The organism is Vibrio sp. 10N.222.55.B11 (genome assembly GCF_041473705.1).
GTDB classification, from domain to species: domain Bacteria; phylum Pseudomonadota; class Gammaproteobacteria; order Enterobacterales; family Vibrionaceae; genus Vibrio; species Vibrio crassostreae_C.
The window spans coordinates 1-57,229 of record NZ_JBFRST010000008.1; the positions used below are offsets into that span (position 1 = coordinate 1).

Below are 57,229 nucleotides of genomic sequence, written 5' to 3' on the forward strand. Positions count from 1 at the left end.
CAACTGAGCTAAGTAGCCATCTGAGAGCGAGACAATATAATATAATCTTGCTTTCAATGCCATTATCTTTTTAAAGATAATTACACTTTAAATAGTGGCTGGGCTACCTGGATTCGAACCAGGGAATGCCGGCATCAAAAGCCGGTGCCTTACCGCTTGGCGATAGCCCAACAATGATATCTTAAAGACATCTCAATATGGTGCGGTCGGAGAGACTTGAACTCTCACACCTCTCGGCGCCAGAACCTAAATCTGGTGCGTCTACCAATTCCGCCACGACCGCGTTATTTCCTAAAAACTCTTTGTTACTAAAGACAAACTTTAATATCAAATAGAGTGCTTAGGAAATGGTGGCTACTGCGGGATTTGAACCTGCGACCCCATCATTATGAGTGATGTGCTCTAACCAACTGAGCTAAGTAGCCATTTCCATATTGTTGCTCATTTCGAAACGTTGCCGCTTCGCTGTGAACGGGGCGCATTATGCGGAGTTGAGTGAAACCCGTCAACTTTTTTTTTGAATAAATCGCGAATAAACATCTGTTCGGTTTCTTTTTAGGCAAAGAGGCGTATTTGTCGACAAAAAACAGGTCTAAAAGGCGATATATATAGGAAGTTAACTTTCTGGTGAGGGACAATTTAGAAAGGGGAAAAACAAAAAGGCCAGTGAATTCACTGGCCTTTTTTCTAGATGTTTAATCAGAATTATACATTGAAGCGGAAGTGAACAACGTCACCATCTTTAACGATGTATTCTTTACCTTCAAGGCGCCATTTACCTGCGTCTTTCGCACCGCTCTCACCGTTAAATTCGATGAAGTGATCGAATCCAACAACTTCAGCACGGATGAAACCTTTCTCGAAGTCTGTGTGGATCTTACCCGCTGCTTGTGGCGCAGTTGCACCTACAGGGATTGTCCAAGCACGAACTTCTTTAACACCAGCTGTGAAGTAAGTCTGAAGAGTCAGTAGTTCGTAACCAGAGCGGATCACTCGGTTAAGACCTGGTTCTTCGATACCCATATCCGCAAGGAACTCTTCGCGATCTTCGTCATCAAGCTCAGAAAGCTCTGATTCGATTGCTGCACAAACAGCAACAACAACGTTGTTTTCGTTTTCTGCGTATTCACGAACAGCGTCTAGGTATGGGTTATTTTCAAAACCATCTTCTGCAACGTTTGCGATGTACATTGTTGGCTTAAGCGTTAGGAAGTTTAGGTAGCCGATTGCTGCCGCTTCTTCTTTGCCAAGTTCAACAGTACGTGCCATACCACCTTCAGTTAGAACTGGAAGTAGCTTTTCTAGTACAGTGATTTCGAATTTAGCGTCTTTGTCGCCGCCTTTCGCTTTCTTTGCGTTACGTTGAATTGCACGCTCACAGCTGTCTAAGTCAGCCAGTGCAAGTTCTAGGTTGATCACTTCGATATCTTCAATTGGAGATACTTTGCCAGCAACGTGAACAATGTTTTCATTTTCAAAGCAGCGTACAACGTGACCGATAGCGTCAGTTTCACGGATGTTAGCTAGGAATTTGTTACCAAGACCTTCACCTTTAGATGCGCCAGCAACTAGGCCCGCGATATCTACGAATTCCATTGTCGTTGGAAGGATCTTCTGTGGATTAACAATTTTTGCTAATGCATCTAAGCGTAGATCTGGAACCGGAACGATACCTGTGTTTGGTTCGATCGTACAAAATGGAAAGTTTGCTGCTTCGATGCCTGCTTTAGTCAGTGCGTTAAACAGAGTTGACTTACCAACGTTTGGTAGACCAACGATGCCACATTTAAAACCCATGATATAAACCTTATTCTGCTTTGAACGTATGTAAGCGATTTTGTGCTTTTGGTAGGCCATCTTTTAATAAGATGTCTAGGCTGCGAACCGATTCGTCAACGACGGCCTCGATACACTCTTGCTCTTTTTGAGGAGCTTTGCCTAATACATAACCTGCAACTTTATCTTTGTGTCCTGGATGGCCGATGCCTAATCTAAGACGATAGAATTCTTTATTGTTACCCTGCTTGCTGATGATGTCTTTCAGACCATTATGTCCGCCATGACCACCACCTTTTTTAAACTTTCCAATACCAGGAGGCAGGTCTAACTCATCGTGAGCGACCATGATCTCTTCTGGTTTAATTTGGTAGAACTTTGCTAAGGCTGCAACTGCTTTGCCTGACAAGTTCATAAAAGTCGTTGGGATCAGCAAACGAAGATCTTCACCGTGAACCATGATACGACCCGTTAGGCCAAAGAACTTTGGTTCGTTCTTTAGTGTCACGTTATGTACACGCGCTAATTCTTCAACTACCCAAGCGCCCGCGTTGTGGCGAGTTTTGGCGTATTCTGGACCTGGATTAGCCAGTCCAACGAGAAGTTTTATTTGTTGGCTCAAGGTATGGATCTCTCTTGGGATTTCAAAAAGCGCCGTATGATATCACAGTTTATGAAAAAGGTGCGAGCTAGCTGATAGCTGCGCGATTATTCCTGTTTGTGATAACTAGCAGTGCAATATTACTCAGACATAAAAAAAGCACTTCATTGACTGAAGTGCTTAATATCTTTCTCTCGCGTGTTTCTAAAACCAAGCTTTTGTAAAAAAGCTATTGGGCTTTGATTAGTTGAACATCGCTGAGATTGATTCTTCGTTGCTGATACGACGAATCGCTTCAGCAAGCATGCGAGAAAGGCTAAGTGTTGTCACTTTACCCGTCGCAGCCATCTCTGGAGATAGAGAGATAGAATCCGTTACGATAACTTGGTCTAGAACAGAGTTCTTGATGTTGTTCGCAGCAGTACCAGAGAAAACAGCGTGAGTTGCGTAAGCGAATACACGCTTAGCACCGCGCTCTTTAAGCGCTTCAGCTGCTTTACATAGTGTGCCACCCGTATCGATCATGTCATCAACGATCACACAGTCACGGCCTTCAACATCACCGATTAGGTTCATTACTTCAGAAACGTTAGCACGTGGACGACGCTTATCAACGATAGCGATGTCAACATCACCTAGCGCTTTAGCCGTTGCACGAGCACGTACAACACCACCAAGGTCTGGAGAAACCACTACTGGGTTTTCTAGGCCACGGTTAGCCATGTCTTCTAGAAGAACTGGAGTGCCGAAGATGTTATCAACAGGTACATCGAAGAAGCCTTGGATTTGCTCTGCGTGTAGGTCGATAGTAAGAACGCGGTCAACGCCAACGTTAGAAAGGAAGTCTGCAACAACTTTTGCAGTAATTGGCACACGAGCAGAACGTACACGACGATCTTGACGGGCATAACCGAAGTAAGGGATTACAGCAGTAATACGGCCAGCAGAAGCACGGCGCATTGCGTCAATCATTACCACCAATTCCATAAGGTTGTCATTGGTTGGTGCACAAGTTGATTGAATCAGGAATACATCGCTACCACGAACGTTTTCATTGATTTGAACAGCGACTTCGCCATCAGAAAAACGGTCTACAGTAGCATCGCCAAGAGAGATGTATAGACGATCAGCAATACGTTGGGCTAGTTCAGGTGTTGCGTTACCAGCAAATAGCTTCATATCAGGCACGGTGGAAACCTCGGGTTGCGTCCAGTTTTAAATAGATTGTGGGTGGGCTGATTGGTATTCAGCCAGAGTTTCTTTTAAAGGAGAAATGTTTCTTCCTTTCGCTACGAAAGCGGAAACTGTGTCAGGCAGTTGTTCTCGCACCAATTCGGCTTCTTTTTTGCTGCTAAATTCAGCAAAAACGCACGAACCAGTGCCAGTCAATCTCGACGGCGCGTATTGTAGCAGCCATGAAAGTTGCTTATCAACCTCTGGGTACAGCATTCGCACAATTTTTTCGCAATCGTTTACGTATTCTTGCTCTAGAAGCGTTGATAGCGCTCGCTTCGGCGTATTTCGAGTTAATTCTGAATGTGTGAATATGTCTACAGTTGCTATGCTCACTTGAGGCTTAACAACAAGATACCATTTTTCATCCGGATTAGCGGGCTGAAGCTGTTCTCCAACCCCTTCCGCAAAGGCTGCATGGCCTCGAACGAACACAGGAACGTCAGCGCCAAGTTTCAATCCGATCTCTGCGAGCTGATCATCAGACAGGTTGAGTTGCCATAGATAGTTAAGTGCGACCAACACGGTTGCGGCATTTGAAGAGCCTCCACCAATGCCACCTCCCATCGGAAGTACTTTCTTAAGCTCAATATCGGCACCGAAAGAAGTCGATGTATATTGTTGAAGAGCGGTCGCGGCTTTCCAAATCAGGTTGTCTTCTGTTGCAACGCCTGGTATTTCCGGTGTGATTGTGATTGAGTTCGTTTCTTCATTAACGGCAACCGTTAGTTCATCGCCAAAATCAACAAACTGAAACAAAGTTTGAAGCTCGTGATAGCCGTTGTCACGTCGACCTGTGATGTAAAGAAATAGATTCAGTTTAGCCGGAGAAGGCCAATGCGTTGGCGTTGTTATCATTTTTTCAGTGTCCACTTCGAAACTACAATGTTGATTTTGTTATCGTCTTGCTTGAATGACAATCGAGTAGGGAGGGGGATGCTTTCTACATTAGTGTTGTCTTCATCTGAGAGGTGTTTACTCTGCATCTCAGTATTTCGATAATTAGCGAAGTTCAGTGTCCATAGCTGGCTGCTGACTTGTTTGGTTAGAGACTCAAGCGTGTTAGTTGTATTTAACTGGTAGCTGTCAGCTTGGTCTGGAATGCCAAGGAACCATTGAGACAGGTGATCAATAGGTATCTGCAAACCTGTCAGTTGCTCAACCAATACAGAGGCACTTGCGTGAGTAAATACTTGGTCGTCATAGGTCACCACTTTGGCCCCTGACGGATCTATAGTCAGGTTCAATGCGGTTTGACCGAGGAATGTCGTGAGCCTTAATTGACTGTGATTTGGTGAATGCTTCCAAATGAAGTTTAGGCTTTGGCGCTGCTCTGGAGAAATGTAGGCGAGCTTGCCCGAGGCTTGGTAGTTTTCTATCTGTAGAAGTCGGTTTTGGTGACTTTGCCACTCAACACTGGTCGGTTGTTCAGGTATAGACGAGCAACCCACCATAATTATGGTCATAAAAATAAGAGACGTGATTCTACGAAGTTTGCTCATATTTGCTCACAACTTGTTCAAATTTATCTAAAAAACGCTTCAACTATAGCATTGAATTCACGAACTCAGGAAAACAAATCCCGCTTGCTCTTTAAATAGAGCCATGCATCAAGTAAAATTCGCCCCTTGTTTCCATTCCCTGATCGAGAACTTCTGATACATGTCTTTGCTTGCCGTAGGTATCAATCACAATACAGCGTCGGTTGAATTGCGAGAAAAAGTCGCTTTTGGTCCAGATAAATTATCTGAGGCACTCAAGCAACTTAACGCAAATGCACACGTGAATGGAAGTGTCATACTTTCTACCTGTAATCGAACTGAAGTGTATTGCGACGTTAAAGGCGTGGCTAAAAACAAACTCATCGATTGGTTGTCGGTTTTCCATCAAGTTAGCCCAGAAGAGCTAAAGCCAAGCCTTTATATCCATGAAGAGCAGGCGGCGATTAAACACTTAATGCGCGTTGCTTGTGGTTTGGACTCTTTAGTCTTGGGTGAACCGCAGATCTTAGGTCAGGTGAAGCAAGCGTATACGGACTCGCGAGAGAACAAATCCGTTGATGCTTCAATGGAAAAACTATTCCAGAAATCATTTTCTGTTGCGAAGCGTGTTCGAACTGAAACTGAAATCGGCGGAAGCGCGGTTTCTGTAGCTTACGCAGCCTGTACCTTAGCCAAGCACATTTTTGAATCCATCGCAGATTCAACCGTGTTACTGGTTGGTGCGGGTGAAACCATTGAGCTGGTGGCTAAGCACCTTTCGGCGAATGGCTGTACAAAAATGATTGTGGCGAACCGAACTCGAGAACGTGCTCTAGGGCTAGCAGAAGAATTTGGTGCTGAAGTGATCAGCTTGAATGAGATCCCTGATCATCTTCATCGAGCGGACATCGTAATTAGCTCAACCGCAAGTCCATTGCCTATTATCGGTAAGGGTATGGTTGAGACTGCTCTAAAAACAAGAAAGCATCAGCCGATGTTATTGGTTGATATTGCCGTTCCACGTGATGTGGAATCGCAGGTTGGTGATCTAAATGATGCCTACCTTTATTCGGTTGATGATTTGCAGTCGATTGTTGATGGCAATATCGAACAACGTAAAGTTGAAGCGATTCAAGCTGAAGCGATCGTCAGTGAAGAAAGTGCCGCGTTCATGAGTTGGATGCGCTCTTTACAAGCGGTAGACAGTATTCGAGATTACCGTAAATCGGCTAACGAAATCCGCGAAGAATTATTAAGTAAAAGTTTACAATCGCTTGCCGCTGGCGGTGACCCTGAAAAAGTTTTACTCGAGCTCAGCAATAAGCTCACAAACAAATTGATCCATGCTCCAACGCGCGCACTTCAAAGTGCAGCTGAGCAAGGAGAACCTGCAAAATTAATGGTCATTAGACAGAGTTTGGGCTTAGAAAACCCTCAATAATATTAGACCTCCAACAAGATAAGACATTATGAAAGCCTCGATTCTAGTAAAGCTTGAAACACTTGTTGAACGCTATGAAGAAGTTCAACATCTACTTGGTGATCCAGATGTAATCGGGAATCAAGACAAATTCCGTGCACTTTCGAAAGAATACTCTCAACTTGAAGAAGTGACAGCTTGCTTCCAGTCATACCAGCAAGCGAAAGAAGATCTAGAAGCTGCTGAAGAGATGGCAAACGAAGACGACGCAGAAATGCGTGAAATGGCTCAAGATGAAATCAAAGATGCGAAAGCAGCAATTGAGCGTCTGACTGATGAGCTACAGATTCTTCTTATTCCAAAAGATCCAAACGATGAGCGTAACTGTTTCCTAGAAATCCGCGCAGGTGCGGGTGGTGATGAAGCAGGTATCTTCGCGGGCAACCTGTTCCGTATGTACTCTAAGTTTGCTGAGAAGAAAGGTTGGCGTGTTGAAATCATGAGCAGCAATGCTTCTGAGCAAGGCGGCTACAAAGAGATGATCGCTAAGGTTAGTGGCGACGCTGTTTACGGCACCATGAAGTTTGAGTCAGGCGGTCACCGTGTACAACGTGTACCTGAAACCGAATCTCAAGGCCGTGTTCACACGTCAGCATGTACGGTTGCGGTTATGCCTGAGATCCCAGAAGCGGATCTTCCAGAAATCAAAGCGGGCGACCTTAAAATTGATACTTTCCGTGCATCAGGCGCGGGTGGTCAGCACGTTAACACCACGGATTCAGCAATCCGTATTACTCACTTACCAACGGGTACAGTAGTAGAGTGTCAGGACGAGCGTTCTCAGCATAAAAACAAAGCGAAAGCGATGGCTGTTCTTGCTGCTCGTATTGTTCAAGCAGAAGAAGAGCGCCGCGCGGCAGCGGTTTCTGATACACGTCGTAACCTACTAGGTTCGGGTGACCGTAGTGACCGTATTCGTACGTACAACTACCCACAAGGCCGTGTTTCGGATCACCGTATCAACCTTACAATTTACCGTCTTAACGAAGTACTTGAAGGTGACATGCAAAGCTTGCTTGATCCTGTACTTCAAGAGCACCAAGCCGATCAGCTTGCTGCACTTGCAGAGAACAACTAACCAGTATGCAGTCAGCATATACGGTTGAAAGTGCTTTAAAAGCAGCAATCGTAAAGCTTCAAGAGGGTGATAACACATCACCCTCTATTGATGCCGCGGTACTGCTTTGTCACGCCTTAGATAAACCAAGATCTTACCTACTGACTTGGCCTGAGAAGCATCTCACCTCTAAGCAAGAGTCTGAATTCAATGCCCTTCTAAAACGTCGCTTAACCGGTGAGCCTGTGGCTTACATTATCGGTGAGCGTGAGTTTTGGTCACTGCCGTTAAAAGTTTCCCCTTCTACATTAATCCCACGCCCAGATACCGAGCGTTTGGTTGAAGTAGCGTTGGATAAAACCTTTGGCAAGCAAGGCGCGATTCTCGATTTAGGGACAGGTACAGGTGCTATCGCGTTAGCATTGGCGTCTGAGATGCCGAATCGACAGGTGACGGGTATTGATCTTCGCCCTGAAGCGCAGCAGCTTGCGACAGAGAATGCACAGCGTCTCAACATCACCAATGCGACTTTTTTGCATGGTAGTTGGTTTGAGCCTTTGAGCTCTGAAGGCGTTGTGAAATTCTCTCTGATTGTTTCTAACCCGCCATACATTGAGAAGAATGATCCTCATTTGTCTCAAGGCGATGTGCGTTTTGAGCCGATCACAGCACTGGTTGCTGAAGAGAAAGGGCTTGCAGATATTCGATACATTTCTGAAAACGCACGTGGCTTTTTGGAAAATGAAGGTTGGTTAGCATTTGAACACGGCTATGACCAAGGTTTGGCAGTTCGTGAGATTATGCAGGCGCTCGGTTATCTCGATGTTGTCACAGAGAAAGATTACGGTGGTAATGACCGAGTGACATTGGGCCGTTACTGTTCATAGTTAGTGATTGTTAATCGTCTTGTGAGCAATGGATGATGAACTTGCTAAATTGATACCTTTAACTCGACAATACATTTAACCCGATAATGCATTTAACGCAGAAATACAGAGATTTTATGCAGAACTACAGAGCATTAACGGGTATTGTGAGGCTCGTGTTAACGAAAGCACATATAAAAATATAAAGGAATACCATGTACGAAGGTCTAAAACATTTTCACCTATTAACGATTGCTATAAGTGCGCTACTTCTCTCGATTCGTTTCGCTCTTATGATGGCTAACTCACCTAAGCTTAAGCATCCTTTCTTGCAGCGTTTCCCTCATATCAATGACTCGTTGCTATTGCTATCGGGTATTGGTTTGATTTTCATCACTGGCTTTATTCCATTCACACCAGCAGCACCATGGTTAACCGAAAAACTAACTTGTGTTATGGCTTACATCGCATTAGGTTTCTTTGCGCTTAAGCTAGGTAAAAACAAGCTACTGAGAGTATTCTCTTTCTTTGGTGCGCTTGGCTGGTTAGCGATGGCAGGCAAAATCGCAATGACCAAGACACCAACATTTTTCGGTTAATTATCTTCCTTATTTCGGTTAACTATCTATGTACGAATTTTTTGATGAAGACTTTGACCAGCTAGAGTTAGCTGAAGGTGCATTGATCTTAAATAAAGCGATTAACCCAGAAACTCAAGACAGTTGGGCAGAGCAAGAGCTGGCGAGATTGTTAAAAGACGCCGAGTTTGCTTTGGTTAATGAAACCGATGAACAGCAGAAGTTTGAATCTTTTATTCGACTATTCTTTTATGAATGGGGTTTTGCTGGCGATAAAGATGCGTATTTCTCTTCGGAAAACGCGTTCATCGATAAAGTGCTTGAGAGAAAGAAAGGCATTCCAGTGAGTCTGGGGGCGATCTTTCTTTTTCTAGGTCGCAAGCTAGGCTTTCCTGTAGAGGGCGTCTCTTTCCCGACTCAATTCTTACTTAAAGTAAGTTGGTACGGGCAAGCTGCAGCCTATATTAACCCTTATAACGGTGAGTATGTTGGCGAACAAACGCTGCGAGCATGGTTAATTGGCCATGATGGCCCATTAGCTAAGGTGAAACCTGAGCACTTAGAAGTCGCCGACCACCCAACAATTATTGGTAAGTGGTTAGCCCTGCTCAAGAGTGCACTGCTGCGAGAAGAGCGTTATACACTTGCATTGAAGTGTACTGACCTTGCTTTGACGTTTGTACCTGATGACCCATATGAAATCCGTGACCGCGGTTTTATCTATCAGCAGCTAGACTGTCACCAAGTAGCCGCAACCGATTATCAATACTTTATCGACCAATGCCCAGATGACCCGGCATCTGAGTTACTGAAATCTCAAGTGAACGTCATGAACGAAAAGACAGTGGTTGTTCACTAATTAATAATTATTTAGAGAGAATATGATGGAACAGAAAACAGTTCATATTGGCGATATGCCAATTGCTAACGACAAGCCATTTACGCTATTTGCAGGCATGAACGTTCTTGAATCTCGCGATCTTGCTATGCAGATCTGTGAGCACTATGTAAAAGTAACCGAGAAGCTGGGCATCCCTTACGTATTTAAGGCGTCTTTTGATAAAGCGAACCGCAGCTCAGTTCATTCATACCGTGGTCCAGGAATGGAAGAAGGTCTCAAAATCTTCCAAGAGCTGAAAGATACTTTCGGCGTGAAGATCATTACTGATATCCACACAGAAGCTCAAGCTCAGCCTGTTGCGGATGTGGTTGATGTAATCCAACTACCTGCATTCCTAGCTCGTCAAACTGATCTTGTTGAAGCAATGGCTAAGACTGGCGCAGTAATCAACGTGAAGAAGCCTCAGTTCATGAGCCCGAATCAAGTTGGCAACATCGTTGATAAGTTCGCTGAGTGCGGTAATGACAACATCATCCTTTGTGAGCGTGGCGCTTGCATGGGTTACGATAACCTTGTTGTGGATATGCTTGGCTTTGGCGTAATGAAGAAGTCTTCAAACGGTAGCCCAATCATCTTCGACGTGACGCACTCTCTACAAATGCGCGACCCATCAGGTGCTGCATCTGGCGGTCGTCGTGAGCAAACGGTTGAACTTGCTAAAGCGGGTCTTGCTACGGGTATTGCGGGTCTGTTCATTGAAGCTCACCCAAACCCAGACCAAGCTCGTTGTGATGGCCCATCTGCGCTACCTCTAGACAAACTAGAGCCGTTCTTGAAGCAGATGAAAGCACTTGATGACCTTATCAAAGGCTTTGAGCATATTGATATTAAATAATTGAGATGGATGTGAAGTAACGGAAACGTTATTTAACAAAGTTGATCTAAGAAAGCCCAGTTCTCTGAATTGGGCTTTTTTTAATCTCGTAAAAGCAGCCGAACATAAACCGTTCATTTAAAGAGTTGTTAACGTGGCGGGTTATTGCCTAAGAAACTCTTATATGAGTGTGAGGTCAGTCCTGTTTGCAGTAAATTACTGATATTCATCACACTTTGTAAGTAAACGATTGCTTGTGATGCAGGGGAAGTTTGAGTGTAATCTCATAATTTTGTTACACTTAACTGTTGACCTATGCGTGACCAATTCGACATAAATATGAAATCGTTGTGTTACATCTAGAATGTTAATTTAAGATTAGTCATGTTGAAGTCTTATTGTTCGAACTCCAGGAAAGGGGTCGCAATAGATTATAAAAAGCAGTGGATTCCCTAAAAAGTTCAAAGGTATGACAATGAAGCAACGCCTTATTCTAAAGACAGCACTAAGTGCTGCAATTCTAGCTACTCTAGCTGGGTGTGCGTCTCAATCAGCTCATGATTGGAACCAAGACGAAACTTACAAGCTAACGATTCTTCACACAAACGATAACCATGGTCGTTTCTGGCAGAATAAATATGGCGAATACGGCATGTCTGCACGTAAAACGCTAGTTGACCAACTTCGTTCAGAAGTTGAAGCAGAAGGCGGTAGCGTGTTGCTTCTATCTGGCGGTGACATCAACACGGGTGTTCCAGAGTCAGACCTTCAGGACGCAGAACCTGATTTTAAAGGTATGAACAAAATTGGTTACGATGCCATGGCATTGGGTAACCACGAGTTTGATAACTCTTTAGACGTATTACAAAAGCAGATCGACTGGGCTAACTTCCCAATGCTATCTGCAAACATCTACGATAAAGCGACAGGTGAACGTAAGTTCCAAGCTTACGAGATGTTCGAAAAGCAAGGAATCAAGATTGCGGTTATTGGTTTAACAACTGAAGATACCCAAAAGATTGGTAACCCTGAATTTATCGCAGGCATCGACTTCCGTGATCCTAAAGAAGAAGCGAAGAAGCTAATCGCTGAACTTAAAGAAACAGAAAAACCGGATCTAATCTTTGCTGTGACTCATATGGGTCACTACGAAAATGGCCAACGTGGTGTTAATGCTCCGGGTGATGTCGCACTTGCTCGTTACCTAAACGAAGGCGATCTAGACATGATCGTTGGTGGTCACTCTCAAGAGCCTGTATGTATGGAAGGCCCTAACGTTGCGAAGAAAAACTTCAAGCCGGGTGATGAGTGTAAGCCTGACGTACAGAACGGTACTTACATCGTTCAAGCTCACGAGTGGGGCAAGTACGTAGGTCGTGCTGATTACGAATTCCGTAATGGCGAGCTAGAGATGGTGAGCTACGACCTGATTCCAGTTAACCTTAAGAAGAAAGTTAAGATCGACGGTAAGAAGCAACGTGTTCTTATTCAAGATGAAATCGCACAAGACCCAGAGCTACTTGAATTCCTACGTCCTTTCCAAGAGCAAGGTCAGGCACAGCTAGAAGTTCAAATCGCTGAGACAAATGGCAAGCTTGAAGGCGATCGTAACGTCGTTCGTTTCCAACAGACCAACCTAGGTCGTTTGATTGCGACTTCTCACATGGAGCGTGCAAAAGCAGACTTCGCTGTGATGAACTCTGGTGGCGTTCGTGACTCAATTGAAGCCGGTAATGTTACTTACAAAGATGTACTGAAGGTACAGCCTTTTGCAAACATCCTGACTTACACAGACATGACGGGTAAAGAAGTTCTGGATTACCTAAATGTAGTAGCGACTAAACCAATCGATTCTGGTGCTTACGCTCAGTTTGCTGGAATCTCTATGACAGTAGCGAACGGTGAAGTATCGAATGTATTCATCGGTGGCAAACAGCTTCGTCTAGACGAAACTTACCGTTTCACAGTACCAAGCTTTAACGCTGCTGGTGGTGACGGTTACCCTAAACTGTCTGATCACCCAGGTTACGTAAATACTGGTTTTGTTGATGCTGAAGTACTGAAAGAGTACCTAGAAGCAAACAGCCCGGTTGACGTGAACAAGTACGCGCCTTCAGGCCAAATGGTTTACAAGTAATTGTATCAATAGGTGCTAAATTAGATTGACTCTAGCACCATGATAAATTTAACTAAAGCGACGCCTCGGCGTCGCTTTTTGTTTATCTATCGTTTGGATTTGTTATGACCCCTGCAATCAATCTCGTCAAGAAAAAGAAAATCGCTCATAGTGTGCACCAGTATCATCATGATGCGAATAATACGAACTATGGTTTAGAAGCCGTTGAAGCGCTTGGTCAAGATCCCAAACGTGTATTCAAAACGCTGTTGTTCTGCTTGAATGGTGTGGCGAAAGATTTGGCGGTTGCCGTTATTCCTGTCGACCAGAAGCTAAATCTAAAGCTTGCCGCTAAAGCAGCGAAAGGCAAAAAAGCAGAGATGGCCGATCCTGAGATTGCTCAGAAAACCACGGGCTATGTTGTTGGTGGCATTAGTCCGCTTGGACAGAAGAAAGCACTGCCTACCTTCGTTCATTCCAGTGCGACAGATTTTGAAACGATATGTGTGAGTGCAGGTAAGCGTGGGCTAGAGATTGAATTAGACCCAAAAGACTTAACATTTCTGACTCGCGGCCAGTTTGCTGATTTATGTTTATAGATTGTCGTCGTCATGATGATAAAACTATCGAATGACCAACAAAAACGCCCGCTAGACTAATCTAGCGGGCGTTTTTATATCGAGAGTCTCGTCTTACTGATTCAGACTACTTCTTCAGACCTAAAGTACCACCAACACGCTTTGGTGCAGGTTTGTTCGGTCTGTTTGAATCTTGGCTGCGGTTTGCCGGCTTCCCGCTTCTACGATCGGTATTATCGCGATCTGTGCGATTGCGATCCGAACGATTTCTATCTGAATTAGAACGCTCTGAACGAGAGTTCGATTTCCAGTTCTCGGTATTACCACCGCTTTCACCATTCGATGAATTGCGGCCACGCTTTGAATTAGGTGCATGACGGAATTCATCCGCATTGTTACCGCGGTAGGTGCGTGTACGGTTCTCGTTTTGATTACGGCGCGCTGTTGAAGCTTGGTTCTCTTCACGGCTATCAAAAAGTTTCGCGTCAGTCGCTTTGCGAATGCGTTGACCTTTCGCGTTCATTTTTGACGCATCTTCCGTACTTACTGAGCCTTCACACATCGCTAAAATTTCAGTGATCTCTTCGTCGCTCAGGTAGCGCCATTTGCCGTTAGGAATACCGTCTAGTGAGATATTCATAATACGAACACGACGCAGTTTAAATACTTCATAACCGAGCGCTTCACACATACGGCGAATTTGGCGGTTAAGGCCTTGTGTTAGCGTAATTCGGAATGAGAACTTAGTCTCTTTCTCTACTTTACATGGCAAAGTGACTGTATCGAGAATGTGAACGCCAGCGCCCATTTGCTTCAAGAATTCCGTCGTAATCGGCTTATCTACACGCACCACGTATTCTTTCTCGTGGTTGTTACCTGCACGTAGGATCTTGTTTACGATGTCGCCGTCATTGGTTAGGAAGATAAGGCCATCAGAAGGCTTATCTAGACGACCAATCGGGAAAATGCGCTTGTGGTGGCCAATAAAGTCGACGATGTTGCCAGGAATATCACGCTCAGTCGTACAGGTGATACCTGTTGGTTTATTGAGAGCAATGTAAATCGGCTTCTCTTTTGAGCGAACAGGCTTATTGTCGATCTCAACATCATCACCTGGCAAGACTTTAGTACCCATTTCAGGGATCTTACCGTTAATAGTAACTCGGCCTGCATCAATCAGTTTATCGGCTTCGCGGCGTGAGCAAAAACCAGTTTCACTGATGTATTTATTAAGGCGTTTAGCTTGGGATTCTTGTGACATGATATTCTCTTAGCGTTTCACAACGGAAATGTAGATAAACAAAAAGCAACCTTTGGATAGTTGCTTTGAGTTGAAATTCGTTAACTGAGGTAATTTTAGCACTTGGTGTGAGTCTAGGCACGAAATATCGATCTTGATGCAAAATCGTTACTAGTCCATTTATCTATCTCAACCTATTAACTGGTGCGTTTTTGATGGCGCTCTCTGTTCTCTAGCTTTTTCTCATTACTCTTTCTGAGCATTACGTAGACTGCGCCCGTACCACCATGAAATTGCTGAGCAGAATGAACACATTGAACGTCGTTGATTTGTGTTAGCCAATTTGCCACGTAGCTTTTCATCATTGCAGGTGGATTCGAACGCTCACCCTTACCATGAACAATGATGACGGTACGAACATCCATTCTTAAACACTGACGCAAAAATGAAAGCACTTCGTTACGTGCGTCTTTCAGTGTTTTCCTATGAAGGTCGAGCTTGGCTTGAATAGGGTATTTTCCTAGGCGCAGCTTTTTGTATACGCCTTCTTGTACACCGTCTTTTTTATAAGCAACAACATCGTCTGGCTTGATCATTGGCGAATAGTCTAATGATAAGTAGTCTTTCTCGTCGTCAGACAGCCACATAGCGGCTTCACGCTTAGCAAGGTGAGATTCGGTGACTCGGTGTACTTTCTGGTGTTCAGCGGTGTCATGGTCGATACGTTTAACATCGCCCATCATTTCTTGGAATAGATCTAAGTCATCATCATGAGACATAGTGTGTATCTCAAGTTGGAGAAGGATAGGGTAAGTATACCTAAGTTGAGGTTAGGTTTAAAAATGAAAAAACCGGAGAAGACAATAAGTCTGCTCCGGTGCAAAGCGTTTTGACATTTACTTATAAAGTAAAAGAATACTTAAAAGTAAATGATTTAGGCAGAGCGATTCTAGTGAGGAGATTTTTCAGTCATAACTTTGTATATGAAGAAGCCTCCATAAAACATCATGAGACCCAGAGCCCCGAAGATTACTATCATTGAAGATAGTCCCACCGCATTACCAAATAGGAGATCTAGCCAAAAGTCCATGTGTATACCTCAAAGTTATATGACATGGCTTAGTGTATTAACAAGCATTATCAATTCACTGATCTGGATCAATCCTGTTTCATAAGTTAAATACTTGTTGGTAACTGTGTGTTTTTCGTCACATCATGCTCGTTGTTGTATGTCTTTTGTTCGAACGATTCAAAATCGCAATAAATATGAGAAAAAGCCCTTGCGGATAAATTCAGAACCCGTATTATACGCTCCATCGACAGGCAATGAGCCAGTTAGATATCTCGGTGAATAGCGCAGCTTGGTAGCGCATCTGGTTTGGGACCAGAGGGTCGGGGGTTCGAATCCCTCTTCACCGACCACATTAGAAAAAGCCGTAGCAGAAATGCTACGGCTTTTTTGTATTTGGGATTTCTACATTCTAACTGCATTGACTGTTTATGGTTGAGGGCAGAGAGTTAGGTCTATTGGACAAACTCATTTGTCGCAACGTTGTTCTTAACCCAGATCAAAGCTTGTAAGCGATTCTTCACCTTGATTTTTTTAAACGTGTTGTGAAGGTGTGCTTTGACCGTATTTTCACTGACATAGAGGGTATCTGCTATCTGAGTGTTAGATGCTCCATCACCGAGTAACTTAATGATCTGCTGCTCGCGTTTGGTGAGCTTGAGGTAATAAGGACTGGTTTTCGCGCACTGCCTCTCTCTGTAGAAGCTAATGTACTGGTAAATGAGCTTTCTACTCATCCACATCTCGCCTTGCAAAATGCAGTTAAAGCCGGCCACGAGCTTTTCAAGCGTGTCCGACGTATAAAAAATGCCGACAAGATACTGCCATTTAAGCATTTCAGAGTGCGGGAAATCGCCTGGTGTATTGAGTAGCACTTCATGGACATCACTTGCTACGTCATCTCTGAGCTCCTGGTATTTCTCAATGTATTGCTTACTCATTGTCGGGAAATCAATAATAATCAGAACTAAGTCATCGTTTTTTAGGGATTTAGCACTGAGCCTTTCCGGTGATATGAGTTTTATGTTCAGGTTAACTTTCTGTTCTATAGACTCTTTTAGTAGTATCGATTGTAAATTGTTCTCCGCAAGTAAAATGGCGTTATGAGCCTCCAGTTTAGCCATGTGGAACTCCTTTTCTTAACTCATTACTTGAACTTTAGGTGTTTTAGTTTAAAGCACGTATTGTTATTTTGCTAATTTTTAAAGATAATTATTCATCAAATCTATGAAATTAATTTAATAGTATTGTCGAAGGTAAAATAATACTTAAGTAGAAAGAGGGAATTACCGAGATTTATGGTTTTATTTTATTGATTGTACAGTCTTTATGAATTTTCCAGATCCCCTTGTTTGGGTGAAGTTTTATAGTGGCAGGAAACTGATTTATATTAATAATCAACGTTGTAATACCACTATTCGTATTCTGGTTGAAATTAGAGTTGGTGTTCGTACTCAACGTTAATGAAGATGCCACACTGTTATTTATGGTCAGAATAAGACTTTTATTTTTTATCAGGCACTGTACTGAATTTAAATCAGAAGAAAATCCATTAAAATGGAAAGAAATAAATAAAACGGCGACTAGCGCCGTTTTAATGTATGCACTGACACTCATATTAATTTTGGTAAATAATACCGACATTACCGTAAGCACCATTACCTAATACGACAGCACTATCATGTGATGTTTGTTCAACCGTAAATTGGTTCATATTACTGTTTTGTAATTGAACGACCGCATCAGAATGAGAACCTGTTTGTAGAACGAATACTCTATTATCGTCACTGTTCATTAGATCAATGTCGACATCGTTCCAATCACCACCACCTACGCTATTATTAACAATAGTCTGTACGTAGTTGTCATCACCGCTGATATCAATTGCAGCGTTATTGTAGTCAACGTCACCGTTACTGAATTCTGTATATGTTTGGTTTGAATCGCCATATATAGTCGTTTCGGCTCTGTTGCTGTCTGCTCCTCCAAGAGCTACGGTAACGGAAATGTTGTCATCACCCATTTGTGTTACACGAAGATCGTTAAAGTTACCGTATTGCTCAACTTGAACGCGTGCTTGGTTAGATTGTCCGTTTTGGTCAATTAGAGCATTGTTATACGAACCTCTAAGTTGAACATGTGCTCCATTTAGGTTACCGCTTTGTTCAACGACTACATCAGATTTGTAACTCGCGTGCGTATCGACCAATGCTGTGTGACCATCTGTTGTGCCTGACGTGTTTTGATTAATAGTTACATTAGCCATGTCACCATTACCCATTTGCCAAAGCGCTGTGTTGTCACTAGCTGAGGGGATCGTTACTCCGCCAGCTGCAGCGGTAAGGGCTGCGTCAATACCAAGATCGGTTGTGCCTTCAATCACTCCAGTTCCAGGAGCTGAAGCTGGATAGGGAGCGGGTAGCGGATCTGCGTGAGCTACATTCAAACTAATGATGGCACCGACTAACATTCCAATTTGTGTAAGTTTCATAAGTTGTATCCTTATACATTTCCATGTCGACGTTGTTGTTGCTTCACAGAGAAGCAACTTGAATCAAGCTTCCATACTGCGCGCTAATTGGCTTGATTGATGTGAATTCTCATTGAGCTAGACGCTTTCACTAAAGCAAAGTCGTTGCCGTCTTGAGAAATTCCTAAATTACTTCTTCCAGAACCAACCAAATAAGCAGTATTGCCATTGCCTTTTTGGTCAATGCTCAGCTGACTACTCTGTCTTGAGAAGTTAGCTTGTCCGATAACTGCTAAATTGTTATTCCCGTCTTGGGAAATAAGCGCTTCAGAATTTACTCCGAGTTGCCCAATTGCGGCATCGTTATTTGAACCATTCTGGTCTATTAAGGCGGTATTATTGCGCCCTGTTTGACCAATGTATGCGGAGTTAGAACTTCCGCTTTGCGTTATCTTCGCTCTGTTGTTCGCGGTAATACCAGGACTGCGTTGCTTTATTATTGCTATTGAATCAGTAGCATTAGATATATTTAATTCTGAATAATTATCTAAATCTCCAGAAGAGAAGCTTTCTAAATAATTATAATCATTGACTATATCTTGATTAACATTATGTAAAAAATCCCCTTCTATATCTGACGCGATAGCATTATTAAAACCTCCTGATAAAAAATATAAACAAGTTAAGCTGATAAGTGATGCTTTCCCAATTACCATCATCTTTACCTTAAAGTGTTCGTGATTATGATCCCTACGAAAATAAACTGCGTAGGGAATGAGTGAACCTTTGTTTTATCGAAATCCTAGGCCTTGAATTTACGAATAGCTATAAACTTAAAGTTGAAAATATTTAGTTGTTCATATGAAATTTAATTAGTATTTGACCGAATCCTACTAACCTTAGTTAATCAATTCCCTTCAGTAATTAATTCGAAAGTTTATATATGCCACTGTAAGCATGAATTACGCTTTATTCAGTTTCAACGAATCACATTCTCATTTTGTAAATAGACTTTGAATGGGAGCACATATGAAAATCAAGCTGCTTACAATAACTCTGCTTTCCTTTGCTCTTCATGCAGAAGAAAAGAGTCATGGTCTTGAAAATGCTGCTCCTTTAGAAAATGGACAAAAACTTGAGGACTCGACAAATAATCTTAAGGAAAAATTCAATGACTTCAGTGAAGTCGATGGAATTATTGTGGACAGAACCATTACGCGGTTGGGAGAGGATTTCTATTTTTTCTTCTCGCAATCGCTCAATGATAGTTATCCCGACCTTAAGGAAAATTTGACGGTAAAAGAAAGGCCAACGGCGTTATCAGGAAGCATCATAGAGGTTCAACACTCTAGAAAACCGATCTTCCGTACGGCGTTGTCCCCTGGTCGTAGACAAGCGAAAGAACGCGCTGCCGATGCAACACGAGTGGTTGGGAATTACATCATCCGATGGCAAGCGGAACGGATCTTTCAGGACACTTACGATCTAGACCATGATGAATTTTAAGGAGCCAAGGATGTCGATATTTTTCAGAAAGGCCGCGCTCATTGCGCTGATAGTTTCGCCTTCGGTTTACTCAAGCGAATTAGTTTATACGCCCGTAAATCCAAGTTTTGGCGGAAACGCTTTAAACAGTTCTCACCTTTTTAATCACGCTAATGCTATCAATGATTATGAAGACCCAAGTGCAAGGGATATCTTTGATGAGCAAGAATCAGCCTTAGATCGTTTAGCGTCTAGTTTAGAGTCTCGTTTGATAAGCCAGTTGCTTGCTGACGTGGGTAATGGAAACACGGGGCAGTTGGAAACTGATGATTTTTTCCTGAATATTGTGGATGATTCCGGGACTTTGTTGGTTCAAATCGTCGATAAAGAGACTGGGGAATCGACAGAAATCAGTGTCTCTGGATTAAACCCCGACCTCTAATCACAAGGATTGTGTTATGAAATCGATCATTATCGTCTTCTTGACCTTTGTGTTGGGAGGGTGCACTTACTCTATGCAAATTCCAGAGACTTCTGAAACGCCAAAGTTGATGCCGAGAGGATCGACTTATACGGACCTGATCTCATTACCTCAGCCTCGCGGTAAAATACTTGTTTCGGTTTATGATTTTAGAGATCAAACGGGACAGTATAAACCTCAGCCAAACAGTAACTTTTCGACAGCGGTACCACAGGGTGGAACGTCTTTACTGACCACGGCATTGATAGATTCCCAGTGGTTTGTTCCTCTAGAGCGTGAAGGGCTCCAGAACTTGTTGACGGAACGTAAGATCATTCGTGCTGCTCAGAAAAAAGACAAGGTAGTGAACAATCACGGAGCCGACTTAACATCGTTGAGCTCTGCGAATATCGTTATTGAAGGCGGTATTGTTGCTTATGACTCTAATATTGTTACAGGTGGGGCTGGTGCGAAGTATCTTGGCATTGGTGGCTCAGGGCAGTATAGAACCGATCAAGTGACAGTTAACTTAAGAGCCGTTGATGTAAGAACAGGGCAAGTTCTGTTGAGTGTGACTACGACTAAAACCATTTCCTCCCATGAAATCGGCTTCGGTGCATTTCGCTTTGTTGACTACAAAGAGTTGTTAGAAGTAGAGATGGGCTACAGCCAAAATGAACCAGTGAATATTGCCGTAATGTCTGCGATAGATGCGGCAGTGATCCATTTAATCGTTAAAGGAATGAAACGTGGTATGTGGTCGCCTGGTGACCCTAATGCGATGCAAAACCCAATCATTGTTCGATACTCTGAAGCGAGCACTGACATACTTTAAATAACCGAGTAAGCAGCAAAATAGGGCTATGCGGAAAACGGACCTTTCCCTTAGCCCTGTTTTTTCTTCAAGCAACTCAATGATCAATTCACATCGCACGTAATATCTTTTATCGGTGTTTCCGAGGTAACAAAACAAACATACGCTTCCGCTGGCTTATTCGGGCCTATTCGAATGTAACCTGCCTTTATTTCATCTTCATCAAACGTCACCGAGTGAGAGCTTCCCGTTTGGTTGTCGTAAAAGTTTGCTTCAAAATTGTTGTTCATTTGGCTTGCGATACGGTTTCGTGTTGTAGATGTTGTGAACGTAATATTGGCGCAGCGCATCGGTGGTTTCTCTGTAATCAAAAACTGTCCGCTTTCTTTATCTAATACACCGCCTTTGGTATCCGGTTGTATGTCTATCGCCTGAAACTGTTCGATGGTGCATGTTTCTTTGGCTGAGGCTATTGAGGGCATCAGCATCGTGAGGGCTAAAGGGAAAGCAAAAAGTACTGGTTTCATTAGAACAACGCCATAGGTAAAAAGAGCGAAAGATAATAGCACTGCAATGGTGCTATTAAATGTAAAGATTCTGTTATTAAGGAAATGCTTTTATAATGAAAAGGTCATGCCCTAATTAACCAACTAGCTGTCTTCGTTAACCTCAAACTGACACTGTGCTTGTTTGCTCTGTGATTGTTGATTAACTGTAAAGCCTTTCTTTTCTAACAGTTCTAACAGGTTGCCTTCTCCTATCAGGTGTAAAGTACCGACGACTAACAAGTAGTGTCCTTTCGTATCGAGTTTCCAGTCATTGGCAGACAGTTTGTTTGCCCAGTCTACGTTGCGATCCGTTAGGAATGCTTTTTCAAGATCGGTTGGCATTTCAGATAATTCCGCAAAATCCTCAAGTTTGGACTCATCGCCTGCTTTCCAGCTTTCAATGAGGCAATGTACAACACGGTCCGTTTGGTCAAATTCTTCTAGGCTACTGACTAACCATTCCTTACCGTCGTCCTTTTGTTTTGTCATCAGGTCTATTTGAAATTGCAGTGGCTCTAAGCTGATCACCGGAACGTCTTGGATGGTTGCCTTATAGGCTAATGTTGCGTCTACACCGCCCGCCGAGCCATAGCCATGATTCTTTAATTGCTGCATTTGTATCGATAGAGATGTCGCCCAAGGTGGAGAGCTCAATAGTTGCTGAGTCGGCATACCCAAAGATTTTGAAATGCTTGTTAGTAACTGCTTTTGTTCTGTGCTGAGCACATCGGCAGTGGTGACGGTTGTAGCCGGGTATACGACACCTTCGGATTTCCTGATATCCGTTTCGATAATTAAGCCATCACTGTTTTTTAGCGCGTCGGTGATCGCCGAAGGAAGGGGGTACATACTCTCGTCTCCAACGTGCACTGAACCTAAGATAGTGAGTGTCAGATCATCCTTTTGTGCTTGCCAATAAAGGGGCTCGGCGACCGCTTGCCTAGCTGAAAAAGCGAGAACGAATAAAACCATGTACCAGAGTGGACGCAAAGGGAGCTCCTTAAGGAAGTATTAAACTCGTTAAAATCGATTTTGACGGTGTTTTTTAACGGTTTTTTTTGAGAACAATGTCACGTTGTTTGTACGAAAAGTATAATAATACGCTGAAACTCTAAATCCTTTCTGACTACCAATGACACGATTTTATGAAATCGGTAAAAAAGATTGTGATTCATTTCTCAAATTTTACGTCAAAATTAAAATGACGGAAGTGCCGTTGCTTGTAACTTGATGATTTTATTTAAATTAAATTTATCAATATTTTTGAGATTTGAAGCCGATCACTTTATTAGCTCGATTTAATTCACGGTAAAAAATAAGCCCATATAGTTTATCTAACTTTCGAAGCGCTCCATTTTGCTTCTTGCTCAATTTTTAATTTATGGGTGAATACGATGTTGAAGAGAAACTTACTATCTGTAGCGGTATTGGCTGGCCTAACAGGTTGTGCAGTAACGCAAGCACCAGAACAAAAAGTAGTGAATGCACTGGCTGATAATCTTGATGTTCAGTACGAAATTCTAACTAATCATGGTGCGAATGAAGGCTTGGCTTGTCAGGACCTAGGTGCTGAATGGGCGTCATGTAATAAAGTGAACATGACGCTAACCAATGACGGTGAAGCGATTGACTCTAAAGATTGGAGCATCTACTTCCACAGTATTCGTCTTATTTTAGATGTTGATAATGAGCAATTTAAGATCACTCGCGTTACTGGTGACCTTCACAAGCTAGAACCTACTGAAAAATTTGACGGCTTTGCGGCTGGTGAAGAAGTGGTTCTTCCGTTAACGAGTGAATACTGGCAACTGTTTGAAACTGACTTTATGCCAGGTGCATTCGTGACGGCGCCAAACGCAGAACCTAAGATGATTGCATCATTGAATACAGAAGATGTTGCATCGTTCGTAACTGGTCTAGAGGGTAATAACCTTAAGCGTACGCCTGATGATAATAACGTAATGGCGACAGCGGTGACGCGTTTTGAAAAGAATGCTGATCTAGCAACGCAAGACGTATCAACTACTTTACTACCAACGCCAATGTCGGTAGAAGCCGGTGAAGGTTCAGTTAGCATTGCTGGTGGTATTGCCCTACCTAAGGACGCATTCGACGCTGAGCAATTCGCAGCAATTGAAGAACGTGCAGATGTGGTAAACGTAGATGTGAGTGGCGACCTACCTGTGAGTGTCGCTGTTGTTCCTACTCAGTTTACGGGTGATTTAGCGAAATCTGGCGCTTATGAACTAAGCATCTCGGAAGAGGGGATTGCAATTAAAGCGTTTGATAAAACGGGTGCTTTCTACGCAGTTCAGTCTATTTTTGGCCTAATAGATAGTCAGAATGCTGAATCATTACCACAACTGTCAATTAAAGATGCGCCGCGCTTTGATTATCGTGGTGTGATGGTGGACGTTGCTCGAAACTTCCACTCAAAAGATGCCATCCTAGCAACGCTAGATCAAATGGCGGCATACAAGATGAATAAACTGCACCTTCACCTAACGGATGATGAAGGTTGGCGTTTAGAAATTCCAGGTTTACCAGAGCTAACGGATGTAGGGTCTAATCGTTGTTTTGATTTGGATGAACAAAGCTGCTTACTGCCTCAGCTAGGTTCTGGTCCAACAACAGACAACTTTGGCTCTGGTTTCTTTAGTAAAGCGGATTACGTCGAGATCCTAAGCTACGCTAAAGCGCGCAGCATCGAAGTTATCCCTGAAATTGATATGCCAGCACACGCTCGTTCAGCTGTGGTATCAATGGAAGCGCGTTACACTCGTCTCATGGCGGAAGGCAAAGAAGCAGAAGCGAACGAATACCGCTTGATGGATCCGCAAGATACATCGAATGTAACCACGGTTCAGTTCTACGATAAGCAAAGCTTCATTAACCCATGTATGGAGTCATCAACTCACTTCGTCGATAAAGTAATCTCTGAAGTGGCGGCAATGCACCAAGAAGCGGGCGTACCGCTAACGACTTGGCACTTCGGCGGCGATGAAGCGAAAAACATCAAGTTAGGCGCAGGCTTACAAGATATTAATGCAGAAGATAAAGTGGCTTGGAAAGGCAACATCGATTTGTCTAAGCAAGATAAGCCGTTCCAACAATCACCACAATGTCAGTCATTGATCGCTGATGGTACTGTAAGCGATTTCGGTCATCTACCAAGCCACTTCGCAGAACAGGTTTCTAAGATTGTTGCTGAGAAGGGTATTCCCCACTTCCAAGCATGGCAAGATGGTCTGAAATACAGCGAAGGCGAGGAAGCATTTGCGACCGAAAGTACACGCGTGAACTTCTGGGACGTTCTTTACTGGGGCGGAACTTCATCAGTATACGATTGGTCAGCAAAAGGGTATGACGTGATTGTCTCTAACCCAGACTACGTATACATGGATATGCCATACGAAGTTGATGCAGCTGAGCGTGGTTACTACTGGGCAACACGTGCAACCGATACTCGTAAGATGTTTGGCTTCGCACCAGAAAACATGCCACAAAACGCAGAAACATCATTAGACCGTGATGGCAATGGCTTCAGTGGTAAAGGCGAGATTGAAGCGAAACCTTTCTACGGTTTGTCAGCTCAGCTTTGGTCTGAAACAGTACGTACCGACGAGCAGTATGAATACATGGTGTTCCCTCGCGTATTGGCAGCAGCAGAGCGCGCATGGCACCGAGCAGATTGGGAAAACGACTACAAGGTTGGTGTTGAATACTCTCAAGAAACTAACTTAGTGAATAAGCAAGCGTTGAACAGCGACTTTAATCGCTTCGCGAATATTGTTGGTCAACGTGAACTGGCTAAGCTTGAGAAAGCGGGCATTGATTATCGCCTACCAGTACCGGGCGCTCAGGTTGTTGATGGCAAGCTAGCGATGAACGTTCAATTCCCAGGCGTAGAGCTGCAATACTCTGCTGATGGTGAAAACTGGTTAACGTACGATGAGCAACAACGTCCTTCGGTTTCAGGTGAAACTTACATCCGCTCTATCTCTGAAAGTGGCGAGAAAGTAAGTCGAGTGACCTCAGTTAAATAATTGATAAGCAACATTAATAGAAGAGCTCCCTCGTTATTATCTTACTCAAGGTAAAAAGTGGGAGCTCTTTTTGTTTAAGGCGAGTTAAGTCTTTCTCTTAAACAGAAACTATAGAAACCGTCTTTGTTTATATGGTCAACAATGCACATAAGGTGACTTTAATCCCAAAAGTGACGCGCTTCTCATTATTCTCTTCAAAAAATAAGCCCCCTGTAAAAAACTCTAAATCAGATGTGATTCAACTATCTAGATCTAATTTTTCTTCGTGAAATAACGTGATCCCGATCTGTATATTTTTCCATCTTAAGTTTTTTATCAATCTTTATGTTTTTAAGTTGTTGATTTTAAAGTTTTAAATAACTTGTCTTTTTTTGATAGTGAGAGGGATCACTCTGCTGTCCCTTTTATTTTTAAACGCGAATTAATTCGAGCAACATAGATTTCATGCCAGGGAGGCTACCAACTACTCAAGCGGTGAAGGTGAATGATGTACCGAAGATGTGCCGCTGAAAAAATTAAACTAAGGCAGTTTACTATGAAAAAAATTATCGCTCTAAGTGCTCTTTCTCTTGCTTTCGCTTCTAGTGCTTTTGCTGGTTCTTCTTACGTAACGGGTAACATCCAAATTCATGACGATGGCCGTATCCACGGTTCTGACATGACTTCTACGCTAGAAGCTGGTCACACGTTTGACAACTCTCTAGGCGGCTTCACGGTTTATTCTGAGTTTGATGGTATCCAACTGGGCAAACTTGAATCTGAAAATGGCGGTGCAGGTAATACTACTCCAGGCATCACTGTAGGTGGTGAGCAATCTTTCAACATCACTGACAACCTATGGGTTGCTGCGGGTTACCAACACCTATTCTCTGCAGGCGAAAGCATTCAGTTCCGTCCACTAGTTAAGATCGGTTACAACTTCGACAACGGCATCTCTATTAGTAACCGTACTCGTGCACACATCGATGATACTTCAGCTAATGCTGACACAGACTACCGCATGGATAACCGCATTGCTTACACAGTGAATGCTGACCTAGCGCTTAGCTACAACAACGTATACATGATTGATGCTGAAGCGATGGACCACGAGTTACGTGCAACATGGACTCGTCAAGGCGTTCAACCTTACTTTGAGTTCCGTAGCCAAGCTAACGGTGTAGATTTCGCAAACGGCGATTCTAAGCAGAACAACGCATTCGTATTCGGTGCTTCTTACGGCTTCTAAGCTGATTCGCTTGGTTGCTTAGATTATTAGCCGAGTGAACTTCTTTGTTAAATAGCTTTGTTGTTGAATAACTTCTTAGCTAATTAGCGAAGGGAACATAGCGGTACTAACAGCCCGGTTGGTGCCGCGACAAGATTTGCTTTACTGTCCAAAAGCAAAGAGCCTAGCAAGTAAACCACAGTCTTGGGATTACTGAATGCTAGGCTCTATTTTTATGACTTCTTTTTATTGCTGTGTGTTGGTCTGTTTAGGTTCTATTTCCCGTTGTAGTGACGGTATTCAAACACCTGATCTTTTTCATTAAACGCATACACAGAATACTCGTCTTTCTTATCGCCATACTCCATGCCTGGCGAACCCATTGGCATACCCGGAACCGCTAAACCAATCGCATTACGTGGTGGGTTTTCTAGAAAGGCTTTAATGTCATCTGCTGGAATGTGTCCTTCAAATACGTAACCGTCGATCTCTGCAGTGTGGCAAGAGGCTAACTCCTGTGTTACCCCTAGCTTCTGCTTGATTGGGTTCATATCATCGTGGAGCTTCTCAGTAACATCGAACCCAGCATCTCGCATATGTTCTGTCCATTCTGTGCAGCAGCCGCAGTATGGAGATTTGTGGTTTAGAACATCAGTAGCTAAAGCTTGTCCTGAAATTGCAGCGAGTGCAGTAAGAGTCATAACTTTACGAATCATGGTTAACCTCATGAATATGGTTATTATTGATATTAGAATGAGTGGGTTTGAACAATCTCAGCCTGTTGGCGTTGCTTACCACAGTAATTGACGACATCGCCATTGCTGCACCTGCAACTACTGGGCTAAGCAGAAATCCGAAAAATGGGTAAAGCACACCGGCCGCGATAGGAATACCAAGCGAGTTGTAGATGAAGGCACCAAATAGGTTTTGCTTCATATTTCTCACGGTCGCTTGAGATAGCTCGATCGCGTTACTGACAGACAGTGGCGATGAGTTGAGTAGCGTCATTTGCGCACTTTCAATCGCGACATCACTGCCACTGCCCATTGCTATGCCTATATCTGCTTGAGCAAGTGCAGGCGCGTCGTTAATACCGTCTCCGACCATAGCAACACTCTTATATTGCTGTTGCAGCTGAACAATGTGTTGAGCTTTCTGCTCTGGAAGCACTTCTGAAATCACTTCGTCGATACCGACGTTTTTACCTATCGCTTGAGCTACAGAGTCGTTGTCGCCCGTTAATAGCACAGTGTGAATTCCGGCGGATTTTAGTTGAGCTATCGCCTGTTTGCTATCTATTTTTAACGCGTCTGAAATGCCCAATATGCCTTCCAGTTTTTGGTCAATCGCAATGAAAATAGGCGTCCATGCTTGTGTACGGCAAAGTTCGATAAAGTCACGGCCTATTTGAGTATCAATACCAAGTTGGGTTAGGTATTTAAGAGAGCCGACTTGGACGTGTTTTCCGTTAATGTTGGCTTGTACTCCAAGGCCTCGGCGGTTTTCAAAGTCGCTGTGTGGGAGTGCTGAAACTTCTAGGTTTTCGGCATACTGACAAACGGCTTTGGCGAGTGGGTGCTCAGATCCTACTTCCACTGAATAAGCGTAAGCCAGTAATTCCCGTTCCGTTAGATTAGGGTAAAAGGCCTGTTGAACGGTTGGTTTTCCTTGGGTCAATGTGCCTGTTTTATCAAACACAACAGCATCGATTTTGCTAGCTGATTGCAATACATCGGCGTCTTTGATTAGAACGCCAAACTCAGCCGCTTTACCGACACCGACAGTAATAGAGAGTGGGGTCGCGAGACCTAATGCACATGGGCAAGCGATGATCAGCACGGTCGTCGATACGACAAGCATGTAGCTTGCACTTGGTTGTGGGCCAACAAAAAACCAAACTAAGGCGGCAATGGCAGCGATCGCGACTACAACAGGAACGAAAACAGCAGAGATAGAGTCGGCAAGCTTGGCAATTGCAGGTTTACTGCTTTGTGCTTGGCGAACCATCTGGATAATGCGAGCCAACATAGTGCTTGAGCCAATTCCTGTCGCTTCAATAATTAAGCTGCCGTCACCATTAATGGTTCCTGCAGAAACGCCATCATTAACTGATTTTACGTTGGGAAGCGGCTCACCAGTTAGCATGGATTCATCGATGTAAGACTCACCTGATACCACAACTCCATCAACCGGTACTTTCTCACCCGGTTTGACACGTATCTGCATACCCACTTGGATAGCTTCTACAGCAATGATTTGCTCTTTGCCATCGACGATAACCATCGCTTTTTGAGGCTGTAAATTAATCAGTGCCTGTAGCGATTTTGTAGTGCGAGCTTTGGCTTTGGCCTCGATGTAGTGACCCAAAGAAATAAGGCCAATGATCATCGCGCTCGCCTCAAAGTAGACATGGCGAGATGGTTCTGGAAACCATGATGGAATCAGCACAACCAACATTGAATAGAACCATGCTGCGCCTGTACCTAGAGCGACTAAGGTATCCATGGTCGCGCGCTTATACATGAGAGACTGCCAAGCATTCGTGAAGAAGCTACGACCTGAGGTAGCAAGCAGTATCAAACAAACGACACCAACCAAGCCCCAAGCCAGTTGATCGTTAAATGTGGCAATGGTCATGCTGCCGCCGAACACGCCCCATGCCATTAGCGGTGCCCCAAGCAGTAGCGCACTCACTGAATTTTTTAGGAAGGCCTGTTGAGTGCGAAGTTGTTGCTCTTGCTGTTTTTGTTGTTGTGTTGCCGCATCATCAACAAACTCGGCGCCATACCCCGCAGCTTTGACTGATTCGATGAGCTTGTTTTCAATGAGATCACGTGTTTTGGAGGTGAAAACCAAGGCAGTTTGTTCGGCAAGGTTGATCTGAGCTTGGTCGACAAACTCATTCTTTTTCAGTGCTTTCTCTACCGAAGAGACACAACTCGCACAAGTCATCCCCTCAAGAACAAGGTGATAGGTATATTGGCTAGCTGCGGTTTTATCTTCACTCTTTTTATCTGCTTGTTCGTCTTCTAAATCTGAACTCGATGAAAGGTCATTCGTTTCTGAGTAGGGAGCTGCGTGGTAACCCAGGCTTTCGACCAGCTTAATCACCTCAGACTCAGAAAGCAGAGTAACCAGTGATAATTCCTGTTTGCTGACTTCTAGGTTTAAGGCTTGCTCAGTTTGTTCAAGCGCTTTAGTCAGTTTGCTCACACACTTGCCGCAACTCAGACCGGATAGCGAAAGGTGCAGCTGATTACCCATAGAATAGCCAAGCGTTGCTAACTGTTCGTTGAGCTGAATGTAACTAAATGGAGTCGAAATATCGATGTAGGTCGGCGATATGTCATTAATCATCGTGCTGTCGAGATCGCTAAACAGTGTGCGAACTTTCTTCGCGCAACCCATGCAATTTAGGCCGTTGAGCGCCGTTGTGTAGTAGTTCATATCGATACTCCAATTCTCATCTACGCCTAACATAAACCTTCCCGTAAGGGTAAGGTCAAACATAAATTCAAGAATTTGATCTTGGTGGAGTGCTAGCTGGTGGTTTCAGTTTGGAATGGAAGAGGGAAATTAAGAATGTGCGGCTATAATCTACTTGCTAAGACTATCTATTTACGACTTTAAGGGCGTAATTGGCCTTTCAATAACGGCTTTCGTACAACAACAGCGCATTAATCATTCACTACTGATTGTAGATTTAAGCGGTGGTGATAAAATAGCGCCCAAAATTTAGTGATATTTTTCTGTTACAGGCTTTGTAATGGCGAGCACTAAAAGAATCACCTACATAATCAAGGTATTTAAATGACGGTTAAAACTCGTTTTGCTCCTAGCCCAACTGGCTATCTTCACGTTGGTGGTGCACGTACTGCACTTTACTCTTGGCTATTCGCTAAAAACCAAGGCGGTGAATTCGTTCTACGTATCGAAGACACAGACCTTGAGCGTAACTCTCAAGAAGCGGTTGATGCAATTCTAGAAGGCATGCAATGGATGGGTATGGAATGGGATGAAGGTCCTTACTACCAATCTAAGCGTTTTGACCGTTACAACGAAATGGTTGATAAGCTACTTGCTGAAGACAAAGCATTCAAATGCTACGCGTCTAAAGAGCTGCTTGATGAAATTCGTGCAGAGCAAGAAGAAAACAAAGAAATGGCTCGCTACGATGCTAACCACCCTAAAATTGTTGCAGCAAACGAAGCAGCAAAAGAAGGCGATGCGTGCGTTATCCGTTTCCGTAACCCTAAAGAAGGCAGCGTAGTATTTGATGACCAAATCCGTGGTCGCATTGAAATCGCAAACAGCCAACTTGATGACCTGATCATTCGTCGTACAGACGGTGCACCAACTTACAACTTCGTAGTAGTAGTGGATGACTGGGACATGGGTATCACACACGTTGTTCGTGGTGAAGACCACATCAACAACACACCTCGTCAAATCAACATCTATGAAGCACTAGGCGCGCCAGTTCCAACGTTCGCTCACTGTGCAATGATTCTTGGTGATGACGGTGCGAAACTTTCTAAGCGTCACGGTGCTGTTTCTGTAATGCAATACCGCGATGAAGGTTACCTACCAAATGCATTAAACAACTATCTAGTTCGTTTAGGCTGGTCTCACGGTGACCAAGAGATCTTCTCTCAAGAAGAGATGATTGAATTCTTCAGCCTGAACGCTATCAGCAAGTCTGCTTCTGCATTCAACACTGATAAGCTACTTTGGTTGAACAACCACTACATCAAGACATCTGAGCCTGAGTACGTTGCAAAATACCTGCAATGGCACCTAGACGCACAGAAGATCGATACAACAAACGGTCCAGCTATCACTGAAGTGATCAAGCTAGTTGGCGAGCGTTGTAACACGCTTATCGAACTTGCTGAGCAATCTCGTTACTTCTACGAAGATTTCTCTGAGTTTGAAGCTGGCGCAGCGAAGAAGCACCTACGTGGTGTTGCTAAAGGCCCACTAGAGCTTGCGCTTGCTAAGGTTGAAGCGCTTGAAGATTTCACGACTGCAAACATCAAAGACGGTGTTATCGCAGCAGTATGTGAAGAGCTAGAGATCGGCATGGGTAAAATCGGTATGCCACTTCGCGTAGCAGTAACAGGCGGCGGTCAGTCTCCTTCTGTTGATGCAGTGATGGAGCTTGTTGGTAAAGAGCGCGTAATCGCTCGTATCAAGATGGCTCTTGAGTTCATCGCTGAGCGTGAAGCTAACGCTTAATTTGAGCGATTGATAGAATCAAAAAAGGGTCAGTAACTTGGTTACTGGCCCTTTTTATTTACTTAGCGTTTTATGTAGCTAAGCTTAGACTTTTTTGAAGATGATAGAGGTGTTGATTCCACCAAAAGCAAAGTTGTTGCTCATCAAGTATTCAACATCCAATTCGCGACCTGAGCCCGTGATGTAATCGAGCTTGCCGCACTGTTCATCGACATTCTTAAGGTTTAGGGTTGGGCTGAACCAACCGCTATGCATCATCTCTAGGCTGAGCCACGCTTCAATTGCACCACATGCACCAAGCGTATGGCCAAAGTAACTCTTAAGAGAGCTGATTGGTACTTCACCAAAGATATTCGCTGTCGCGTTACTCTCTGCAATATCACCTTTTTCAGTCGCCGTTCCGTGCGCAGAAACATAGCCAATTTTCTCAGCAGGAAGCTGTGCATCTCTTAGTGCTTTCTCCATACAGATTTGCATGGTTTCCATTTGAGGTTGGGTCACATGGGCTGCATCGCAGTTGCTGGCAAAACCGATGATCTCAGCGTAGATTTTTGCACCACGAGCGATTGCATGTTCGTACTCTTCGAGAATAAGCGTACCGGCACCTTCACCGATAACCAAGCCATCGCGCTCGCTGTCGTATGGGCTAGGGGATTTTTTGGGCGTGTCGTTTTTTAAACTGGTAGCAAAAAGGGTATCGAAAACGGCAGACTCAGTTGGACATAGTTCTTCACCACCACCGGCAACCATCACGGTTTGGTAGCCGTGCTTAATTGCTTCATAGGCGTAACCAATAGCTTGGCTTCCTGAAGTGCATGCACTGCTGGTGGGAATCACGCGGCCGCGCAGTCCAAAGAACAGACCTACGTTTACCGCAGCAGTGTGTGGCATCATTTGTACGTAGGTTGTCGCCGTGATCGCTCGTGTCGATTTCTCGTTCAGCATCACGCCAAACGCACCAACGGCGTCGGTACTGCCGGTTGAAGAACCGTAAGCGATTCCGGTTTCGCCATTGGTTAATACATCGTGACCAATTAAGCCAGCTTGTCCTAAAGCATTTTCTGTCGCAACGGTGGCTAGGCGCGATACACGACCCATGCCACGCACTTGCTTACGCTTATAGTGTTTTGGCAGTTGAAAGTCATCAATAGGCGCGGCAAGTTTTGTGTTGAGACCATCATATTGCTCGAAGCTTGGCATATATTGAGTCGCATTTTCACAGGCCTTTAGCTTAGGCTCTATCTGTTGCCAGTCGTTACCAAAAGCAGTAACACCAGACATTCCAGTTACAACAACGCGGCGGGTCATACTAAGCCTCCATTTACTGAAATCACTTGGCGAGTTACGTAGCCTGCAATATCAGACATTAGGTAGCTGACTAGGCCGGCTACTTCTTCCGGCTCACCCATACGGCGCAGTGGTACTTGAGGAAGTGCATGATCTTTCACGTGCTCGTCAACCATACCTGTGTCAATTAAGCCAGGAGCGACACAGTTTACCGTGATCTTGCGTTTTGCGAGTTCTAGAGCAAGAGACTTAGTTGCGCCAATCACCCCCGCTTTTGCTGCAGCATAGTTAGTTTGACCACGGTTACCCATAATGCCGGATACCGACGCTAGAGTGACGATACGGCCACCTTTACGCTTTTGAACCATAGGCATTACACAAGGGTGAAGTACGTTGTAGAAGCTATCTAGGTTGGTATGGATCACACCATCCCACTCTTCTTCCGTCATCGCGGGGAATGCAGTGTCACGAGTAATGCCCGCGTTGTTCACTACACCATAGTAAGCACCATGTTCAGCGATATCAGACTCAAGCTTTTCGCGACACTCGCTTCGTTTGCTGATATCAAATTGAATAAGACGTCCAGCGCCACCCAGTTCGGTGATCGACTTTAGCGTCTCTTCAGCACCTTGCTTGTCACCCATGTAATGAACGGCGATTTCAAACCCGTCTTTCGCGAGTTGAATAGCGATCGCTTTACCAATACCTTTACTGGCACCAGTGACTAAAACCTGACGGCTCATGATGGGCTCCTAGTTTTCATTTCTTGTAATTTTTGTTCGGTCGGCACGTAGACGTTGAGTTGGCATTGAGCCACTAACTCACCTCGGTCTTCGACTCTTGCGGTAAACACAGCCATACCGCTGTCTTCCATCATCTGTTCGGCGTAGATATCAAGGGTCTGACCTTGAGTAAACTCATCACACAGTGATTTATAGCGACGAGAGCCGAGTAAGAATCCGATTGGGGGCGAGGTGCCGTTTTTAAGTGCGTGATATCCAGACCATGCCGCTACAGACTGCGCCATAAACTCGATTCCAACATATGCTGGTACCGTTTGAGATTCGGCGTCAAAGAACAGATTATGGTCACCAATATCGACCTGACAGTGGATCGACAACGCCTCTACGCTGATAGCACGATCGATTAATATCATCGGATCATCGTGAGGGAGAAGTTGGTCTACAGAAGGGATATCAGTCATTTACTACACCAAAAATCAGGCTAATGTTGTTGCCACCAAAAGCAAACGAGTTGCTTAAGATGTTCTTTGCTTTAAGTTTCTGTGAACAGTTTACCAAATCAATCTCAATATCTTCAGCTTTATCCTGACATTTTTGTAAGGGAAGCGGTAAGTCATATTTCAAAATATGCCACGCAATTGCAGCCTCAATCGCACTTGCTGCGCCTAGAGTATGCCCGGTCAGCGGTTTGGTAGAACTGACGGGAACCTTGTTTGCAAAAATACGATGAATGGCTTTACTTTCCATCGAGTCATTGAGTGGCGTTGCTGTACCATGTGCATTGATATAACCAATGTCTTCTGCGTTTAACTGTGCAGAATGTAACGCTTTTTTCATTGCTTGTTCAGCACCATTGCCTTCAGGGTGAGGCGCTGAAATGTGGTGTGCATCAGAGCTGTCCCCACAGCCCAATAAGGCAATGTTTGACGTGTCTTGTGCTGCATTAACACCGGCTAACTTTGTTTTGCTGAGCAACATAAATGCCGCTGCTTCTCCTATGTTGATACCTTCTCGGGTTGCACTAAATGGCTTACAATGTGTTGTTGAGAGTGCTTCAAGACCGTGGAAACCATTGAGTGTCAGCTTACACAATGTATCCACACCACCCACTAACACGGCATCAGCCATACCTGAATCTAATAAGCGCTGGGCGGTCAGAAATACGCGGCCACTGGATGAGCAAGCCGTAGATATGACGTAGTTTGGCCCCGTTAATGCGCAATACTGGCTAACGAACTCTGAGGTATCACCAAGCTCTTGTTTTGAGTAATGGTAATCTGCTGGAAACTCGCCGTTTGCCAATTTTTGTTTGAAGACTGCTTCACCATCGGAGATCCCAGATGTGCTGGTGCCAATAACAACAGCAATTCTATCTGCGCCAAACTGAGATTTGGCTTGCTCGATAGAATCTTCAATTTGGTGAAGAGCCGACAGCGCCAGTTGATTGTTGCGAGTGGCGTATTGCGTAAGATCTGAAGGAATCGGTGGTAGTTCACCCGCGATCTGACCAACGACAGTGTGTTTACCATCGTTCAGCATATCGTGCACTTCGACCATATTTGATTCACGCTCGTCTTTTAGACAGCCATGAATATCGGCAATCTCTGAGCCTAGCGCTGAGTGGAAACCACAGTCTTGGATGTAAATAGGCATAGTGTTCAACTCTTACTTGGATTGTCGACAATCGTTGAGTTCAACGTTTGTATGGTGATGTTGTAGCCCAGGGTCAAATGTTTGAAAACAATGTCGCCTGCCGTTTTGTGTGTACCAGGATCTGTTTGGTAATCAATTTGAATGATTGCCTGTTGGTTTTCATCAAATACGGTTCTTGTTTTGTCGGTATCGACTAGGTGCCAACCTATGCTTTGTAAAGGCTGAGCCCATGCTTCAGCCGGCCATAAGGTAAGCATTAAATTAAATAGCACCTGTTCAGGTTGTGGCAAAGTTGCGCCAAGCCCAGACAAAACCTGCGTATCAATTACTTGATTCTGGTATTGCAGCGATAGAATGCGAGTACCCCAAGAGGAGAACCCCGCCAAAACCACTTTACCTGGTGTGACTTCGACTTGAACCGGAAGCTGCTGTGTATCATTTTCCCACGTAGCGCTAATCAACTGACTGGCTGTTAATGAGTATCCCAGTTCAGCTGGCAGTGGTAGTGCTAGATCGGTGTCTTGATCGATAGACACGCTCGCACCACTTGGCTGCTGAGAAACCATCGAGCAGGCACTCATTAGAATGCCCACTAGTATGGCGAAGGTTACCTTTAATGTCTGGATCATCTAAAAGCCTCTCGAGTAATTGGTCCTTCTACGTTTTTACTACTGTTGATCGCGAGTGGAGAAAGCAGCCAAGCGACAAAGATCCCTGTCAGAACCGTCACCCCGAAGCTATGAATAGCATGAGTCTGGCTCAGCGACAGTAAGCCGAATGAAAGTAGTGTTGTGAGACCTGACAAGGTGATCGCTAATAAGGTGCTCAGCGATTTCTTTTGCTCAGCAAAGAACAGGGTGTAGTCTATGCCAATCCCTAAAATCAGAATCAAACCAAGCAGGTTAAATAGGTTCAGTGTCGAGCCTAAAATGCCCGTGACCGCCAAACCTGCTACGCCTGCAATCAATGAAGGCAACAGCATTAACAGGCTTTGCTTCACACCATAGCGCCAGCCTAACAGCATGCCAATAGCTGCCAATGCTATCAATAACAGCTCGGTAATCTTGACGCGGTACTCAGCAAAAAGAGAGGAGATTTCATCCGCTTTATTGAGGTGTTTCACACCTTGCTTCTGAGCAAAATCTGACTCCAACCACTGTGAGAACAGCTCAGCATCAGTGACGTCTTTTATCAAAATGACCGACGCTGCTTGCCCGTCGATAGGTTTTAACCAAAGTGGTCGAACAGGCTCTGAGACTGGAGACTCCAAAAATCCAGATACCGTGATTGGTTCGAATTTTGGTAGTTCTGGAAACGTAGACCAACCGAGAGAGCTTTGTAATATATGGCTTTGTTGACTATAGAGTTGTTCAACCAACTGATAGTTATCATGCTGTTCTTGTTTACTTAACAAATGTTGATTGATGCTGCGATACCCGGAGATACCTTGGCTATTGACCAGCGAATCTAAGCTTGTGGTGATTTCTGTCAATTTTTTGAGTAGCTTTTGGTCGCTCTGAGCTGTGACCAAAAGCATATTTTGACCACTGCCTAACCCTGATATCTCAGTAATGGCTTGCTCTTGTTGTTTGAGTTGTTCGGGCATAGCCTGAAGCTGGCGAATATCGTCGTCGTAACGAATTTGACTGAGTGACATCAAGCTAACGACAGTCACTGTTAACGGTAAGCCAATTCTAAATTTTTGGTTGCTCCAAAGGCTTAACCAAGTATGCCAAAGTTTCGACAGGGGAAGAGGGCGCTCTTGGCCTGGTTTTACCGCTAAAACGGGGTACCAGCACACCACACTGGCGTAAGCTGCGATCAGTCCAATCGACGAAAACAGAGCCAGTTGCTGCAAGCCTGGGAATGGCGCAACCAGTAGCCCTAAGTATCCGATTAAGCTGGTGATTAAACCTAGAGTGATGGCAATGAAAATATGCTTTAGGCCTTTATCGCTCTGCCAGTGGCTTCCTGCGGCCAAACGGTCAGTGAGATAGTGAAAAGAGTAATCGATGGATACGCCAATCAAGCTAGCGCCAAACACCAAGCTGAATAGATGCACCTTACCAAAGATAGCGACAGTGCTTGCCAGTGCAACCAATAATCCTGTACTGATTGAGAGTAAAGATAAGGCAAGTGGTAGCGCACTACGAAATGTCAGCCACACCAATAAAATAACGCCTGCCAATGAGCCCAAACCAATGGTACTGATTTCTGATTTCGCGCTTTCGGTACCGTAATTGGCGTAGAACACCACACCAGTATGCTGCACCTTGACGCCAAATTGTTTTTCGACCTCGCGCTCAATTGAATCAAGATCTGGAAGTTGTTCTTGAATCGCCAAGCTATAAGGTGAGTCCGCCAGAGTAGCCGTGACTAAAATATGAGTTTGCTCATTCGACTGGGCCGTGAGATAGCCCTCTTTCAGAACAAAGTTACTTGATTGGACGCCAATAGCACTGATGTAGTCGCGAAATAACAAGAATGGGTCGAGAGATAACTCTGCTGCAGTGACGCCTGAGAATGGATTGTACAGAGACTGAATGACATATTGAGCTCGCGAATCCGGCGAGTGTGTCAGCGTCTCTTTTTGTTGTTGAGTTAGAAGTTGAGCTCGGTGACGAAAATAGAAATCGCTCCACTGGCTTTGAGTGCTGGCGTTGATTTTACCTTGAACTTGCTTAAACAGAGTTGGCTGACTTGAAAAAGTTCTTTGGTTGAGAGCTTTTTCAAAAGCGTCGGTCGCAACCATGGTTTGTTCGATATCGGGAGCGCTTATGATAAATACCACTTGCTCGCTCATCGAGCTGGATATCTGCTGAAAGGCTTGCTCTACCATTGGGTCTTGCTGGTTTTCGGGCAGTAACTTTAGAATGTTGCTTTCAATCGGTACCGACGAAGAAAAAGCGAATTGTTTGGTCAACAACCCGCTAAACAGCATTACAACAACAAGCCAAACAAGGGCAAGACTAGAGTTGGAATTGTTTCGCTTCAGCATCTGATAATACTTCCGGTAGATGGCTTAACTGACTGAATTCGATCACTGTGCTATCTCCACGAATCTCTTTCAACTCAATACGTTCAATATCGCTGTTGCCTTGCAGCGTGATAGCCTCAAACACCGCATTCATCGGTGCATTTTTGGGCTTTAGAGTCAGTGTCCATGCTTGTACATTTTCATCAGAGCTGGTGTTAGTTGCGGGCTCAAAATTGAGTGCGAACTGTTCCTGAAGTTTTTGCGTGTCCCCATGAAACACTGACAAGAAGATATGGCTGAAATAAAACGCCATTGGATTTTCTTTGTCGGTGATGATTTTTGCGGGTTGATCGGCAAACCTTTGGCTCAGTTTGTTATCGGTGAGCACTAAGTTCACGGGAAACGGAGTGGTTTGTGTCCAGAGTAAGCCACTTGATTTGTCTAACAGAAATGTACCTTGTGACGTTAAAGGCTGGGCGAACATCTCCATATTGCGTGTTTGAGTGAACTCACCACGCACAATACTATTTTCGCTGAGCACCGTCTGCAGCTCTGAAATAGAATTGACAGCAGCAGAGTTTTCTTTGGCGCTTACAAGGCCGCTTGCCATCATCGCAGTAAGTCCAATTAGCGCGATATTGATGTATTTGCGACTGCGTTTAAACAGATTCATGGTTCACCTGCTGTGGGTTAGAGGTTTGTGTTTGATGTTCAGTTGCTAGAGGTAAGCAACCAAATTGGTGCCAGTGTTCGACTTTGTCAGTAAACACTTTGGGTGAGGCAAAGCACATCTCTTGTTCTTCGATGGTGACGGCAACCTGCATTGTGTGCGCTCGAGTCATGCGAGCACCGGTTAGGGCATCATGAATTTCATAATCGACGCGCAGGCGGTTTTCCCACTCAGTCAACTTAGCCGTGACCTTGATCTGATGATTAAATGGTATCGCTTTGATGTACTTTACGCGCGTGTCGATGATAGGCCACATGTAGCCAGAATCCTTCATCTCATGGTAGTTGTACTCAATCTTATCCATCATGATGCGCCTAACTTCTTCAAAGAATCGGAAGTAGTTGCCGTGATAGATCACGCCCATTGGGTCGGCATCTTGGAATGAGGTGATAAGCGTCACCTCAGATTGTAATGGGTGAAGGATTTCAGACATAAATCGCTCTCAACAATATTGCGTAAAGGGTTGGCTACTTTATGAGTAAAGTGACCAGTGCTGACTTTGAATACGAGCAATGAAGTGGCGTAGATCGCCTTCAAGTGGTCGATCTTCTACGATAAATTCAAACTCCTTAAGCACTTCGTCGCGAATGTGCTTGAGGTTCTCACTCATGTGGTGCTCATCAAGCTCATTGTGGCGCTTACGAAGTTCGAGTGCTTGTGTCCCCGCCAGTAGTGACGCTGCTGCCACTTGTTCGGTTAGCTCTAGAACGCGTAAACAGTCACGAGCTGCGATGGTGCCCATACTCACTTTATCTTGGTTGTGACACTCAGTTGAGCGAGAGAATACGCTTGCTGGCATGGTGTGTTTCAATGCTTCTGCTGTCCAAGCTGAAACGCCAATCTGTACTGCTTTAAAGCCGTGGTTGATTGGCTTACGTTCGCCTTCAGCACCCGTTAGGTTGAATGGCAAACCGTTGTTGAACTTGTAGTCCATCAGCTGAGCCATTTGACGGTCAAGCAGATCAGCAAGGTTCGCAACTGCAGTTTTTAACGTATCCATCGCCATTGCAATGTGTCCACCGTAGAAGTGTCCACCGTGCAGTACGCGCTCATTATCACCATCGATAATTGGGTTGTCGTTGGCACTGTTTAGCTCGTTCTCGATCATTTGGCGTAGCCAAGGCAGAGAGTCTTGAACCACGCCGATAACATGTGGAGCACAGCGCAGAGAGTAACGATCTTGGAGGCGATCACTGTTACGTGGAGGGCGATCCGCTTGCAGATCATCACGCAGCCATGCAGCAACTTGTTGTTGACCAGGATGAGGTTTGACTGCAAACAGCGCTTCATCGAAATGGAAGTCATTGCCGTGCATACCGACTGATACCATAGCGGTGATCTTAGTTGATAGCTGAGCTAGATATTCCGCACGCTTGTAAGCGATACAAGCTAATGCCGTCATTACAGACGTACCATTCATCAACGCCAAGCCTTCTTTTGGCTTAAGTTTGATAGGGCTAATTCCTAACTCTTTGTAGACGTCACTGGTTGGGCGCACTTCACCTTTGTAGATTACATCACGCTCACCAATCAGTGCTGCGGCTAAGTAAGACAGAGGTGTTAAGTCGCCACTGGCACCCACCGATCCTTCTTGAGGAATGCGTGGTGAGATGTCTTGGTTGATTAGGGTAACGATCTGGTTGAGTAGATCGTGAGTCACACCAGAGACACCTTGTGATAACGAACACAGGCGCGTTGCTAATACTGCACGAGCTTGTTCGTGAGACAATATTTCACCTAAACCACAGCCGTGAAAACGTGTTAAATGCAGTGGTAGCTCGTCAACTAGGTTTGGCGGAATCGCAACCGTACATGAGTCACCGTAACCCGTCGTTACACCGTAAATCACACCTTCTTCTTTCAATAGGCGTTCTAAGAAAGCGACACCACGGTCGATCTTAGATGTGAATGCTTCACTTGTGTTCATCGAGGCTTTTGCGCCTTGTGAGATAGCGACAACATCCTCAATCGTGAGGCGCTCGGCACCAAAGGTGATGCTATTTGGATTCTTTTTCGTCATGGTGCTTGCTCAATGTCCAAAAATTAAAAAAGTTGTACCACTGAAGCGGTGCTTGCAGTGTGTAGTGCTGAAGTCGATTTGCGTATTTTTGCACGACTTGCTGTAAAGATTGTTCGCGAGTCTTTCTTGGTAGCTCGATCTTGTTGCTAAAATGCTCGAAATAGACATTAAAATGCGGCTTAGATTGTGAGTCGTCACGTAACCCAAACAGCAAAAATACGGGTGCTTTGAGAACCGAGGCTAACATAAATGGACCTTGAGGGAATGGAGCTTCCTTACCTAAGAACTCAGCCCATACTGAGCGGCTCTCTTTGCTGGTGGAAGTTCGATCGCCAACAATCACGATCCATTCGCCTTGCTCTAGTTTCTGTTGTAACAAGATAGCGGTATCAGGCCCCATCGATGTCACCTGAATCAGATTTAAATCAGACTGCGGGTTAACCGCTTTCATCACGGAATTAAAACGTTCGGCGTGTTCTGTAAAAACCAGGGCGTTGATTTTGATGTTCGAGTGTCTGCGACCTAAAGCTCGGCACAGCTCAATATTGCCAAGGTGAGATCCAAGGATTAGCACACCTTGCTTATTTGCCACCATGCTCTCGAACTGGTCTTGGCCATGAATAGTCAGGTTATCTGCCGAGAAATCACCTTTCCATGCCGCGAGCTTGTCGAGCATCGTATGGCCAAATGAAAGCAGATGGTTGTAACTGGTTAGTTCTCCGGGGAGCTCAATATTTTGCTGTTCCGCATAGGCTTTTAATTGGAATAGATATTGTTCGGAAGCGTTTCGCGCACGCTGGCCCGTCAAGTGGTAGTAACGCATCACACCACGCAGAATGAGGTTGAACACACCGCGACCTAACAAGGTATAAATGGCTAATAACAGCTTAATGCCTAATACTGTGCCGCGTTCTTGAGTGCGGGACCAGTGTGGTTGTTCAGAAGCTTGCGGCTCTGAATCAGTCGATAAATTTGGGTTATTATCAGCTGAATCGGATTTGAAATGGCGAGCAATCAGTTTTGGTGCTCTTGGCAGCATGCTGAAGAATAGACGTGTATGCATCCAACTGATTTTGACGTTATCCCACAACGCATCGAAATGAGAGATGCCGTTCTCAGGATAGATAACGCGCGTTTCAACGAAGTCTATGTCGCAACCTTCCCAATACAGGCGAACCAAAATCTCGATATCGAAGTCCATTCTCGAACCAACATCGTACTTATTCAACACAGTTTGAGTTTGGTTGATAGGATACGCTCTAAAGCCACACATGCTGTCTTTAATTGATAAAGAAAGGGTTTCTATCCATACCCAGATATGTGTCGCGTAGCGCCCATAGAGCCTTGCTTTGGGTACGCTGTCGTCGTAGATAGGCTGGCCTGATATCAGGCGTTGTGGCTTAGCTTGTGAGGCCTCAATCAATGTTGGCAAGGCTTCCAGGTCGTGTTGCCCATCAGCATCTATCTGAATAGCGTGGCTAAAGCCTAGTTGCTGCGCTTTTTTGATTCCGGCTTTTACTGCGCCGCCTTTACCTTGGTTCTGTTCAAGCGTCACCAAGGTTACGTTTGAATTCTCTGCTAGGGGAGACAGAAACTGTTTTGTTGTGAGTTCACTGCCATCGTCAACGATGATGATCGGTAACTCAAAATGATGAAGTGACGACACCACAGCCGGCATGGTTGCGCCATGGTTAAAGCACGGGATAAGGAAGCAAGCCTTGTAGCTGCTTTCTTTTGTGTGGTGTTGAGAAGTAGCCTCGACGGGAGCGCTATTCACTTTTTTCTCCCAGCTTCATTTTGCCTGAAGAGTGGGTCTGTTCACCGTTGTTTGATGTGTAACTAAAGCTCAGCTTGTCTTTGTCAGCATCCCATTTGAGTGATAGCTGGATTGTAGCGTCAGGCAGGATAGGCTCTTGGAACTTAATGACTTCCATTCCTTTAAAGAAACCAGGAACGCCTAACTCTTGGACTGCGTAGTGAAGTGCCCAATCAATTTGCGTGACGCCAGGTAGAATAGGGAAGCTCTTGAAGTGCCCATTAAAGTCGGTGATATCTCCGCTAACATGAAGTGTCAGGGTCGATTCATTTTCTACCGTGTCTACAGCAATGATGTTTGGTTTTCTTTTATCCATAGGGCGTGCTTAGAATCCTTGGGCAAATATTGGTTCTTTGACAAAAATATAAAAAGATAATCTCAGTGTAAAATACGATCAGCGGTTTCTATGATTTTATTAGCTGTTCTATGTGAGATGTTAATCGCTTACCTTGGCTGTTGAGGGGGATCTCATCGACAACACGGTATTTTCTCGGGATTGCGATTGGCTCTAACCACTTTCTGAGTTCTGTACGCAGCATCAACCAGAATTTACCTTTGCTCATGGTCGATAGAGCGGCTTGGCCTTCATCTGATAATACCAAAACAGAGGCTAATATTAATCGCTCAGGCTCCTCAAATGGAATAACCACGCACTCACTTATCCAAGGCAGTTGCTCCAGTCGCTTTTCCACTTCAACCAGTGATACTCGCTTTTCTTCTATCTTGATCACTCGGTCCGTTCGGCCCTTCAATATGAATTGATTCTCCGAGACCATCTCGCACTCATCAGAGGTTTGATACCAGTTATTCTTATCGATGTACGGCGACAATAACTTAATGCAATTCTCACTGTTGAGACTAGCCTCAATACAGGCAAAAAGCTGCCAAGGCGTTTGAGCGCTCTCTTGCTGACGAAATGCGATGCCACCGGTTTCTGTGCTACCAAAGACTTCAATCGGTAAATGACCAAGCAGATCTCGTGACTGGTGAGCCGACTCGGTAGGCAATGGACCACCCGAAGAGAAGATTCCTGCAAGTTGTACCTTGTTGGTCTCATGCTTTAATCGTTTAAGTAGCGCTGGGCTGCTGATCAGTACACAGTTTTGATTTGCGTGAGATAAGATCTGTTCTGGGTATTCAAGGTTGTGTCGAGCAAATGGAACACCAGAGCATAGTGGCCATAAGATTCTAAACAGCAAACCATAGATATGTTGATGAGAAACTGTGCTTTGGATTTGGTTTCCCTTGAGTAACTCACCCCAGTTCTTGTGTAACTGAGCGGTCTCAATATCGAGGTGCTCTAACGTTTTATCTATCGCTTTTGGCGTGCCACTTGAACCTGAAGTGAACAGAGTTAATGGGACTGTTGCCAAATCAATGGTCGTAAGATTCTCGGTTAGAGGTTTTTGTGCTTCAGTGTTTGAATCCAATAAGGTTTGGATATTACGAACGTCATTCACCTCAACTTCGCCAATCGAGTTATCAACTAGCAGGCAATCAAACTGCTTACTTAACTCAGCAAGCGCACATGGCTGGTAGTTGCCCGGTAAGATGATGTGTTTGTTGGCTGCTGTACATGCCAAAAAGGCCACCGAAAATAGGTAGCTGTCTTGGGTACAAATCGCGATTCGTTGAAAAGGGGATAAAGACAAAAATTGTACGAGTTGAGATAAGTCGTCGTTAAATGTTTGCCACGTAATCTCGCTATTGTCGTCAAAGCAGACAATAGATTCAGGGGCTCTGTCCTGGCTAAGAAGCTCAGACAACGAGGTGTAAGATACGGTTTGGGTCATAACAATTTAACTCTGACGAATGCGCTGTCTTACTACCCACTCTCCTGCAAAGAGTAACCCTGCAAACAGATAGCTGAGTAAGCCATTGTATAGGGTCCATACTTCTAGCGGTTGGAAGCAGGTGTAAAGGGCAATAGAGCCATTGAGAACAAAGAACAAGCACCACACTTTGGTGACTTTTCGTGTGTAATCAACGCCACTTTGCGGAAGTTCAGGCTCTTGAAGGCGAGCAAGACGTTCGATAATCGTTTGTGGTTGCCATAGGCTCGAAGCGAATACAACCAGCATACAAACATTAACGATAACGGGATAATAGGTTAGCCAGCCGTGTTGCTTAAAGGCTAAGCCTAAAGTCAGCAGAACAATACCGGCACTTCCACTGATCCAAGCTAGGTGTTTTAGCTCTTTGATTTTAGCCTGACCGCCGGTGAAAATGCGTACAGCAAAGATAGCGGCTAAGGCAATACCAACGGTTTGTAAGCCAAACTTGTTGAGTCCAAAGTAAACCGCTATTGGATAAGTGAAAAGTATAATTGCCGACAGTAAAGTCAGCAGAGGACGCATTAGGCGTCCTTCAATAGTTCAACCACAGATTCGACAACGTCATTAACGGTGCGCACTGCTTTGAACTCTTCAGGTTTGATCTTCTTACCTGTGACGTTCTGTAGGTGAACGACCAAATCAACGGCATCAATGCTGTCTAGGTCTAGATCAAGATAGAGATGAGCTTCAGGGGTGATATCTTCAGCATCAAGCTCGAACAGCTCAATAAGCGCATCTTTAACCTGGTTGTATACTTCTTGTTGGTTAGCTTGTGTCATAAAGATCTGTCTAGTTATTCGTTTGAGAAGAGATGTAGTTCGCTAGATTTTCAACTGACGCAAAGTGCTGTCGAGTGTTTGAATCATCTGCATCGATAACAATGTTGTACTTTTTCTTGATAGCAAGGCCAAGCTCAAGGGCATCGATAGAGTCTAGTCCAAGTCCATCACCAAATAGTGGAGCTTCCGTTTCAATCTCATCAATGCTCATGTCTTCAAGGTTCAATGCGTCGATGATCAGTTGTTTCAGTTCGTTGTGTAATGTTTCCACTTTGGCCTACTTAATGCTTTATCTGAATGCTGCTTTAAGGGGGCGATTCTACATTATATGAGGTATTTTCGAAATGCCGATATCGCCTGTTATGTTATTGATACGCTAAATGTTTTCTTCGGAAGGGAAAATTGTTTGTGCAAGATGATGATTAAGGCGCCTTGCTGCCGAAGTTAAATTATTTGAGCCTTCAATAAATGGTTCGACTTCTATTTTACCTTTCACCGCGACATGAAAAAAGGGCTTCGACGCAGGAACTTGATACCATTTTTTCTCTTTCGTTAAGAATGTCGGAGAAACCGTAATATGAATCACGCGTAAATCGGTTTGTGTTCGAGTCGCGATTTGTGCCGCCCCACGCTGTAAGGATGGTTCAATTCCTGGCGTTGTGCGAGTTCCTTCGGGAAAAATCAGCATGACATTGCCACGTGAGAAGCGTTCTTCACAGCGCTCTAAAAGATCGTCAGGGGCTTGGTTCGGTATATAACCTGCCGCTTTGACAATCCTTTTCATAAAAGGGTTTTCCCAAATGGCCGCTTTGACGAGGCAATCACATTGAGGAAGTTGAGAGGCGATCAGCACATAGTCAATCAAACTTGGGTGGTTGGCGACGATAATGCAGTTACGGTCGTTACGCAGTAGTTCTGCACCATCAATTCGGTAATCGATTGCTCCGGTGAACTTCATGATCTGGCAAAACGCATTGAATGAGAAACGGATTAATCGCTGTGCTTTAAGCTCTCTTTTAATGGTATTGGGATTGGTTAGCGCGATAGTCGGTAAGATTAAGAAGCTCAATACTAAGCCACCCAAACCAAAGATGGTAAAGCAGAGGCCTGTCGCGAATACTCGCCAATACTGGTCTACTCTGCTCATTACGCTGTACCTGTCTCGGTGTTATTTACCCAAGACCAAGTTTGGTGCTTGCCAGCAATAGCCCACCTATTTGTACCTAATAAGATATGTTGGAGCGTTTGTAACCCTTGTGGTAACACGGAAGGTGCTTGGTTGGTCTCTACTGTCCTAGTAATAGAGTATTCACTGCCAGCGGTGAGCACTAAGCCCAGCGCATAATCAGCAAAGTTCTGTGTTTCGTACTCTTGGTAGAGCTCGGGCAGAGGTTGGTCGAAATCGATAACTAACACTCGATGCGACGGATATTGATGAAGGTAAAGATAAGCTTCGATCAGAGCGTTATGGAAAGTATCTTGCCCTGCGGCTATTGAAGTCAGTGGAATCGGTGCTTTGGCGGCAATGGTGGTTAGACCAGCTGCGGTATTATGTACCGACTGCGAGAACGCCATTGGTGAGGCATCGTCACCTTCTAATATCGACTGAATTAAAGTGGCGGTTCGATGCAACTCACCATGTCGGCTAGCAAAGACCAGATAATCAATCGAGGTGTCTTTTAATAGGGTTAACGCGGTTTGGACAGCAAGTTTGCTTTGCACACTCATTCGGCGGCGCATCATCGGTGGGATCGCTTTAAATTCAGTTGAGCCATCTTGTGGCCAATCTAAATTAGTGCTCCACGCTTGCCATTGGGCAACAGAATTGAGACCAGCCGAATTTGCAGACCATTTCTCAATATTAAACGACATTAATTGGGATTGATTTGACATAGAGTATTGATTTGCTTTGAGTCTAACTAAATACTATGCGCGCTTATAAATAAACACAGATAAGGAATTTAAATGAAATTACTAAAAATAGCAGTTTCAATGTTATTCATATTCGTTCTTGCAGGATGTGGACGCGTCCAACCTGTAATGAATGTTGAGGATACTCCAGTTGCACTGAATCTTCAAAGTAAACAGGTTAAATCAGCTATTTCTGAATCTGCTGAAAATCGAGGCTGGTTGGTTTCAGAAATAAAGCCTGGTTTGATCCGCGCTGAATTGTATGTTCGTTCGCACCACGCTGTGGTTGAAATTCCTTATAGTGATAAGTTTTACTCTATTCTTTACGTTGAATCAGAGAATTTGAAGTACGACGATGGTGAAATACACCGTAATTACAACCGTTGGGTTAATAACTTAAACGTTGATATTAAACGTAAGCTTGCGCAAATGGCAGCTGAGTAACTCTCTATTATTTAAAGTTAGGTTTTTCGTGTCGGAATATAAATTAGATCCATTCAACGCATTAGAAGCAAAAACAGAAGCGCAGAAATTGTCTTTCGCTCCGATTGTTTTTCATACTGCTCGTACACTTCGTGATTTAGGCATTTTGAAAGCGTTAGATGACGCGGGCAACGAGGGTTTACCAGCAGAGTCTATCTCTGAATCGACCGGTGTCTCTGAGTACGGCGTGAAAGTCCTGCTCGATATGGCGTTAAGTGCTCATATTGTGACTTGGGAAAAGCCTAACTACAAAATGGCTAACCTTGGTTTCTACCTTCTGCATGATGGTATGACTAACGCAAACATGGATTTCACAGCCGATGTTTGTTATGCCGCGATGATGCATCTAACAGAAGCGATTGAAGAAGGCACACCTGCAGGCTTGAAAGAGTTGGGTGATTGGGAAACCATTTACCAAGGCTTGTCTCAATTGCCAGAAAAAGCAAAAGAGAGTTGGTTCAAGTTTGATCACTTCTATTCGGATCGCTCGTTCCCTGTGTTACTTGAAAAAGTCTTCAGCAAGAAACCTAAGTCGCTGGTGGATATCGGCGGCAACACGGGTAAGTGGGCGATGCAATGCTGCAACCATGATGCGGACGTTGAGGTGACGATTGTTGATTTGCCACAGCAGCTAGAAATGGCAATGGCAAACGCGGCAAAGCATGGTCATCAAGAGCGAGTCACGCCATTCCCAGCGAATATGCTCGATAAACAGCAAACTCTGCCAACGGGCGCGGATGTTTGGTGGATGAGTCAGTTCCTTGATTGTTTCTCGCCAATGGAGATTCTGAGCATATTAAGGCGCGTTCGCTCTCATATGTCAGAAGATGCGACTGTCTATATCCTTGAACTGTTTTGGGATTCACAGAAATACGATGCGGCTTCTTATAGCTTAAACGCGACGTCTCTCTACTTTACCTGCTTGGCCAATGGCAACAGTCGTTTTTACCGCAGTGAAGATTTCTTAGAGATTGTTGAAGAAGCGGGCTTTGAAGTGGTAACGCGTACCGACGATATCGGTCTTGGTCACACGCTTCTAGAATTGAAAGCTGGCGCGCAATAAAAATAACAAACATGGCTTAAATAATGAAAAAACTATCAACTCAAGTGGTGATCATCGGAGCTGGGCCATCAGGGTCTATTGCTGCGTCTTTACTTCATAAAAAAGGCATCGATGTTCGAGTGATTGAAAAGAGCGTATTCCCTCGCTTTTCTATTGGTGAAAGCCTATTACCAGCTTGTATGGAAGTGATTGAACAGGCTGGGATGACTGACGCAGTGATCAACGCTAACTTCCAATACAAAGATGGCGCTGCCTTTCGCAAAAATGGCGTTTATACGGCGTTTAATTTTGAAGACAAGTTCTCTTCTGGCCCTGGAACTACGTTTCAGGTTCAGCGAGGTGCCTTTGATAAGGTTTTGGCAGATACGGCTGAGGCGCAGGGTGTCTGCATTGATTACCAACATGAGTTAATGGGCATTAATTTCACCGACGACAGCACCATTTTAGATGTACAAGTGCTGGGTGGAGAGCGTTATCAGATAGAAGCGCAATACGTTCTGGATGGCAGTGGTTTTGGTCGAGTGCTACCAAAAATGCTTAACTTGGCAGAGCCGTCATCGCTCCCTCCACGCAAAGCTATTTTTACGCACATTAACGATCATATTGCAGAGGTGGATACCGATCTTGAATATGACCGAAATAAAATTCTTATCTCTGTGCATCCAACCAACCCTGATGTTTGGTATTGGTTGATCCCGTTTAGTAACGGTGTCTCTTCGTTTGGTGTCGTAGGAGAGCCTAAGTTCTTTGAGTCCTATCCAGAAGACAAGATTGCTGCAATTAAACAGCTGGCAGCGGAAGAGCCGGGCTTGGCTGAGATACTGGCAAGCGCCGAGTATCCAAACCCTGCGGGTGAAATTGGTGGCTATTCTGCCAATGTAAAACATTTGGCGACGGATAAGTACGCGTTGCTTGGCAATGCCGGCGAGTTCCTTGACCCGGTGTTCTCGTCAGGCGTGACGATTGCGATGAAGTCGGCACAGTTTGCGGTTGAGTGTGTTGAAAAGCAACTTAACGGTGAGAAGGTAGATTGGGAACGCGATTATGCCGCTCCTTTGATGGTTGGTGTAAACACCTTTAGAACGTATGTTGAGGGGTGGTACTCAGGTACTTTGCAGGATGTGATTTTCTATCAAGATCCAAATCCAAAGATTAAGCAGATGGTGTGCTCAATTCTGGCGGGTTACGCATGGGATCAAGCCAACCCTTATGTGAAAGAGTCTAAGCGCCGATTGGCGACACTGGCTGAGATATGCCGAAACTAGGTAATCGATTTTGTATGTAGCAATACTCTAAATTGTCACGATGGATCGTCATAAATTAAAAACAGCCGCAATGTGCGGCTGTTTTTGTATCTGAAAAATATGGGTGGTCAGCTTAATCGGATTTAAGCCTATTTTAAGTCGATGCTGTTCAATCGTCCCATAAATATAAGTAGATCAATTACGTCTTTGTGAGCATCAAGCAGCGCACGTTTGGTTTGGCTATAAGCGGCAAGTCGGCCGTGCTTTCTGATTGAACATACCTTGGTTTTGTACTTGTAGTCACCATTCTCAGAGAAGACGCGCCACTTAGCGATGTAGCATTCGTCGCGGTGTTCAGGATCACTCTGAGTTGGATTTGGTTTGAATACAATTTTGGGTTCTAGACTATGAGGCAGGCGCGTCATCAGGTAGGGCTCTTTGAGGACTTTGGGCCAAAATTTGCCCCATAGCTGTCTGCCCAGTTCATCTCTTAATTTAATGGTTTTCTTCAGTGCTTTGTCTTCACCCATACGAACAAAACCGACCGACCGATGCAACACCGTATCTTCGGGAGTATGAATGTGGATCTTAAAAGCGGTTTTACCTTTCGAGATAAAGCGGTAACCGGTAGCACCAATTAGATTATTCTGACTCATAGTTTGCTAAGTGATGATTATGTTATTAATAAGATTACGCCAAATACTGCAAAACCGAAACTAATACCCATGAAAAAAAATAAAGCCTTAACAAAAGTGCTAAGGCTTTATTAGAAACTGTGAGGCGGGCGTGTCGCTAACTACATGATTTTCTGCATCACATCACCAATTTGAATGCTTCCAGCAAGGCTTGGTTGGTCGATCGTCAGTTCTGCTTCGTTTTCATAAACGCGAGAAACGGTCAGTGTGATATCGCTTTGAGATACCTTATTACGTGGCAAGCCGCGTTGGTCGATAAACGAACCTGTGTGCCACAGTTGCAGTTTGTCACCTTGTTGTACGCCATGCATTCGACCTAAATCAATGGTCACAGTGTTACCAAATACCGCTGCAACCTCTGGAAGGGTGATCTTACATGACACTTCCGATTCTAAGTCCAACATAATATTACGGCTAACACGCAGCATCATGCTGCCGTAGGTTGATGCCCAGAAACGGGCACTGCGGGTGTCGACTTCACTGGTCTTAGCAAATGGCCACTTTGCCACTTCACGATAGCTACGGTTGTAAACCTGATGTCCTGTTTTACCATCGAAGACTTGCATCTCTAACGCAAACTGGCGATTGATGATGTCGTCTTTCAACAGTTTGGACTCGATGGTCGCGGTTAAATCGGTAATGTCGCCACCAATGATGTATTGTGCGCCAGTGTCTTGGGCGATCATCTTGATCACTTCAGGTCGACGTTTGTCGATGTCGTAATTGGTCGTGCCAACGGAAACAAAGCTGCGAGACTCTTGCGCCAGCTGTCGATCTACGACATGACCAAAATCATCACCGATGTTATAGATTCTGCCCATTACAGCTTGCTGTGGGGAAGTCACATCGATGTTGCCGACCAAAAATGTCTTCTTATATTGGCTCTCATGGCAAGCATTTGCCGAAGGATAGATATCGATCCTTGCGGTGATCATTATATTGCCACTGCGTTTTTTCTCTTTTTCTACCAAGATGTAGCGCACTTCATGATTGGTAAATTGAAACTCTTTTTTGTTTGCGTCGAGGTAGGGCGTGAGGTTGGCAATGCTACCAATGTCGGCTCCTGAGAACTGGATCGCTTTATATACCGCGTCTTCCAGAGCATGGACCCTTGCCGTTTCCTCTGACGATACGATGGCTGCGGTACCGGTAACCTCATACCAAGAGGCATGAGCACTGAAGCTTATGGTTATCAGTGAACTTATTGAAAATAAGTAAGAAATTATTTTTTTCATCTATTCGTTACCAGTTGGGTATAAATATTGCTTAACAAATAACTATAAGCTTGAAGCTGACTTAAGTGCGTTTTTCTTAATCTGAACCATTAATGAAAAGCAAAGACTGTTCCAACATTGTAATCCATTGAAAAGAATAATGGTGAGAACATATTGGAACAGGTGGCACTAAAACTATCTGGAGATTAGAGAATGAAAAAATGGCTCGTAGTAATGAGTGTCATGTTACTGACATCATGCGCTTATTCGCCGATCTATAACGGCAAGTCTGAATATTCAGGCAGTCAGTTTATGTTGATGGACAGCCCTCGTCATACCATGGATTTTTTTGTGGAAAGTATGACTGAAGATTTGATCATTTCGAATACAAGTATTTCAGCGAGAACGCCAATAGCAATTACTTCGTTTGTGGACCTGCAGCACATGGACACAACGAACTGGCTAGGCAACTCGGTATCAGAAGGCTTCATTCATCAGTTTCAGCGTCGTGGCTTCAAGGTGGTTGATTTTAAAACTACTGGCTCTATCCAAGTGACTCACCAAGGTGACTTTGCGTTGAGCCGCGATTGGAAAGACTTAGCTCAAGAGCAAGACGTACAGTATGTACTGACAGGCACCATGCTTCGCCAAGAAGGCGGTGTACTAGTAAATGCTCGTGTTGTTGGCATGCAAACTCGCATTGTCGTGGCGACGGCACAAGGCTTCTTGCCTGCAGACCGTATTGGTCGTGACCTAGATACTCTAAACAGTATTCGAACTCAAGATGGCGTTATCATTCGTTCTGACCCAACGATCAGCCAGCCTTATACTGTTATTCTTCGCCCTTAGGAGTTCGAGATGAAGAAGTTAATATTTGTTGTTGCCGCTTTACTGCTTGTTGGCTGTCAGCCACTGCAAAACATGAGGCCAGACGACTACTTAGTTGCCGTTGGCTACGCGAGTATCAGTGAGCAGAAAGGACGTAACGATGAAGAAAGACGTATCCGTGCGATGAGAGCTTCTAAGATCGACGCCTATCGTGAACTTGCAGAACAAGTTTACGGTATGCGAGTGAGTGGTCGGGCAGAGTTGGAAGATCAACGCCTTGGTACGGAACGTACTTCTGGTGCGGTTGATGGCGTAATCCGCGGTGCAGAAGTGGTACGCAGCTACCCTGTGGGCGATAGCTATGTTACTGAGCTTCAGCTTGATATCCGTAAGATGGAACAGCTACGTAATTACGGTGAAGTTCAACCTGTACCTGAAAAGAGACAACAAACGCTGTTCTAGCCCAAGGGGCGTCTAGCGATAGGACTATCCAGTTATATTGGCTGCTTTCGTTTTCCAGATGGCGTATCGGCAACCAATAACTAATATGAATGTAAAAGCGGCAAGTATGAAAATACTTGCCGCTTTTTTGTTTATCGATTTTGTCAGGGCGTTCAAAGGCTGATTAGGTGTTTTAATAAAAGATAACGACAGGAATAGTCTGAGATACAGATAAACGGTTAACAAGGGGTATTACTGAAGAGGAAGAGTTAACTTAACTAGGCTTTTACGTTGGTTCCCAGCGTAGAGATAGTATGCGTTTGACCACCGGCATTGTAGGTCATGCCAATTTTTCCGTGACTTTGCTGCATCATATTGCTGAGTTTTTTGAAGCTAAGGTGCGCTCGATTTAAGGCTTCGCCATTCACAAGGTTCGCTTGCTGGCAATCGTGCACTATGGACTGGATCTTAGTGACTAACTGAGCAAGTTCAGGGTTCTCGGTCAGTTCTGAGATATTGGTATGGGCTGCGATTCGCTGATCGGTTGATCTTAGTTGTTCAACTAGGACCACTTTTTCTTTGGCGATTCGCTCAATATCGTTTGATTGTCGGCCCGTAATAGCGGTTTTCTCTGAACTTAGTAATTCAGATAAGGCTTTGGCATTTTGAAGTTGAAAATTAACTAAATCTGCTAGTGCCGCCATAACGTAAACCTATTCATAACCTCGTGTACTTTAAGACAATAACTTCAATGAAAAGTTAGTGTTTTCTTAAAGGCCTTTTAATTCATCTTCGAACTTGATCATGTTGTCAGCCAGTTTCTCTGGATCGACAGTGTATGAACCATTCGCAATTGCTTCTTTGATCGCTGCTACTTTCACAGAATCAAAGCTTGGCTGTGCTGCCATATCTTGGTGGAGCTGACCAATCGCTTTGCCTTGTTGGCTCAGTGAAACCGCATCTTTGCTTGCTGGTGATTTAGTTGATACATCAGAGCGTGATGCCTCAGAACTAGAATCAGAGCGTACTGCTGATCGGTTAGTGGTCGTTAGGGTTTGCCCTGAACGAATATTATCAATGCCTGCCATAGTTAAGCCTTTTTCTTCAAAAATGGGAACCTGTACAGTCAATATCGACCAAGGGTTCGAATACTTTAGCAATTTTTAGCTCAATAGTCGAAAAGGGACAAAACACCGCAGCCGTTATATTTGGCGTTAGAGTTGAGGGTGAAATCGCTAACGATACCGTCAATTTAGAAGTAAAGAGTTAAAAGTAAACCGTGACTTCAGACATGCTGGTAACAATCCCTTCAATTATACGCTGTGATTTATCATTTTTCACTCTTACTTGATCACCCATAGAGCCATCGGTAAGCGCAGTTCCTTTGGTGGTAATGGTCATGCCACCTTTTACTGCCTGTATGATAACCTTCTCGTTTCGGCACACGACACAGATATCACCTCTTTCTACAACATCGCCCGGTCTTAGGTTCTTTTTTACCTTAGCGCCGATGACCTGATGTGGAGCTGTGAAACCTTGGCGACGAAACTTGTTAAGAGAAATCATAGCGGTGGTGACATCGTATTGACCGACGATTTCGCCTCTCGCGAGTGAGCGAGTGGTGGTGACAAGAGGCACCGACATCGAAAGGCGCACCGGTACATAAACTCGCCACTCATCAGGAACACATTGCACTAAAACCGTAATACTGCTGCGGGTATTGGTGGTTGTTGAGGCGCTGGTCTCTAAAGGCACTGGGCAGTCTGTCGCTTTGATTCTTGAGTCAACATTTGCTGAATTAACAAAGAGTTCGCCACCTTGTGGCTGCTCAACTGTATCAAGGATATGTTGCTCCGCTGCAGACTGAATCATCTCAATTTGTTCTGGGGTCGCAGCTTGTACAAAAAAACTAAACAATATTGATAAAATGCCGATAAACTTAGCGACAGTTTTAAAAGTAGCTCTACACATTGCTATGGAAAGAGGTGGCAAATTTGTTTTATAATACGTCATTCCGTTTCTCTGGTGGTTCGTAGCCTGCAGTAGACTAACACTTTTTATACAAAAAAGTTTGATATGGAGATGAGCTCATGACGGGTATTCTTGATTCGGTGAATCAGCGTACGCAACTCGTCGGTCAAAACCGATTAGAATTACTAACCTTTCGCCTAATGGGGCGTCAGCGTTACGGCATTAATGTCTTTAAAGTAAAAGAAGTGCTGCAATGCCCTAAGCTGACAAAGATGCCAAACTTGAACCCACTGGTTAAAGGTGTAGCACACATTCGTGGCCAAACGATCTCTGTGATCGACTTGAGCTTAGCGATTGGTGGCCGTCCTACAACGGATATTGAAAAGTGTTTTGTGGTTATCTCTGAGTTTAACCGAACCATTCAAGGTTTCTTGGTAAGTTCAGTTGAGCGCATTATTAACATGCACTGGGAATCGATTCTTCCGCCGCCAGATGGCGCAGGTAGAGCTAACTACCTGACAGCGGTAACCAACATTGATAATGAATTGGTAGAAATTCTTGATGTTGAGAAGATCCTTGCAGAAATTTCTCCTGTTGATGAAACAATGGACAGCAAGATTGCTGAAGATATTGCGAAAGTAGAACAAGAGAAAGAACTGGTTCGCCGCATCTTGATTGCTGATGACTCGACCGTTGCTCGTAAGCAGGTTCAGCGTGCTATTGAGTCGATTGGTTTTGAAGTTATCTCGGTGAAGGATGGTAAAGAAGCCTATGAGAAGCTGATGCAGATGTCATCAGAAGGCAGTATTTACGATCAGATTTCATTGGTGATTTCTGATATCGAAATGCCAGAAATGGATGGATACACGCTGACTGCTGAGATTCGTCGTCACGCCGAACTTAAAGATTTATACGTAATTTTACACTCATCGTTGAGTGGTGTATTTAACCAAGCCATGGTTGAGCGTGTTGGAGCAAACTCCTTCATTGCTAAGTTCAATCCTGATGAGCTTGGTGCAGCCGTTAAAGCTGCGTTAACTAACTAAAAGAGACATTAATGACTGCTATAACAATAAGTGATCAAGAGTATCGCGATTTCAGCCGTTTCTTAGAATCTCAATGTGGCATTGTATTAGGTGACAGCAAACAGTACTTGGTGCGCAGCCGTCTAAGCCCATTAGTAACGAAGTTTAAGTTAGCTTCTTTGTCTGATTTGTTGAGAGATGTAGTAACAGGTCGAAACCGTGAGCTGCGTGTGGCTGCTGTCGATGCCATGACGACGAACGAGACACTTTGGTTCCGTGATACTTACCCGTTTGCTGTGCTTGCGGATAAGCTTCTACCGGAAATAGCGGCAAATAAACGTCCTATTAAGATTTGGTCTGCGGCAAGCTCTTCAGGCCAAGAAGCATACTCAATGGCAATGACGATTCTTGAAACTCAAGCTCGTAAGCCAGGTATGCTGCCAAATGTATCGATTA

Annotated in this window: 58 protein-coding genes and 4 tRNA genes (1 of these 62 cut by a window edge); 22 read left to right on the forward strand and 40 right to left on the reverse strand. The window is 44.3% G+C overall.

From position 1 onward, the window contains the following. Positions 1-95 precede the first annotated feature (95 nt). The 8 genes from AB4503_RS04170 to lolB form a co-directional block, all read right to left on the reverse strand. A tRNA-Gln gene (locus AB4503_RS04170) sits at positions 96-170 on the reverse strand. Between the two features lie 28 nt (positions 171-198). Next, positions 199-283 (reverse strand) — tRNA-Leu (locus AB4503_RS04175). Between the two features lie 65 nt (positions 284-348). Beyond that, positions 349-425, reverse strand: a tRNA-Met gene (locus AB4503_RS04180). Positions 426-705: 280 nt separating this feature from the next. Beyond that, entirely contained in the window at positions 706-1,797 is a 1,092-nt protein-coding gene (gene ychF, locus AB4503_RS04185) for a redox-regulated ATPase YchF (protein ID WP_010439159.1), read from the reverse strand. A 10-nt stretch (positions 1,798-1,807) separates the two neighbouring features. Continuing rightward, entirely contained in the window at positions 1,808-2,398 is a 591-nt protein-coding gene (gene pth / locus AB4503_RS04190; RefSeq protein ID WP_004739815.1) for an aminoacyl-tRNA hydrolase, read from the reverse strand. A 222-nt stretch (positions 2,399-2,620) separates the two neighbouring features. Further along, positions 2,621-3,565, reverse strand: coding sequence for a ribose-phosphate pyrophosphokinase (locus AB4503_RS04195; protein ID WP_004739814.1), 945 nt, complete (start codon positions 3,563-3,565; stop codon positions 2,621-2,623). A 27-nt stretch (positions 3,566-3,592) separates the two neighbouring features. Next, complete coding sequence (gene ispE / locus AB4503_RS04200) at positions 3,593-4,468, reverse strand: 4-(cytidine 5'-diphospho)-2-C-methyl-D-erythritol kinase (RefSeq protein WP_372113753.1); 876 nt, start codon at positions 4,466-4,468, stop codon at positions 3,593-3,595. Continuing rightward, complete coding sequence (lolB, locus tag AB4503_RS04205; protein ID WP_017064165.1) at positions 4,465-5,112, reverse strand: lipoprotein insertase outer membrane protein LolB; 648 nt, start codon at positions 5,110-5,112, stop codon at positions 4,465-4,467. Before lolB ends, ispE begins: the two co-directional genes overlap by 4 nt. Positions 5,113-5,272: 160 nt before the next feature. On the opposite strand from lolB, the gene hemA reads away from it, so the two are divergent. The 8 genes from hemA (at position 5,273) to ybaK (ending at position 13,502) form a co-directional block, all read left to right on the forward strand. Then, the gene (gene hemA, locus AB4503_RS04210) at positions 5,273-6,532 is read left to right on the forward strand and encodes a glutamyl-tRNA reductase (RefSeq protein WP_017062312.1); all 1,260 of its coding nucleotides are present in this window, start codon (positions 5,273-5,275) and stop codon (positions 6,530-6,532) included. A 28-nt stretch (positions 6,533-6,560) separates the two neighbouring features. After that, positions 6,561-7,649: a peptide chain release factor 1 gene (prfA, locus tag AB4503_RS04215; RefSeq protein WP_017062313.1), complete on the forward strand. Its 1,089-nt coding sequence runs from the start codon at positions 6,561-6,563 to the stop codon at positions 7,647-7,649. A 5-nt stretch (positions 7,650-7,654) separates the two neighbouring features. After that, on the forward strand, positions 7,655-8,515 hold the full coding sequence (gene prmC, locus AB4503_RS04220) for a peptide chain release factor N(5)-glutamine methyltransferase (protein WP_372113756.1): 861 nt from the start codon (positions 7,655-7,657) through the stop codon (positions 8,513-8,515). Between the two features lie 194 nt (positions 8,516-8,709). After that, positions 8,710-9,093 carry a SirB2 family protein gene (locus AB4503_RS04225; RefSeq protein WP_009848726.1) on the forward strand — a complete coding sequence of 128 codons (384 nt, stop codon included), beginning with the start codon at positions 8,710-8,712 and terminating at the stop codon, positions 9,091-9,093. A gap of 28 nt (positions 9,094-9,121) precedes the next feature. After that, a complete protein-coding gene (locus AB4503_RS04230) occupies positions 9,122-9,931 on the forward strand; it encodes a SirB1 family protein (RefSeq protein ID WP_017064164.1) in 810 nt (269 codons plus the stop codon). A 22-nt stretch (positions 9,932-9,953) separates the two neighbouring features. Beyond that, positions 9,954-10,808, forward strand: a complete 855-nt coding sequence (gene kdsA, locus AB4503_RS04235; RefSeq protein ID WP_017069619.1) for a 3-deoxy-8-phosphooctulonate synthase — start codon at positions 9,954-9,956, stop codon at positions 10,806-10,808. A gap of 454 nt (positions 10,809-11,262) precedes the next feature. Next, entirely contained in the window at positions 11,263-12,924 is a 1,662-nt protein-coding gene (ushA, locus tag AB4503_RS04240; protein WP_017064163.1) for a bifunctional UDP-sugar hydrolase/5'-nucleotidase UshA, read from the forward strand. 104 nt (positions 12,925-13,028) lie between these two features. Continuing rightward, entirely contained in the window at positions 13,029-13,502 is a 474-nt protein-coding gene (gene ybaK, locus AB4503_RS04245; RefSeq protein ID WP_372113758.1) for a Cys-tRNA(Pro) deacylase, read from the forward strand. Positions 13,503-13,608: 106 nt separating this feature from the next. Here the strand turns inward: ybaK and rluF are convergent, their stop codons facing one another. The 3 genes from rluF to AB4503_RS04260 all read right to left on the reverse strand — a co-directional run bounded on the left by rluF (position 13,609) and on the right by AB4503_RS04260 (position 15,811). Beyond that, on the reverse strand, positions 13,609-14,742 hold the full coding sequence (rluF, locus tag AB4503_RS04250; RefSeq protein ID WP_017064161.1) for a 23S rRNA pseudouridine(2604) synthase RluF: 1,134 nt from the start codon (positions 14,740-14,742) through the stop codon (positions 13,609-13,611). Between the two features lie 176 nt (positions 14,743-14,918). Beyond that, on the reverse strand, positions 14,919-15,500 hold the full coding sequence (smrA, locus tag AB4503_RS04255) for a DNA endonuclease SmrA (protein ID WP_017062320.1): 582 nt from the start codon (positions 15,498-15,500) through the stop codon (positions 14,919-14,921). Positions 15,501-15,670: 170 nt separating this feature from the next. Continuing rightward, positions 15,671-15,811, reverse strand: a complete 141-nt coding sequence (locus AB4503_RS04260; protein ID WP_017062321.1) for a DUF3149 domain-containing protein — start codon at positions 15,809-15,811, stop codon at positions 15,671-15,673. A gap of 255 nt (positions 15,812-16,066) precedes the next feature. Here AB4503_RS04260 and AB4503_RS04265 point away from each other — a divergent pair. Beyond that, a tRNA-Pro gene (locus AB4503_RS04265) sits at positions 16,067-16,143 on the forward strand. Between the two features lie 102 nt (positions 16,144-16,245). Here AB4503_RS04265 and AB4503_RS04270 read toward each other — a convergent pair. From AB4503_RS04270 to AB4503_RS04280, 3 genes are all read right to left on the reverse strand, one after another. Beyond that, entirely contained in the window at positions 16,246-16,914 is a 669-nt protein-coding gene (locus tag AB4503_RS04270) for a LuxR C-terminal-related transcriptional regulator (RefSeq protein ID WP_017064159.1), read from the reverse strand. Positions 16,915-17,408: 494 nt separating this feature from the next. After that, on the reverse strand, positions 17,409-18,281 hold the full coding sequence (locus AB4503_RS04275; protein ID WP_017064157.1) for a hypothetical protein: 873 nt from the start codon (positions 18,279-18,281) through the stop codon (positions 17,409-17,411). A gap of 83 nt (positions 18,282-18,364) precedes the next feature. Further along, complete coding sequence (locus tag AB4503_RS04280; protein WP_017064156.1) at positions 18,365-18,976, reverse strand: hypothetical protein; 612 nt, start codon at positions 18,974-18,976, stop codon at positions 18,365-18,367. A gap of 313 nt (positions 18,977-19,289) precedes the next feature. On the opposite strand from AB4503_RS04280, the gene AB4503_RS04285 reads away from it, so the two are divergent. Genes AB4503_RS04285 through AB4503_RS04295 form a run of 3 tightly spaced genes read left to right on the forward strand, consistent with a single transcriptional unit; the run spans position 19,290 to position 21,040 of the window. Beyond that, positions 19,290-19,766 carry a curli production assembly/transport protein CsgE gene (locus AB4503_RS04285; protein ID WP_017064155.1) on the forward strand — a complete coding sequence of 159 codons (477 nt, stop codon included), beginning with the start codon at positions 19,290-19,292 and terminating at the stop codon, positions 19,764-19,766. A 10-nt stretch (positions 19,767-19,776) separates the two neighbouring features. Next, positions 19,777-20,187 (forward strand): curli assembly protein CsgF, encoded by a 411-nt coding sequence (locus AB4503_RS04290; RefSeq protein WP_102333662.1) that lies wholly within the window; start codon positions 19,777-19,779, stop codon positions 20,185-20,187. 16 nt (positions 20,188-20,203) lie between these two features. After that, complete coding sequence (locus AB4503_RS04295) at positions 20,204-21,040, forward strand: CsgG/HfaB family protein (RefSeq protein ID WP_372113760.1); 837 nt, start codon at positions 20,204-20,206, stop codon at positions 21,038-21,040. Positions 21,041-21,123: 83 nt separating this feature from the next. On the opposite strand, the gene AB4503_RS04300 is transcribed toward AB4503_RS04295, so the two are convergent. Both AB4503_RS04300 and AB4503_RS04305 read right to left on the reverse strand, forming a co-directional pair. Beyond that, entirely contained in the window at positions 21,124-21,546 is a 423-nt protein-coding gene (locus tag AB4503_RS04300) for a hypothetical protein (RefSeq protein ID WP_102321503.1), read from the reverse strand. Positions 21,547-21,669: 123 nt separating this feature from the next. Next, on the reverse strand, positions 21,670-22,557 hold the full coding sequence (locus tag AB4503_RS04305) for a TraB/GumN family protein (RefSeq protein WP_372113762.1): 888 nt from the start codon (positions 22,555-22,557) through the stop codon (positions 21,670-21,672). A 404-nt stretch (positions 22,558-22,961) separates the two neighbouring features. Here AB4503_RS04305 and AB4503_RS04310 point away from each other — a divergent pair, with 404 nt between their 5' ends. Both AB4503_RS04310 and AB4503_RS04315 read left to right on the forward strand, forming a co-directional pair. Then, positions 22,962-25,613 carry a beta-N-acetylhexosaminidase gene (locus AB4503_RS04310; RefSeq protein WP_372113764.1) on the forward strand — a complete coding sequence of 884 codons (2,652 nt, stop codon included), beginning with the start codon at positions 22,962-22,964 and terminating at the stop codon, positions 25,611-25,613. A 535-nt stretch (positions 25,614-26,148) separates the two neighbouring features. Beyond that, complete coding sequence (locus tag AB4503_RS04315) at positions 26,149-26,841, forward strand: oligogalacturonate-specific porin KdgM family protein (protein ID WP_017064150.1); 693 nt, start codon at positions 26,149-26,151, stop codon at positions 26,839-26,841. 254 nt (positions 26,842-27,095) lie between these two features. Here AB4503_RS04315 and AB4503_RS04320 read toward each other — a convergent pair whose 3' ends face one another. Both AB4503_RS04320 and AB4503_RS04325 read right to left on the reverse strand, forming a co-directional pair. Continuing rightward, a complete protein-coding gene (locus AB4503_RS04320; RefSeq protein ID WP_372113765.1) occupies positions 27,096-27,536 on the reverse strand; it encodes a DUF411 domain-containing protein in 441 nt (146 codons plus the stop codon). Continuing rightward, positions 27,526-30,330, reverse strand: coding sequence for a copper-translocating P-type ATPase (locus AB4503_RS04325; RefSeq protein WP_372113767.1), 2,805 nt, complete (start codon positions 30,328-30,330; stop codon positions 27,526-27,528). Before AB4503_RS04325 ends, AB4503_RS04320 begins: the two co-directional genes overlap by 11 nt. 300 nt (positions 30,331-30,630) lie before the next feature. Here AB4503_RS04325 and gltX point away from each other — a divergent pair, with 300 nt between their 5' ends. Next, complete coding sequence (gene gltX / locus AB4503_RS04330; RefSeq protein WP_017069020.1) at positions 30,631-32,058, forward strand: glutamate--tRNA ligase; 1,428 nt, start codon at positions 30,631-30,633, stop codon at positions 32,056-32,058. 84 nt (positions 32,059-32,142) lie between these two features. On the opposite strand, the gene AB4503_RS04335 is transcribed toward gltX, so the two are convergent. The 17 genes from AB4503_RS04335 to AB4503_RS04415 form a co-directional block, all read right to left on the reverse strand. Next, complete coding sequence (locus tag AB4503_RS04335) at positions 32,143-33,366, reverse strand: beta-ketoacyl-ACP synthase (protein ID WP_210444990.1); 1,224 nt, start codon at positions 33,364-33,366, stop codon at positions 32,143-32,145. After that, positions 33,363-34,088, reverse strand: coding sequence for a 3-ketoacyl-ACP reductase FabG2 (locus AB4503_RS04340; RefSeq protein ID WP_017062285.1), 726 nt, complete (start codon positions 34,086-34,088; stop codon positions 33,363-33,365). The genes AB4503_RS04335 and AB4503_RS04340 overlap by 4 nt, the downstream gene beginning before the upstream one ends. Then, a complete protein-coding gene (locus tag AB4503_RS04345; protein ID WP_017067762.1) occupies positions 34,085-34,549 on the reverse strand; it encodes a hotdog family protein in 465 nt (154 codons plus the stop codon). Before AB4503_RS04345 ends, AB4503_RS04340 begins: the two co-directional genes overlap by 4 nt. Beyond that, on the reverse strand, positions 34,542-35,741 hold the full coding sequence (locus AB4503_RS04350; RefSeq protein WP_017062283.1) for a beta-ketoacyl-[acyl-carrier-protein] synthase family protein: 1,200 nt from the start codon (positions 35,739-35,741) through the stop codon (positions 34,542-34,544). The genes AB4503_RS04345 and AB4503_RS04350 overlap by 8 nt, the downstream gene beginning before the upstream one ends. 5 nt (positions 35,742-35,746) lie before the next feature. Beyond that, positions 35,747-36,370, reverse strand: coding sequence for a DUF3261 domain-containing protein (locus tag AB4503_RS04355; protein ID WP_029235193.1), 624 nt, complete (start codon positions 36,368-36,370; stop codon positions 35,747-35,749). Continuing rightward, positions 36,367-38,739, reverse strand: coding sequence for an MMPL family transporter (locus AB4503_RS04360; RefSeq protein WP_372113770.1), 2,373 nt, complete (start codon positions 38,737-38,739; stop codon positions 36,367-36,369). The genes AB4503_RS04355 and AB4503_RS04360 overlap by 4 nt, the downstream gene beginning before the upstream one ends. Continuing rightward, positions 38,711-39,391: an outer membrane lipoprotein carrier protein LolA gene (locus AB4503_RS04365; RefSeq protein ID WP_017064143.1), complete on the reverse strand. Its 681-nt coding sequence runs from the start codon at positions 39,389-39,391 to the stop codon at positions 38,711-38,713. Before AB4503_RS04365 ends, AB4503_RS04360 begins: the two co-directional genes overlap by 29 nt. Next, positions 39,378-39,881, reverse strand: coding sequence for a thioesterase family protein (locus AB4503_RS04370; protein WP_136982904.1), 504 nt, complete (start codon positions 39,879-39,881; stop codon positions 39,378-39,380). Before AB4503_RS04370 ends, AB4503_RS04365 begins: the two co-directional genes overlap by 14 nt. A 39-nt stretch (positions 39,882-39,920) precedes the next feature. Further along, complete coding sequence (gene hutH / locus AB4503_RS04375; RefSeq protein ID WP_017062278.1) at positions 39,921-41,468, reverse strand: histidine ammonia-lyase; 1,548 nt, start codon at positions 41,466-41,468, stop codon at positions 39,921-39,923. Next, positions 41,446-43,245 (reverse strand): glycosyltransferase, encoded by a 1,800-nt coding sequence (locus AB4503_RS04380; RefSeq protein WP_017062277.1) that lies wholly within the window; start codon positions 43,243-43,245, stop codon positions 41,446-41,448. Before AB4503_RS04380 ends, hutH begins: the two co-directional genes overlap by 23 nt. Then, the gene (locus tag AB4503_RS04385) at positions 43,238-43,600 is read right to left on the reverse strand and encodes a 3-hydroxyacyl-ACP dehydratase (protein WP_017062276.1); all 363 of its coding nucleotides are present in this window, start codon (positions 43,598-43,600) and stop codon (positions 43,238-43,240) included. The genes AB4503_RS04380 and AB4503_RS04385 overlap by 8 nt, the downstream gene beginning before the upstream one ends. An 88-nt stretch (positions 43,601-43,688) precedes the next feature. Then, complete coding sequence (locus AB4503_RS04390; RefSeq protein WP_102393642.1) at positions 43,689-45,077, reverse strand: AMP-binding protein; 1,389 nt, start codon at positions 45,075-45,077, stop codon at positions 43,689-43,691. Positions 45,078-45,083: 6 nt separating this feature from the next. Further along, positions 45,084-45,641 carry a septation protein IspZ gene (locus tag AB4503_RS04395; RefSeq protein ID WP_372113773.1) on the reverse strand — a complete coding sequence of 186 codons (558 nt, stop codon included), beginning with the start codon at positions 45,639-45,641 and terminating at the stop codon, positions 45,084-45,086. Continuing rightward, positions 45,641-45,898, reverse strand: a complete 258-nt coding sequence (locus AB4503_RS04400) for an acyl carrier protein (RefSeq protein ID WP_004739745.1) — start codon at positions 45,896-45,898, stop codon at positions 45,641-45,643. The genes AB4503_RS04395 and AB4503_RS04400 overlap by 1 nt, the downstream gene beginning before the upstream one ends. A gap of 10 nt (positions 45,899-45,908) precedes the next feature. Next, positions 45,909-46,169, reverse strand: a complete 261-nt coding sequence (locus AB4503_RS04405) for a phosphopantetheine-binding protein (RefSeq protein WP_004736154.1) — start codon at positions 46,167-46,169, stop codon at positions 45,909-45,911. Between the two features lie 105 nt (positions 46,170-46,274). Further along, on the reverse strand, positions 46,275-47,045 hold the full coding sequence (locus AB4503_RS04410; RefSeq protein ID WP_017062273.1) for a 1-acyl-sn-glycerol-3-phosphate acyltransferase: 771 nt from the start codon (positions 47,043-47,045) through the stop codon (positions 46,275-46,277). Next, positions 47,045-47,791, reverse strand: a complete 747-nt coding sequence (locus AB4503_RS04415; RefSeq protein ID WP_170967444.1) for a beta-ketoacyl synthase chain length factor — start codon at positions 47,789-47,791, stop codon at positions 47,045-47,047. Before AB4503_RS04415 ends, AB4503_RS04410 begins: the two co-directional genes overlap by 1 nt. Positions 47,792-47,863: 72 nt before the next feature. Between AB4503_RS04415 and AB4503_RS04420 the strand changes: the two genes are divergently transcribed. Genes AB4503_RS04420 through AB4503_RS04430 form a run of 3 tightly spaced genes read left to right on the forward strand, consistent with a single transcriptional unit; the run spans position 47,864 to position 50,620 of the window. Continuing rightward, entirely contained in the window at positions 47,864-48,253 is a 390-nt protein-coding gene (locus AB4503_RS04420) for a hypothetical protein (RefSeq protein WP_017062271.1), read from the forward strand. A gap of 28 nt (positions 48,254-48,281) precedes the next feature. Then, positions 48,282-49,355: a methyltransferase gene (locus AB4503_RS04425; RefSeq protein ID WP_372113775.1), complete on the forward strand. Its 1,074-nt coding sequence runs from the start codon at positions 48,282-48,284 to the stop codon at positions 49,353-49,355. Between the two features lie 23 nt (positions 49,356-49,378). Next, positions 49,379-50,620, forward strand: coding sequence for an NAD(P)/FAD-dependent oxidoreductase (locus AB4503_RS04430; protein ID WP_017062269.1), 1,242 nt, complete (start codon positions 49,379-49,381; stop codon positions 50,618-50,620). A gap of 128 nt (positions 50,621-50,748) precedes the next feature. On the opposite strand, the gene AB4503_RS04435 is transcribed toward AB4503_RS04430, so the two are convergent. Both AB4503_RS04435 and AB4503_RS04440 read right to left on the reverse strand, forming a co-directional pair. After that, the gene (locus tag AB4503_RS04435; RefSeq protein ID WP_017062268.1) at positions 50,749-51,255 is read right to left on the reverse strand and encodes a hypothetical protein; all 507 of its coding nucleotides are present in this window, start codon (positions 51,253-51,255) and stop codon (positions 50,749-50,751) included. Positions 51,256-51,395: 140 nt separating this feature from the next. Continuing rightward, a complete protein-coding gene (locus tag AB4503_RS04440) occupies positions 51,396-52,529 on the reverse strand; it encodes a flagellar assembly protein FlgT (protein WP_017062267.1) in 1,134 nt (377 codons plus the stop codon). A 192-nt stretch (positions 52,530-52,721) separates the two neighbouring features. Between AB4503_RS04440 and AB4503_RS04445 the strand changes: the two genes are divergently transcribed. Continuing rightward, entirely contained in the window at positions 52,722-53,357 is a 636-nt protein-coding gene (locus AB4503_RS04445; protein WP_017064137.1) for a FlgO family outer membrane protein, read from the forward strand. A 9-nt stretch (positions 53,358-53,366) separates the two neighbouring features. After that, entirely contained in the window at positions 53,367-53,798 is a 432-nt protein-coding gene (gene flgP / locus AB4503_RS04450; protein WP_017062265.1) for a flagellar assembly lipoprotein FlgP, read from the forward strand. Between the two features lie 257 nt (positions 53,799-54,055). Here the strand turns inward: flgP and AB4503_RS04455 are convergent, their stop codons facing one another. From AB4503_RS04455 to flgA, 3 genes are all read right to left on the reverse strand, one after another. Then, entirely contained in the window at positions 54,056-54,481 is a 426-nt protein-coding gene (locus AB4503_RS04455; protein ID WP_372113776.1) for a flagella synthesis protein FlgN, read from the reverse strand. 66 nt (positions 54,482-54,547) lie between these two features. Beyond that, positions 54,548-54,865, reverse strand: coding sequence for a flagellar biosynthesis anti-sigma factor FlgM (gene flgM / locus AB4503_RS04460; protein WP_017062263.1), 318 nt, complete (start codon positions 54,863-54,865; stop codon positions 54,548-54,550). A gap of 178 nt (positions 54,866-55,043) precedes the next feature. Continuing rightward, entirely contained in the window at positions 55,044-55,790 is a 747-nt protein-coding gene (gene flgA / locus AB4503_RS04465; RefSeq protein ID WP_017064135.1) for a flagellar basal body P-ring formation chaperone FlgA, read from the reverse strand. 77 nt (positions 55,791-55,867) lie between these two features. Here flgA and AB4503_RS04470 point away from each other — a divergent pair, with 77 nt between their 5' ends. Continuing rightward, positions 55,868-56,794: a chemotaxis protein CheV gene (locus tag AB4503_RS04470; protein WP_017062261.1), complete on the forward strand. Its 927-nt coding sequence runs from the start codon at positions 55,868-55,870 to the stop codon at positions 56,792-56,794. A gap of 11 nt (positions 56,795-56,805) precedes the next feature. Then, positions 56,806-57,229 carry the 5' portion of a protein-glutamate O-methyltransferase gene (locus tag AB4503_RS04475; RefSeq protein WP_004736174.1) on the forward strand. 404 nt of this gene lie beyond the right edge of the window, so only the first 424 of its 828 coding nucleotides appear in the window; the start codon lies at positions 56,806-56,808; the stop codon falls past the right edge of the window.

Bases quoted from the DNA above. Each gene is read 5' to 3' on its own strand.
- ychF (WP_010439159.1), bottom strand. From the start codon at position 1,797: ATGGGTTTTAAATGTGGCATCGTTGGTCTACCAAACGTTGGTAAGTCA.
- ispE (WP_372113753.1), bottom strand. From the start codon at position 4,468: ATGATAACAACGCCAACGCATTGGCCTTCTCCGGCTAAACTGAATCTA.
- lolB (WP_017064165.1), bottom strand. From the start codon at position 5,112: ATGAGCAAACTTCGTAGAATCACGTCTCTTATTTTTATGACCATAATT.
- hemA (WP_017062312.1), top strand. From the start codon at position 5,273: ATGTCTTTGCTTGCCGTAGGTATCAATCACAATACAGCGTCGGTTGAA.
- prfA (WP_017062313.1), top strand. From the start codon at position 6,561: ATGAAAGCCTCGATTCTAGTAAAGCTTGAAACACTTGTTGAACGCTAT.
- prmC (WP_372113756.1), top strand. From the start codon at position 7,655: ATGCAGTCAGCATATACGGTTGAAAGTGCTTTAAAAGCAGCAATCGTA.
- AB4503_RS04225 (WP_009848726.1), top strand. From the start codon at position 8,710: ATGTACGAAGGTCTAAAACATTTTCACCTATTAACGATTGCTATAAGT.
- AB4503_RS04230 (WP_017064164.1), top strand. From the start codon at position 9,122: ATGTACGAATTTTTTGATGAAGACTTTGACCAGCTAGAGTTAGCTGAA.
- kdsA (WP_017069619.1), top strand. From the start codon at position 9,954: ATGATGGAACAGAAAACAGTTCATATTGGCGATATGCCAATTGCTAAC.
- ushA (WP_017064163.1), top strand. From the start codon at position 11,263: ATGAAGCAACGCCTTATTCTAAAGACAGCACTAAGTGCTGCAATTCTA.
- ybaK (WP_372113758.1), top strand. From the start codon at position 13,029: ATGACCCCTGCAATCAATCTCGTCAAGAAAAAGAAAATCGCTCATAGT.
- rluF (WP_017064161.1), bottom strand. From the start codon at position 14,742: ATGTCACAAGAATCCCAAGCTAAACGCCTTAATAAATACATCAGTGAA.
- smrA (WP_017062320.1), bottom strand. From the start codon at position 15,500: ATGTCTCATGATGATGACTTAGATCTATTCCAAGAAATGATGGGCGAT.
- AB4503_RS04260 (WP_017062321.1), bottom strand. From the start codon at position 15,811: ATGGACTTTTGGCTAGATCTCCTATTTGGTAATGCGGTGGGACTATCT.
- AB4503_RS04270 (WP_017064159.1), bottom strand. From the start codon at position 16,914: ATGGCTAAACTGGAGGCTCATAACGCCATTTTACTTGCGGAGAACAAT.
- AB4503_RS04275 (WP_017064157.1), bottom strand. From the start codon at position 18,281: ATGAAACTTACACAAATTGGAATGTTAGTCGGTGCCATCATTAGTTTG.
- AB4503_RS04280 (WP_017064156.1), bottom strand. From the start codon at position 18,976: ATGGTAATTGGGAAAGCATCACTTATCAGCTTAACTTGTTTATATTTT.
- AB4503_RS04285 (WP_017064155.1), top strand. From the start codon at position 19,290: ATGAAAATCAAGCTGCTTACAATAACTCTGCTTTCCTTTGCTCTTCAT.
- AB4503_RS04290 (WP_102333662.1), top strand. From the start codon at position 19,777: ATGTCGATATTTTTCAGAAAGGCCGCGCTCATTGCGCTGATAGTTTCG.
- AB4503_RS04295 (WP_372113760.1), top strand. From the start codon at position 20,204: ATGAAATCGATCATTATCGTCTTCTTGACCTTTGTGTTGGGAGGGTGC.
- AB4503_RS04300 (WP_102321503.1), bottom strand. From the start codon at position 21,546: ATGAAACCAGTACTTTTTGCTTTCCCTTTAGCCCTCACGATGCTGATG.
- AB4503_RS04310 (WP_372113764.1), top strand. From the start codon at position 22,962: ATGTTGAAGAGAAACTTACTATCTGTAGCGGTATTGGCTGGCCTAACA.
- AB4503_RS04315 (WP_017064150.1), top strand. From the start codon at position 26,149: ATGAAAAAAATTATCGCTCTAAGTGCTCTTTCTCTTGCTTTCGCTTCT.
- AB4503_RS04320 (WP_372113765.1), bottom strand. From the start codon at position 27,536: ATGATTCGTAAAGTTATGACTCTTACTGCACTCGCTGCAATTTCAGGA.
- AB4503_RS04325 (WP_372113767.1), bottom strand. From the start codon at position 30,330: ATGTTTGACCTTACCCTTACGGGAAGGTTTATGTTAGGCGTAGATGAG.
- gltX (WP_017069020.1), top strand. From the start codon at position 30,631: ATGACGGTTAAAACTCGTTTTGCTCCTAGCCCAACTGGCTATCTTCAC.
- AB4503_RS04335 (WP_210444990.1), bottom strand. From the start codon at position 33,366: ATGACCCGCCGCGTTGTTGTAACTGGAATGTCTGGTGTTACTGCTTTT.
- AB4503_RS04340 (WP_017062285.1), bottom strand. From the start codon at position 34,088: ATGAGCCGTCAGGTTTTAGTCACTGGTGCCAGTAAAGGTATTGGTAAA.
- AB4503_RS04345 (WP_017067762.1), bottom strand. From the start codon at position 34,549: ATGACTGATATCCCTTCTGTAGACCAACTTCTCCCTCACGATGATCCG.
- AB4503_RS04350 (WP_017062283.1), bottom strand. From the start codon at position 35,741: ATGCCTATTTACATCCAAGACTGTGGTTTCCACTCAGCGCTAGGCTCA.
- AB4503_RS04355 (WP_029235193.1), bottom strand. From the start codon at position 36,370: ATGATCCAGACATTAAAGGTAACCTTCGCCATACTAGTGGGCATTCTA.
- AB4503_RS04360 (WP_372113770.1), bottom strand. From the start codon at position 38,739: ATGCTGAAGCGAAACAATTCCAACTCTAGTCTTGCCCTTGTTTGGCTT.
- AB4503_RS04365 (WP_017064143.1), bottom strand. From the start codon at position 39,391: ATGAATCTGTTTAAACGCAGTCGCAAATACATCAATATCGCGCTAATT.
- AB4503_RS04370 (WP_136982904.1), bottom strand. From the start codon at position 39,881: ATGTCTGAAATCCTTCACCCATTACAATCTGAGGTGACGCTTATCACC.
- hutH (WP_017062278.1), bottom strand. From the start codon at position 41,468: ATGACGAAAAAGAATCCAAATAGCATCACCTTTGGTGCCGAGCGCCTC.
- AB4503_RS04385 (WP_017062276.1), bottom strand. From the start codon at position 43,600: ATGGATAAAAGAAAACCAAACATCATTGCTGTAGACACGGTAGAAAAT.
- AB4503_RS04390 (WP_102393642.1), bottom strand. From the start codon at position 45,077: ATGACCCAAACCGTATCTTACACCTCGTTGTCTGAGCTTCTTAGCCAG.
- AB4503_RS04395 (WP_372113773.1), bottom strand. From the start codon at position 45,641: ATGCGTCCTCTGCTGACTTTACTGTCGGCAATTATACTTTTCACTTAT.
- AB4503_RS04400 (WP_004739745.1), bottom strand. From the start codon at position 45,898: ATGACACAAGCTAACCAACAAGAAGTATACAACCAGGTTAAAGATGCG.
- AB4503_RS04410 (WP_017062273.1), bottom strand. From the start codon at position 47,045: ATGAGCAGAGTAGACCAGTATTGGCGAGTATTCGCGACAGGCCTCTGC.
- AB4503_RS04415 (WP_170967444.1), bottom strand. From the start codon at position 47,791: ATGTCAAATCAATCCCAATTAATGTCGTTTAATATTGAGAAATGGTCT.
- AB4503_RS04420 (WP_017062271.1), top strand. From the start codon at position 47,864: ATGAAATTACTAAAAATAGCAGTTTCAATGTTATTCATATTCGTTCTT.
- AB4503_RS04430 (WP_017062269.1), top strand. From the start codon at position 49,379: ATGAAAAAACTATCAACTCAAGTGGTGATCATCGGAGCTGGGCCATCA.
- AB4503_RS04435 (WP_017062268.1), bottom strand. From the start codon at position 51,255: ATGAGTCAGAATAATCTAATTGGTGCTACCGGTTACCGCTTTATCTCG.
- AB4503_RS04440 (WP_017062267.1), bottom strand. From the start codon at position 52,529: ATGAAAAAAATAATTTCTTACTTATTTTCAATAAGTTCACTGATAACC.
- AB4503_RS04445 (WP_017064137.1), top strand. From the start codon at position 52,722: ATGAAAAAATGGCTCGTAGTAATGAGTGTCATGTTACTGACATCATGC.
- flgP (WP_017062265.1), top strand. From the start codon at position 53,367: ATGAAGAAGTTAATATTTGTTGTTGCCGCTTTACTGCTTGTTGGCTGT.
- AB4503_RS04455 (WP_372113776.1), bottom strand. From the start codon at position 54,481: ATGGCGGCACTAGCAGATTTAGTTAATTTTCAACTTCAAAATGCCAAA.
- flgM (WP_017062263.1), bottom strand. From the start codon at position 54,865: ATGGCAGGCATTGATAATATTCGTTCAGGGCAAACCCTAACGACCACT.
- flgA (WP_017064135.1), bottom strand. From the start codon at position 55,790: ATGACGTATTATAAAACAAATTTGCCACCTCTTTCCATAGCAATGTGT.
- AB4503_RS04470 (WP_017062261.1), top strand. From the start codon at position 55,868: ATGACGGGTATTCTTGATTCGGTGAATCAGCGTACGCAACTCGTCGGT.